The organism is Rahnella sp. AN3-3W3, assembly GCF_003263545.1.
In the GTDB taxonomy this organism is placed as follows: domain Bacteria; phylum Pseudomonadota; class Gammaproteobacteria; order Enterobacterales; family Enterobacteriaceae; genus Rahnella; species Rahnella variigena.
In genome coordinates, this window is sequence record NZ_JYDG01000049.1 from 1 (window position 1) to 57,671 (window position 57,671).

At 52.1% G+C, this 57,671-nt stretch carries 49 protein-coding genes (1 of these 49 running past the window's edge); 20 read left to right on the top strand and 29 right to left on the bottom strand.

The genetic code is table 11. The features are described from left to right. Positions 1-170: 170 nt before the first annotated feature. Genes UC15_RS14365 through UC15_RS14375 form a run of 3 tightly spaced genes read right to left on the bottom strand, consistent with a single transcriptional unit; the run spans position 171 to position 5,560 of the window. Positions 171-920 carry a hypothetical protein gene (locus UC15_RS14365; RefSeq protein ID WP_112289076.1) on the bottom strand — a complete coding sequence of 250 codons (750 nt, stop codon included), beginning with the start codon at positions 918-920 and terminating at the stop codon, positions 171-173. Positions 921-932: 12 nt separating this feature from the next. After that, a complete protein-coding gene (locus UC15_RS14370) occupies positions 933-3,050 on the bottom strand; it encodes a DUF3274 domain-containing protein (RefSeq protein WP_112289077.1) in 2,118 nt (705 codons plus the stop codon). Continuing rightward, complete coding sequence (locus tag UC15_RS14375; protein WP_112289078.1) at positions 3,050-5,560, bottom strand: type VI secretion system Vgr family protein; 2,511 nt, start codon at positions 5,558-5,560, stop codon at positions 3,050-3,052. The genes UC15_RS14370 and UC15_RS14375 overlap by 1 nt, the downstream gene beginning before the upstream one ends. A gap of 432 nt (positions 5,561-5,992) precedes the next feature. Between UC15_RS14375 and UC15_RS14380 the strand changes: the two genes are divergently transcribed. Further along, positions 5,993-6,877, top strand: coding sequence for a GNAT family N-acetyltransferase (locus tag UC15_RS14380; RefSeq protein WP_112289079.1), 885 nt, complete (start codon positions 5,993-5,995; stop codon positions 6,875-6,877). Between the two features lie 20 nt (positions 6,878-6,897). Here UC15_RS14380 and UC15_RS14385 read toward each other — a convergent pair whose 3' ends face one another. From UC15_RS14385 to UC15_RS14415, 7 genes are all read right to left on the bottom strand, one after another. Then, positions 6,898-8,247 (bottom strand): glycoside hydrolase family 10 protein, encoded by a 1,350-nt coding sequence (locus UC15_RS14385; protein ID WP_112289080.1) that lies wholly within the window; start codon positions 8,245-8,247, stop codon positions 6,898-6,900. Between the two features lie 89 nt (positions 8,248-8,336). Continuing rightward, entirely contained in the window at positions 8,337-9,278 is a 942-nt protein-coding gene (locus tag UC15_RS14390) for a DMT family transporter (protein ID WP_112289081.1), read from the bottom strand. Positions 9,279-9,356: 78 nt separating this feature from the next. After that, positions 9,357-11,144, bottom strand: coding sequence for an ABC transporter permease subunit (locus UC15_RS14395; RefSeq protein WP_112289082.1), 1,788 nt, complete (start codon positions 11,142-11,144; stop codon positions 9,357-9,359). Beyond that, positions 11,144-12,652: an ABC transporter substrate-binding protein gene (locus UC15_RS14400; RefSeq protein WP_112289083.1), complete on the bottom strand. Its 1,509-nt coding sequence runs from the start codon at positions 12,650-12,652 to the stop codon at positions 11,144-11,146. The genes UC15_RS14395 and UC15_RS14400 overlap by 1 nt, the downstream gene beginning before the upstream one ends. Before the next feature lie 13 nt (positions 12,653-12,665). After that, complete coding sequence (locus UC15_RS14405; RefSeq protein WP_112289084.1) at positions 12,666-13,904, bottom strand: MFS transporter; 1,239 nt, start codon at positions 13,902-13,904, stop codon at positions 12,666-12,668. Positions 13,905-13,908: 4 nt separating this feature from the next. Continuing rightward, positions 13,909-14,724 (bottom strand): ABC transporter ATP-binding protein, encoded by an 816-nt coding sequence (locus tag UC15_RS14410; RefSeq protein WP_112289085.1) that lies wholly within the window; start codon positions 14,722-14,724, stop codon positions 13,909-13,911. Continuing rightward, positions 14,724-15,539: an ATP-binding cassette domain-containing protein gene (locus UC15_RS14415; protein WP_112289086.1), complete on the bottom strand. Its 816-nt coding sequence runs from the start codon at positions 15,537-15,539 to the stop codon at positions 14,724-14,726. Before UC15_RS14415 ends, UC15_RS14410 begins: the two co-directional genes overlap by 1 nt. A 265-nt stretch (positions 15,540-15,804) precedes the next feature. Between UC15_RS14415 and UC15_RS26210 the strand changes: the two genes are divergently transcribed. From UC15_RS26210 to pduF, 12 genes are all read left to right on the top strand, one after another. Further along, on the top strand, positions 15,805-17,541 hold the full coding sequence (locus tag UC15_RS26210) for an iron-containing alcohol dehydrogenase (protein ID WP_305000165.1): 1,737 nt from the start codon (positions 15,805-15,807) through the stop codon (positions 17,539-17,541). Further along, a complete protein-coding gene (locus UC15_RS14425; RefSeq protein WP_112289087.1) occupies positions 17,538-18,224 on the top strand; it encodes a flavoprotein in 687 nt (228 codons plus the stop codon). The genes UC15_RS26210 and UC15_RS14425 overlap by 4 nt, the downstream gene beginning before the upstream one ends. A 12-nt stretch (positions 18,225-18,236) precedes the next feature. Then, positions 18,237-18,503: a EutN/CcmL family microcompartment protein gene (locus UC15_RS14430; RefSeq protein ID WP_112289088.1), complete on the top strand. Its 267-nt coding sequence runs from the start codon at positions 18,237-18,239 to the stop codon at positions 18,501-18,503. 9 nt (positions 18,504-18,512) lie between these two features. After that, on the top strand, positions 18,513-19,004 hold the full coding sequence (locus UC15_RS14435; RefSeq protein WP_112289089.1) for a heme-binding protein: 492 nt from the start codon (positions 18,513-18,515) through the stop codon (positions 19,002-19,004). A gap of 11 nt (positions 19,005-19,015) precedes the next feature. Beyond that, positions 19,016-20,224, top strand: a complete 1,209-nt coding sequence (tdcD, locus tag UC15_RS14440) for a propionate kinase (RefSeq protein ID WP_112289090.1) — start codon at positions 19,016-19,018, stop codon at positions 20,222-20,224. Between the two features lie 205 nt (positions 20,225-20,429). Beyond that, a complete protein-coding gene (gene grpH / locus UC15_RS14445) occupies positions 20,430-20,711 on the top strand; it encodes a propanediol utilization system shell hexameric protein GrpH (RefSeq protein WP_095925478.1) in 282 nt (93 codons plus the stop codon). Positions 20,712-20,760: 49 nt separating this feature from the next. Continuing rightward, positions 20,761-21,546 carry a propanediol utilization microcompartment protein PduB gene (gene pduB / locus UC15_RS14450; RefSeq protein WP_112289091.1) on the top strand — a complete coding sequence of 262 codons (786 nt, stop codon included), beginning with the start codon at positions 20,761-20,763 and terminating at the stop codon, positions 21,544-21,546. A gap of 42 nt (positions 21,547-21,588) precedes the next feature. Beyond that, on the top strand, positions 21,589-23,112 hold the full coding sequence (locus UC15_RS14455) for an aldehyde dehydrogenase family protein (protein WP_112289092.1): 1,524 nt from the start codon (positions 21,589-21,591) through the stop codon (positions 23,110-23,112). Positions 23,113-23,121: 9 nt separating this feature from the next. Further along, entirely contained in the window at positions 23,122-23,427 is a 306-nt protein-coding gene (locus tag UC15_RS14460; protein ID WP_112289093.1) for a BMC domain-containing protein, read from the top strand. A gap of 62 nt (positions 23,428-23,489) precedes the next feature. Next, positions 23,490-26,036, top strand: a complete 2,547-nt coding sequence (gene grpM / locus UC15_RS14465; protein ID WP_112289094.1) for a glycyl radical diol dehydratase GrpM — start codon at positions 23,490-23,492, stop codon at positions 26,034-26,036. Between the two features lie 78 nt (positions 26,037-26,114). After that, on the top strand, positions 26,115-27,032 hold the full coding sequence (locus UC15_RS14470; RefSeq protein WP_112289095.1) for a glycyl-radical enzyme activating protein: 918 nt from the start codon (positions 26,115-26,117) through the stop codon (positions 27,030-27,032). Between the two features lie 54 nt (positions 27,033-27,086). Beyond that, positions 27,087-27,896, top strand: coding sequence for a propanediol diffusion facilitator PduF (gene pduF, locus UC15_RS14475; protein ID WP_112289096.1), 810 nt, complete (start codon positions 27,087-27,089; stop codon positions 27,894-27,896). Between the two features lie 109 nt (positions 27,897-28,005). Here pduF and UC15_RS26215 read toward each other — a convergent pair whose 3' ends face one another. The 8 genes from UC15_RS26215 to UC15_RS14515 form a co-directional block, all read right to left on the bottom strand. Then, on the bottom strand, positions 28,006-28,500 hold the full coding sequence (locus UC15_RS26215) for a BMC domain-containing protein (protein WP_112289097.1): 495 nt from the start codon (positions 28,498-28,500) through the stop codon (positions 28,006-28,008). 48 nt (positions 28,501-28,548) lie between these two features. Then, positions 28,549-29,694 (bottom strand): methionine adenosyltransferase, encoded by a 1,146-nt coding sequence (metK, locus tag UC15_RS14485; RefSeq protein WP_112289098.1) that lies wholly within the window; start codon positions 29,692-29,694, stop codon positions 28,549-28,551. 118 nt (positions 29,695-29,812) lie between these two features. Then, entirely contained in the window at positions 29,813-30,880 is a 1,068-nt protein-coding gene (locus UC15_RS14490) for an AraC family transcriptional regulator (protein WP_112289099.1), read from the bottom strand. A gap of 17 nt (positions 30,881-30,897) precedes the next feature. Beyond that, the gene (locus UC15_RS14495) at positions 30,898-32,127 is read right to left on the bottom strand and encodes a PocR ligand-binding domain-containing protein (protein WP_112289100.1); all 1,230 of its coding nucleotides are present in this window, start codon (positions 32,125-32,127) and stop codon (positions 30,898-30,900) included. Positions 32,128-32,420: 293 nt separating this feature from the next. After that, positions 32,421-33,476 carry a LacI family DNA-binding transcriptional regulator gene (locus tag UC15_RS14500; protein WP_112289101.1) on the bottom strand — a complete coding sequence of 352 codons (1,056 nt, stop codon included), beginning with the start codon at positions 33,474-33,476 and terminating at the stop codon, positions 32,421-32,423. Next, complete coding sequence (locus UC15_RS14505; protein ID WP_112289102.1) at positions 33,477-34,886, bottom strand: sucrose-6-phosphate hydrolase; 1,410 nt, start codon at positions 34,884-34,886, stop codon at positions 33,477-33,479. Continuing rightward, positions 34,883-36,256, bottom strand: a complete 1,374-nt coding sequence (locus UC15_RS14510) for a sucrose-specific PTS transporter subunit IIBC (RefSeq protein WP_112289103.1) — start codon at positions 36,254-36,256, stop codon at positions 34,883-34,885. Before UC15_RS14510 ends, UC15_RS14505 begins: the two co-directional genes overlap by 4 nt. Positions 36,257-36,328: 72 nt before the next feature. Continuing rightward, the gene (locus UC15_RS14515; protein WP_112289104.1) at positions 36,329-37,909 is read right to left on the bottom strand and encodes a carbohydrate porin; all 1,581 of its coding nucleotides are present in this window, start codon (positions 37,907-37,909) and stop codon (positions 36,329-36,331) included. A 251-nt stretch (positions 37,910-38,160) separates the two neighbouring features. Between UC15_RS14515 and UC15_RS14520 the strand changes: the two genes are divergently transcribed. Together UC15_RS14520 and UC15_RS14525 are read left to right on the top strand one after the other, a co-directional pair. Next, positions 38,161-39,099, top strand: coding sequence for an aminoimidazole riboside kinase (locus tag UC15_RS14520; protein WP_112289105.1), 939 nt, complete (start codon positions 38,161-38,163; stop codon positions 39,097-39,099). A gap of 73 nt (positions 39,100-39,172) precedes the next feature. Beyond that, entirely contained in the window at positions 39,173-40,168 is a 996-nt protein-coding gene (locus tag UC15_RS14525) for a LacI family DNA-binding transcriptional regulator (protein WP_112289106.1), read from the top strand. A gap of 2 nt (positions 40,169-40,170) precedes the next feature. Here the strand turns inward: UC15_RS14525 and UC15_RS14530 are convergent, their stop codons facing one another. The 4 genes from UC15_RS14530 to UC15_RS14545 form a co-directional block, all read right to left on the bottom strand. Further along, complete coding sequence (locus tag UC15_RS14530; protein WP_112289107.1) at positions 40,171-41,610, bottom strand: glycoside hydrolase family 32 protein; 1,440 nt, start codon at positions 41,608-41,610, stop codon at positions 40,171-40,173. Next, a complete protein-coding gene (locus UC15_RS14535; RefSeq protein WP_112289108.1) occupies positions 41,607-42,872 on the bottom strand; it encodes an MFS transporter in 1,266 nt (421 codons plus the stop codon). Before UC15_RS14535 ends, UC15_RS14530 begins: the two co-directional genes overlap by 4 nt. A 317-nt stretch (positions 42,873-43,189) precedes the next feature. Next, positions 43,190-44,212 carry a hypothetical protein gene (locus UC15_RS14540; protein WP_232829894.1) on the bottom strand — a complete coding sequence of 341 codons (1,023 nt, stop codon included), beginning with the start codon at positions 44,210-44,212 and terminating at the stop codon, positions 43,190-43,192. 293 nt (positions 44,213-44,505) lie between these two features. Continuing rightward, positions 44,506-45,393 (bottom strand): MurR/RpiR family transcriptional regulator, encoded by an 888-nt coding sequence (locus UC15_RS14545; protein WP_112289109.1) that lies wholly within the window; start codon positions 45,391-45,393, stop codon positions 44,506-44,508. Positions 45,394-45,848: 455 nt separating this feature from the next. Between UC15_RS14545 and UC15_RS14550 the strand changes: the two genes are divergently transcribed. Both UC15_RS14550 and UC15_RS14555 read left to right on the top strand, forming a co-directional pair. Next, complete coding sequence (locus UC15_RS14550) at positions 45,849-47,978, top strand: TonB-dependent siderophore receptor (RefSeq protein WP_112289110.1); 2,130 nt, start codon at positions 45,849-45,851, stop codon at positions 47,976-47,978. Positions 47,979-48,012: 34 nt separating this feature from the next. Next, positions 48,013-49,125 (top strand): ABC transporter substrate-binding protein, encoded by a 1,113-nt coding sequence (locus UC15_RS14555; RefSeq protein WP_112289149.1) that lies wholly within the window; start codon positions 48,013-48,015, stop codon positions 49,123-49,125. Between the two features lie 125 nt (positions 49,126-49,250). Here UC15_RS14555 and UC15_RS14560 read toward each other — a convergent pair whose 3' ends face one another. The 5 genes from UC15_RS14560 to UC15_RS14580 all read right to left on the bottom strand — a co-directional run bounded on the left by UC15_RS14560 (position 49,251) and on the right by UC15_RS14580 (position 53,818). Beyond that, positions 49,251-49,637: a methionine-R-sulfoxide reductase gene (locus UC15_RS14560; RefSeq protein WP_112289111.1), complete on the bottom strand. Its 387-nt coding sequence runs from the start codon at positions 49,635-49,637 to the stop codon at positions 49,251-49,253. Positions 49,638-49,749: 112 nt separating this feature from the next. Next, on the bottom strand, positions 49,750-50,499 hold the full coding sequence (dctP, locus tag UC15_RS14565; protein WP_112289112.1) for a TRAP transporter substrate-binding protein DctP: 750 nt from the start codon (positions 50,497-50,499) through the stop codon (positions 49,750-49,752). Positions 50,500-50,545: 46 nt separating this feature from the next. Next, complete coding sequence (locus UC15_RS14570; protein WP_112289113.1) at positions 50,546-51,664, bottom strand: NADH-dependent flavin oxidoreductase; 1,119 nt, start codon at positions 51,662-51,664, stop codon at positions 50,546-50,548. 12 nt (positions 51,665-51,676) lie between these two features. Then, entirely contained in the window at positions 51,677-52,735 is a 1,059-nt protein-coding gene (locus UC15_RS14575; protein WP_232829896.1) for an alpha/beta hydrolase, read from the bottom strand. 192 nt (positions 52,736-52,927) lie between these two features. Beyond that, entirely contained in the window at positions 52,928-53,818 is an 891-nt protein-coding gene (locus tag UC15_RS14580) for a LysR family transcriptional regulator (protein ID WP_112289114.1), read from the bottom strand. Positions 53,819-54,161: 343 nt separating this feature from the next. Between UC15_RS14580 and nudI the strand changes: the two genes are divergently transcribed. Continuing rightward, positions 54,162-54,587 carry a nucleoside triphosphatase NudI gene (nudI, locus tag UC15_RS14590; RefSeq protein WP_112289115.1) on the top strand — a complete coding sequence of 142 codons (426 nt, stop codon included), beginning with the start codon at positions 54,162-54,164 and terminating at the stop codon, positions 54,585-54,587. Positions 54,588-54,903: 316 nt separating this feature from the next. On the opposite strand, the gene UC15_RS14595 is transcribed toward nudI, so the two are convergent. Both UC15_RS14595 and UC15_RS14600 read right to left on the bottom strand, forming a co-directional pair. Then, positions 54,904-55,587 (bottom strand): O-methyltransferase, encoded by a 684-nt coding sequence (locus UC15_RS14595; RefSeq protein WP_112289116.1) that lies wholly within the window; start codon positions 55,585-55,587, stop codon positions 54,904-54,906. Positions 55,588-55,841: 254 nt separating this feature from the next. Next, positions 55,842-56,453 carry a TetR/AcrR family transcriptional regulator gene (locus UC15_RS14600; protein WP_112289117.1) on the bottom strand — a complete coding sequence of 204 codons (612 nt, stop codon included), beginning with the start codon at positions 56,451-56,453 and terminating at the stop codon, positions 55,842-55,844. A 51-nt stretch (positions 56,454-56,504) separates the two neighbouring features. Here UC15_RS14600 and UC15_RS14605 point away from each other — a divergent pair, with 51 nt between their 5' ends. Further along, complete coding sequence (locus tag UC15_RS14605) at positions 56,505-57,344, top strand: N-acyl homoserine lactonase family protein (RefSeq protein WP_112289118.1); 840 nt, start codon at positions 56,505-56,507, stop codon at positions 57,342-57,344. Positions 57,345-57,540: 196 nt separating this feature from the next. Then, on the top strand, positions 57,541-57,671 hold the start of the coding sequence (locus tag UC15_RS14610; protein WP_112289151.1) for an NIPSNAP family protein. The gene runs 199 nt beyond the window's last position; the window shows 131 of its 330 coding nt (coding positions 1-131); it begins with the start codon at positions 57,541-57,543; its stop codon lies beyond the right edge, outside the window.

Here is a 57,671-nt window from a genome sequence, read left to right on the forward strand (position 1 = left end):
TCGTTGAGTATCGATATACCTTAATCCCCCCTGACAGCTGAATCCTGTCAGTTCCAGATAACGATGATCATCAAACCGATAGACAACTTGCGTTAGAGGGGACTGAGGTGTGGCCTGACATGCACTGATTAAGCCCGCCATAAGGCCTATGCCAATTCTTTGAATACGCATCATTTTGAAGCCAATCCTAAATTCGGGTCACAGCGCATATGATCCCAGCCGTTATAGTTTTTGACTTCGGGCACTTTATTAGGGATGCCTTGGAAATTGCTCTGATAGGCAAAGGTTTGCCACGGTGTCGGCATTTGCACCGAGTTCCATGAGAGATAATGTTTTCCCCACTGGCTTCCAACAGATGAATCAATTGGATTTAAGTGATGCTCTGACGTTCCTCTTTTGGAGGTGTACACATAATCGATTCCACTCCCTCCCGGCTCAAGACGTGGGTCATCAAAGGGTTTGGAACTCATGTAAATATCACCAGCTTTAGTCAGCATAAAGCCCTGATCGTTGACTACTGTGAACGACTCAATTTCTTCACGAGTAGGATTAGACGCCTTTATATCGTAATGCCCCCCTCCAGGTGAAAAACTTGCACCATCCCACGTACGTCCATAGTCTTTTGAAATGGCAAACCCGCCTCCTTCATATGAGGTAATTGCAATATAGCGTTCAGAAGGATGAACAAATTTCTTGGTGAAAATCCGGTACCCATCTGAAACATCATAAATCTGATGTTGGATACCTCGTTGAGTATCGATATACCGTAATCCCCCCTGACAGTTGAATCCTGTCAGTTCCAGATAACGATGATCATCAAACCGATAGACAACTTGCGTTGGAGGGGACTGAGGTGCTGCCTGGCATGCTCCGATGTTAATTACCAGAATATGCATGCCTGCCATTTTAAACGTTTGCATATATCTTCCCTGTCAGACCTGAGGTTTGGGCATATCCCACTGCAGAAGCTGAACCGTTGCATTTTCCATATCACGATGATTGCCAGGCTTGACCATCTGGCGGGAACCATAGTCGTTAGTCACTCCGAATTCTTCCCCAAGCGGCATACCTTTTTCTCGCTCTGGTTTATTCATGAATTGCTTAATATGTTCATAAGGAAGAAGGCCTTTTTGGTAATAATTTTTTTCATCAGAAATAGGATTTTCTGCTCTTCGCCAATCAGCACGTAAAAGCAACCTCTCCCAAAACTCCTGGTTTTCAAATGCCTCACATTGTCCGATCGCTAAGTCGTAGACCATTGCATGGGACGGGGCTTTATCACTGGCGACAATCGATGAATGCTGGCTGTAGGAAACATCCATTTGCACCGCAGCAGTTAACTCATCATTTGTCATTTCCCGCTGGAGAATAAGCTGCTGAAATGAGTCTCTGTGTCCAGACACTATTCCTGAAACAAACTTTTTAGGGGCATACGTGGCATTCAGCTCCTCCAGCTGCTCTGGACTTAGAACGCTCCCGTTTGACCTCATCCCATAAAAGAGCGGGCTATTGGGTACATCAACCGTTTCCGGGATAAACTTCTCCGCTTTCATTGCTGCTTTGGCTATTTCAGGGTCGTTACCGGCCATTTTGGCTTTATAGTTATCTTTACCCTGCGCCATTAGTACAAACTGAAACGGCTCAGGTAGTACCGGCGCGTTGATAGTGACGTCGGTATAGGAATAGCCAGTATCTTTAGAATCATCAGCCTGACGTGGTGGCATTGTGTAATGGAAACCCGTTTTGTCACCGACCCAAACATCTTTGCAGAAAACACGTTGATAGAGATTATCGCCCAGCTGTGCCTTAATTTTGTCCGGAATACCTCTCCAGCCAAACCCCTGAATCGGTGACATGGATACCACCTGGTCATTAGGGCAAAAATAGTTATAAACCCGACCAAAGTTATTACGGTTATAAAGGGCACTTTCCCAGATAGTTTCTTTTGCCTTTTTGGCCAGGCAGCCTGTATCCATTATTTTTTGAATATAGGCACTGTCATGTGAAAGGTTGCCCTGCGGTGCGTTTGGATTCTTCGCCATCAATTTGCAGAAATGAGCAAAGGTCTTTTGTCGCGCATCACTGGTTTGCTGGTTACCCGGCATAAAGTTTTCCAGCCAGCGATTTTCCAGTGCATAAGGGGAGTGATTAAGGATTACACAGTCAGCGGTAGGATATCCTTCAGCTTCAACCCACATATTGGCCAACATGGTGATAAGAGTGCCTTGGCTATGAGCCACTATATTTATTGTATCTAACTGCGTATCTGGGTTCTGCCGTATATCAATAATCAGATCAGCCAATCTTCGTGCTGCATAAGCCTGATAAATTCGGTGCGGGTTCTGATAGATTGGATGGCTCCAGTCCTTATTGTTCAAATTGAACGTTTCAGTACGCGACATCAGTTTCCCAATCATGGCCAGTATCGGCCCTGCGGCTCCCGGACCAAACATATCTGGGATATTGGTGGTGGCGTTCGCAAACGTACCGCCACCTTTAGCGGATAAAGGATCCAGCCAGTTATTCAGATTGTCGATTTTGGCATTGTTATGCGCCTTCAACTTTTTCTGGTCGTTTTCACGATAGGTATCGTAGGGTAAGTCTGCGTCATTACCCTTTTTTAGCAGCTCGGATTTATAGCGTTTCTGGTCTTGCACAAATGCATCATGATCGACCGGCTTATATCCCCAGTAAAAAGGGATCACTGGTGAACGGTTAACGACACCAACACATGTCTGATCCTGCACTGCACAGGTTTCTGTTGTGATGTTTCCGTCTGCGTCGGAAATCATAAAATCATGCTGTTTCCACTCATGATGATGCATATCAGTACGGCCAAGGCGCGTGTTAAGTCCGGCACAAATACCGACGTCCTGATTTTCGTAGGCTTCCCCTACGTCATTGACCCCGTGTACCAAAATAACAATGCAGGGCAGCGGAGGCTGTACACCGCACTCCTGTATCAGTGCCTTTCCGGATGTGACTGGACGACAAATATCACCTTCTGAAAGAAGCTTTGGATTACGAATGTTAGAGCATGAATCAGCCATTATTTCACTCCCTTGATCAACTCAATGGCGACATTTTCCAGTTCGCTCATCTGCAACAGAGAGGACTCACCGTTTGTATCGGTTATACCCTCAGAGACAGAGCCATCCTGGCGATGAACCCGGAACTTTTGGTTCTTGAGAACATGCGATGGGTCACCATTGATATGTAGTTTGTACTTCATACCAAAGTCCCCCTGATTAAAGGTTGGCATCGCCTGCTTCACGCTGTCCCCACCCTGATACTCCAGTACCGGCGATTTTTGAGTGATACGGGTAGGAGCAAGCTCTTCGATCACCCCGTCTTTAATGCGGATCCCAGCCCCGCCACACATCAGCAACAGCTCTTTTTTGGCGTTAAGCACTATGCGGCCGTTGGTACTGGTGATCTGCATGTCCTCGAAGGAGGTCAGCTCCATCTGGTCTTTTTGCGCCTGTAGCTGCACCTTTCCTGCAGCGGCGATGAGCTTGATGCCTAATTTGTTCGCAAATACGGAGAACAGTTCACCAGCGGCAACTGAGAAACGACGGAATACGCTGAAACTGGCATCCTGGCCAGCGGTGGCCACCAGATTCTTCCCTGCAGTTTGTTGGATAGTTTTCGGTGTGGTGTGCGCAATACCGGCATCGCCGTAAACGACGACACCGGGCTGAGCGAGTTTGGTGAGGTCAGTCTTGAGCAGCTCCTGATCGGTGGTTTCTGCCGGAGACGCCTGAGCGATATCGGCGGTACTCTTCAGAGTTTTGGCCAGAGCCAGGGCTTTTTCAAGCTGGGCAATGGCGGCATCCATATCCAGTTGCTGTCCCTGAGCACTGTTCTTCGGCTCGGTAGAAAGCAGCACGCCTTTACCGCCGCGAACGGCAACATAGGCATCAGTTCGCAATTCTGCGCCTTCACCGCGCTGCTTTCTGGCACTGTCCACAAGGTGTCCCAGGCTGAGCTGGCTCTTACCTGAATGTACCGTGCTGATTTTTATATGTTCTTTGCCCCGCTGGTCCTCAAGTCGAATCTTATTTCCAGAAGGAGTGCGGATGACGTTCCGCTTGTAGTTCGGTAACGCCACATGATCCGGGTGCGTTGAGTCATGCAGCGCATAGGCGATATAAGGCCGGTCAACGTCGCCATTTTCGAAGGCAATCGCCACGCCGGTGGAATCCAGCAGCGGCATGTGGAAGCCGCAGGTATCCCCGGAATAGGGTTTCGCCAGACGCAGCCAGCAGCTCTCGAAGCCTTTCTGCCATTCGGTGCGGTCGAAACCAAACTGGGCGCGGTACAAACCGTCGGCGTTGATGTGGGCGTAAGGTTCGTCCGGATGCGCGCTGGAGATACGGGCAGGGAGCGTGCCGGTGACGGTCGGCCACGGCAACAACGCAGGGCGGTACGGATGCTGAGTATTACGCGGAACCGCGGTGAAGGTGACGAAGTACGCCGTATCGCGGGCGACGTTTTTAGAGTTCGTGGAGACAATCAGGAGACCGTCCGGCGCTTCCGGCCAGTCTTTGCCGGGTGTGGTGATGACCATCCCCGGACGCAGCGTCATGCAGTTAGATTTGCCCTCAAAGGTGATTTGCTCACTGAGGTAACGTTCCTGACGGCGTCTGGCGTACCACATGCCCTGGCCCGGTTCGCTGCTGTATTCCTTGCCCGGTTCAGGATAGTACTCACCCCAGCGGTAATCTTCGGCGACCAGCGCGGGGTAATCCGGGTTTGTGGCGGTCGTGCCGGTCATAGCACTTTGCGCGGCATGGTAGTAATCGTCGTTAACCGTCACAGATTTCGGGATAGATTTACGGCTGACCGACATCTCCCAGACCGATTCCAGGCCGCCGTCAAACAGTCCCGCCGGATTTCGGAAAGGGATAGCAACAGGCTCTGGCCAGGCGTAAGAATGGTCGGCCAGCACCATGACGTCGCAGTTGTTCTCTTCGTCATATTCGAAGAAGTACGAGATGCCGCTGTCGGCCAAGCGTCGCGCTATGTGGGCGTACTCACTTTCGCCGAACTGCATCATGAATTTTTTCAGCGGATACTGATCATTGAGCGCAAACCGAAAATCCAGCCGGTCCATGTTGTAACGCAGGAAGGTGTTTTCGGTCATGCTGATCACGCTGTCGTTCTGGTAAATCGCGTTATTGCTGCCCTGATTTAATCGGGTGACGCGGTGTTCCAGCGTGGCGACGTAACGGGTTTCATCGGCAGAAGTGCTGCACTGGCGGAACTGCGTGATGATACCGGGGATGATGCGCGGCTTAACCGATTCCCACGGCTTGCCGTCGGGGTACATCAGAAACAGGGCGGTATAGTTGATGATGTGCTGGGCGGGAATGTCTTTCACCGCGCTGGTGAACTCAATCTCATAGCACAGAATATCGCTGATGGCCTCGCTGCCGCTGAACTTGAGCACCGAAATATCAACGCCTGGCTGCTGAGATTCAAGCCGTTTAAGTCTTAATTGGTAATGGTTGTGGATCGGTAATTTACTGCCTGCAAGAATGTAATCTTGAATGCTCATCGTTTAAGTCCCTTTCCCACAACACAGAAACAGGGTCGACTCACCTAAACCCTTTCTCTGATTATGAAACTAATCCATTGTGTAAAATCATTGATATTATGAATAGAAATAACATGTAACTTAAGTTAAATTTCAGTCGTGGATTCTACTCAAAAAACGTTGAAGTAAAAGTGATATATGGACAATCATTTGAAATAGTGGCTGTGAAAAGTGTGTTTGAATGTAATTGAAACGATGGTTTTGTGTTTTCTAAGAATTTTACTCTTATTAGTTCTGATTATTCTTTTTAAATCATTTTAGACCCAAATACATTCCGTCCTTGCCACTGGCGATTTAGCCAGACCGGGAGATGAGTGGGTAGGGCTAGCAAAGATTGACAAAATCCCGGAAGCACTTTAATTTCATTGATACTATCAACAATCAGGGTTAATCATGTCGGCCATTCACACGATCCGTACCGAGCTCCGCTATCTTGTCAGGGAGCTCGGGCTGCTGGATAAAAATTGTTTTCGTTCGGGTTTATCCCTCACGCAGGCCCATCTGCTGACCTATCTGTCAAAGAATGGCGTGACATCTTTTGCTGAATTATGTCTGCAGCTGAGTATGGATAAAGCGTCCCTGAGCCGGACGCTGAACGTGCTGGCCGGAAAAAATTATGTTGAACCGGTGGCGGGTGTCAAAGACAAACGGCAGAAAAGTTTTCAGCTGACGGCGGCGGGTGCGCGGAGTTTAGCGACGGCGGATGATGCGGCGGATAATGAATTATCATTTATCGATAATGCAATGGCGTTACAGGATGCGCAGGAAATAATAAACGGGTTACGTGCGCTGAGAATTAACACCTTCCGGCGTAACGCTGCACGTCATCCGCAAAGAATACAAATTGAAATTATGCGCAGTAATTACCTGCCGGAAGTGACAAAACTATTAACTGAGACCTTTGCGCAAGAGCAGAATATTCCGGCGGAACTGATTTCATTACCGCCGCAGTTGAAAAGTCAGTGCTGGATAGTCCGCTCGGGAGAATATGTTCTGGGCACCGTTTCCTGCTGGTATGAAAATAATCAGTGGCACTGGGGACGGTTTGCGGTGAATCCGTGCTATCGCGGAATGGGGATCGGTAAACAACTGGCGCGTGTTTCATTGCAGGAGATGCTGGAGCAAACCGATAAAGTCTTGCTGGATGCGCGGGATTCCACGGTGAAAATCATCAGTGATCTGGGGGGCATCATTACCGGCCCGACCACAGATTTTTACGGCATGCCGATTACACCCATGCGCCTTAAAAAAGAAGATTTTCAAAACGCGACCGCCTGACCGGTCGCGTTCCTGTTGCCTCAGCCCGCGCTGCCCCATCTGCGTTTCAGATAGCTGACCGCTTCCTGCGTCTGCGGCTGGTTGAGGTAGTTTTCCCTGAACAGAATTGTGCCCTGAATTTGCGGGTTGGATTCATTCATATCGAGCTGTTTTTTCAGCTCAGGCACGCCGCCGCTAATCATCCAGTCGGGTTCACTCTTCGAAGGTTCACCCACTTTATACAGCGCGACACCAATGTAGAGGCGCGTATGGGTTGGTTTTACGACATCAGCCCACCACTGCGCCAGCACATCATAACGCGCGGCTTTGCGGGCAAAAGGCCAGTAAAGTTGCGGGGCGATGTAATCAAGCAAACCCTGCTGCACCCAGAGACGCGTATCGGCATACGCCTCATCATAGGCCGCCGCGCCAGAGGTGCGGGAACCAGCCGGATCGTGCGACACATTCCGCCATACGCCAGCCGGACTGACGCCAAATTCCACGCCGGGTTTCAGCTGTTTAATGGTGCGTGAAACCTGCTCAATAAGTAGCTGGGTATTATGGCGTCGCCAGTCGGCTTTCGAGGCAAATCCCTGTCCGTAGCGCCGGAACGTCAGATTATCGTCGAGCGTCGAACCCGGCGCTTCAGTATAGAAATAGTCATCAAACTGCACACCATCCACCGGATAACGCGACACCACTTCGGCCACGATGCTGGTTATCCAGTCGCGCGCTTCGGGAATACCAGGGTCGAGCACAAAGCGGTCGCTGGCGGTACGGATCCAGTCGCGGTGCAGGACAAATACGCTGGCAGGATGCAGTGGCAGCGTGTTGTTCAGCTCAGCCACGGTAGAAGGTTTGGTGTTGACCGACACGCGGTAAGGGTTAAACCATGCGTGGACCTTCATTCCGCGCTTATGCGCTTCATCGAGCATAAACTGCAACGGGTCATAGCCCGGATCCTGACCAATTTTGCCGGTCAGCGTATCCGACCACGGCAGGATTTTAGAGGCCCACAGCGCCGTGCCATCCGGTTTCACCTGGAAGAATACGGTGTTTATTCCGAGACTTTGCAGCTTGTCGAGTTTGTCAGTCAGAGCCTTTTTCTGCTGGCTGATGCGTGCAGCCGGACTGCTGGCCGTCACCGAAGACACCGGCGGCCAGTCGAGACGGGAAACCGTCGCCAGCCATACACCGCGCACCGGTTCATGCGACGGCGCAGATTTACCCGGCAGTGGCTGTTTGGACACCGGTGGCAGCGGCGTGACCAGCGATTTCGGCGGCTTCGAAGAGCAACTGGCCAGTAACAGCGCCAGCCCCATCAGGGTCGCTGATGTTTTGACGATCTTGATCGCTGAAATGTGTTGTGATCGGGCGATGATAAACTCCATTTTTCTTGTAATCGCGGGGACAGGCAGCAGATTAGCTGCTTCGTGTCGCGTGCTTAATGATCAGGATTAATTTTCACTGTAATCAGGCATTAACGCAATTTCCCGTGACGCCTTTTTGCTATCCACTGGCGCAACATTCCTTCGGCGCTCACGGTCAGGATCCCCAGCATGATAAGCAGCGCACCGGCGATAAAGTTGATTTTCAGCGGTTCATGCAGAAAAACCACGCCCGCAATAATGCCGAAAACCGGCGTCATAAACGAGAGGATCCCCAGACGCGAAGCCTGATAACGGCGCATCAGGCTGAACCACGCCAGATAACTGCCGAACGTCACGATCACGGTCTGAAATACCATGCTGCTGACAGATACCGGCGTCAGGCGAAACTGTGTCTGACCGGTCAGTAACGCCATGGCACCGAGCAAAACGAACGCGCCAGCCAGCTGATAAAACAGCGTCATGGTGGCGCTGCCGGAAGATAACGCGCTGCGACGCACCACGATGGTGGTCATACCCCAAAAGGCACCGGCCAGCAGGCCGAAGAAATCGCCGAGCAGCATATTGCTGGCCTGCGGTGCAGTAGAATTATTGCCGCCAAACAGGAAAGCGACAATTACGCCGAGAAAGGTGATGCCGACGCCGGACCATTGCAGGCGGCTCAGGCGTTCTTCCGGCACCAGAAAATGCAGGCCAAGCGCGGCAAATATCGGTGCGGTATACAGGAAAACCGCCATGTGCGCGGCGGTCGTGAACCGCAGCCCTTCGGCGACAAACATAAATTCGACGGAAAACAGCAAACCGACCAGCAATCCGGGGCGCAGCGTCTGTGCGCTGAACGGAATTTTTCGCTGGCGGATGAGCATCAGGACCATCACCGCCAGCCCCGCCATGCCCGAGCGCAGCGCCACCTGCAACAACGGCGTGATATCCGCTGCGGCGCTTTTGATCGCCACCTGCTGCACACCCCAGATAATACAAAGCCCAACCATCACGCTGCTGGCAAATCCGTCCAGCGGTTTACGCGAGTCCATTTTCTGTCTTCCTGTTCTGTCTTCTTGTCATAAATCAGTCCAACAGATTAGCGCGAAACTATAAATTCAGATAATGGTTCAGCGAGCACGGGCGGGATTTTTCCAGCGTACATTGCTCAGGGTTACGGCCATCACCGACAGTAACGCCAGCGCGCCTGCCGGGGCGAAAACCGTCCAGCCCGCACGCTCGATATAAGGCATGCCTTCGGCCAGCACGCGTCCCCATTCAGGCACCGGCGGCGGTGCGCCAAGCCCGAGAAAACCCAGAGACGCCAGCGCCAGCGCGATGCCGGGTAAACGCAGTAATGCGTGGCGCAGAAGCGGACCAGCAAGGGCGGGAAACACATAAAACACATGACGACGAATAGCCCCGACGCCGGAAAGGGGCAGCATCTGCATATAAGCCCGCGCGCGGATTTCTGCCACCCGCGCGGCTGTGTGAGCCGCCAGCGGTGCCCAGCTGACGGCAGTCACGGCAATAATGGCGCCTCCCGCCGTCGGGCCGCTAACGGCGGCAACCACTAATCCGGCGATCACCGGCGGCAGCGCATTCGCAACTTCAACCGGCCCGGTCATGGCGCGGGGAAACGCTCCGGCAATGAGGCCGATAGCCAGACAAATCAGCGACACAATCAGCGCCTGAAAACAGGTATTGAGCGTACCGTGCGCCACACGGGCGAGAAGGTCGCGTCCCATGGCATCAGCGCCAAAAGGCAGGGCGAAAGAGGGCGGCTGTAACCGCAAATATTCCGATGCCAGCGGGTCGCGTGGCAAACCGGTGAAGACCATGACCAGCAGAATTCCCAAACATAACAGTGGGATCCACGGTCGGGATTTTTCCGTGGGATCGGAAGATACCGGAACCGGCAGCGCGTTCAGTCTTACGGCGCGCCCCAACAATACGATCCGCACCCCTCCGGTTAACATGCCAAAAAGAGACGCCAGCAACAGCAGGATCAAAACGCCGGTCTGTAAGGCCGGTAAATCTCCGGCTGCTGCGGCACCCAGCGTGGCGCGCCCCAGACCCGGGATCGCGAACACCTTTTCAACCGCCACCGCGCCGCCGGTCAGGGAAACCAGCACCAGTCCGGTCAGCGGCATTACGCCGGGCAGCGTCCGGCAGATAACCGCCAGCGCGGTATGACGGCGTTGAATACCCAGCACGCTCCAGGTCGTCAGCCAGTTTTCTTTAAAGGTTTCGCAGAGCGCATCGGAGTAAATTCGCCCGAGATATCCGCCCGCAGGAATCCCCAGTGCCAGCGAAGGCAGGACTGCGTAATGCCAGCCTTGCCAGCCATAAGGCGGAAAGAGGGAAAGCCAGACCGCACCCACAATCAGCAAAACAGACGCCAGTAAAAACTCCGGCAGGGCGGTGAACAGTGCTGCGGTAAACCCTGCCGGACGGGGCGTTCTGCCCTGTAATCCGCGCACCATCGTGCCTGCGCACAGCAGCAGTGCGAGAGTAAAGGCCACGCTGGCCGAGGATGCCATCAGCGTTAATGAAACGCCGGTTGCCTGCAACATACCGGGCAGAACCGGCAATCCAGAAACCCAGGACACACCGGCCTCGCCTTTCAGCAAACCGCTCAACCAGTGCGTCAGCGCGAACCAAGGGCCGTTGTCCAGCCCGAGCGACTGGCGGATAGCGCCCAGCGTTTCTGCAGTGGCTTCCTGCTCACCGGACCGTGCGCGCAGCAGCGACAGCGCCGGATCACTGCCCGACAGCCACGGCAGCAGACCGGTGAGCACGACGATCCCCGTCAGCGTCAGCAGGCGTGAAATCAGCGGCACCAGTGCGCCGCCGGTCTGACTCATGCGCAGACGGCTGACCCCCGCGCAGGTGCGGCAATACAGGGATTCACTCATCAGTCGGCCTGAACCATGCGCTGCGTTGCTGCGTTGATCAGCGTGCGTTCACGCGGGTCGCGCACTGCGTCACGAATGTCCGCTGCTTCGCCCTGAATCACGCGTTCATGCAGCATCGGAATGGCGGCATCGGTAGCCAGTATCAGGTTTTCAGCCTGCATAATGGCCTCACGGCGCGCATTGCCTGCCGGAATGGCAGCGGCTTTTTGCAATGCCTGGTCGATTTCAGGGCGACACAGTTGCGCGATGTTAAAAGAACCTTTGCAGGCGAAATCGCTGTACATGTAGGCCACCGGATCGCCGGAGTCGAGCACCGTCGCCCGCGATAAAATAAACGCATCGAACTTACCTGCCAGAGCATCAGATTCGATTTGTGAATACTCGCGAACCACCTGATTGACGGTAAAACCGGCCGCCGTCAGCTGCTGCGCCAGATACACCGCCACTTCCGGCAGTTCGGCGCGGTCACTGAAAGTTGCTAACGTGATGGTTTCACCGGCAGGTTTTGCGGCAGTGACCGGATGGCTTACCGGCTGGCGCAATTCTGCTGCCCACGGCAGCGCCGGGCCGAGCAATCCCTTGGCCACATCGGCACGTTTTTCGTAAACGTTATCCACCAGTTGCTGGCGGTTGATCGCGTCGCGTACGGCAGCCCGCATTGCCGCGTCCTGCATCACACCGGATTTCGTATTGAGATACAGCGTGTTGGTGCGAGGCATCGGCACTTCGTGGATTAAACGCTGGTCGAGCAACGGTGCCTGTGAAACCGGAATAGCTTCCACAATATCCGCTGCACCGGTGCGTAACGCGGCTCCCCGCGCGGTACCGTCCGGCACAAAACTGACGTCGATGCCGCTGGCTTTAGCCTGTTCCCCCCAGTAACCGGCGAAACGCTCGAGTCTGGCGCTGCTGGTGCCGTTGATCTGCACCAGTTCAAAGGGGCCGGAACCGGTGTGGCGCGGGTTCACCGTACCTTCCGCGCTGTAGGCCTTTTGTGAAAGGATGGCCAGTTGCGGGCTGGAAAGCCGCTGTGGCAGCAACGGATCGGGTTGCGCGGTGGTGACGATAACGGCCAGCTGACCGTCCGCTTCAGCGGTCAGTTGCACGCCATCCAGAATGCGTGGTTTTGGCGCAGCTTGTGCGGCGACGGTCAGCGCATTTACCACCGTGGCGGCATCAAGCGCGCTGCCATCATGGAATTTTACGTCCGGGCGTAACTCAAACCGCCAGCGGTTATCGCCGGTTTGCTGCCAGTTTGTCGCCAGCGCCGGTTGCGCTTCGCCCAGTTTATTCAGCACCACCAGCGTTTCTGCCGTGCTCCAGCGCGAGAGTTTAAACGCATCGTCGCTGAGCGGCGTCAGGCCGGAACGTGGCGGTTGTAACATCGCCAGACGCAGGCGCTGATCGACACTTTGTTGGGGAGTTTTATCGGCTTCATTGAAGCAACCGGTCAGTAATAGCGCAGCAGAAAGCAGCCCGGCCAGCGGGCTTACACGTAACAGAGACATCAAAAATTCCTTGTCAGATTGCGGGAGGAGGCAGGCGGCGGCAGATTCGCCACATCGCCAGCGCACTTAAAAAGGGAACCGCCGCCAGTGCCAGCCACGGAATGACCGCAGCGGGTGATGGAATTAGCGCGTTATCAAGCAGGCCGCCGAGCAGGAAATTGCCCGCCAGCACTGCGATGCCGCCCATCGACGAGAGCGCACCGTAATGTGCGCCGAGATTATGTTGCCCGGCAAAGCGTGGAATGAGATCCATCCCGACCGGCACAATCAGCATCTGGCCGACAGTCAGCAGGGTGATCAGCAATACAGATGGCAGCAGCCGCAGCCAGCCTTGTGGCGGGATCGTCCAGGCGAACAGCGCGACAGCGACAAACGCGGCAGAGAGCAATCCGAAGCCCGCAGGTAAAATCCGTGCGGCACCCATCCCGCGGGCAAAACGCGCCAGCGGCATTTGCAGTCCGATCACCAGAACCGAAGCCAGGACGAACAATGGCCCGAGATCTTGCTCACTGCCGCCAGAACGGCGCAGTTCAACCGGTAGTGCCAGATAGAGCTGGTTGTAGCTGAACAGGTACGCGCTGTAGGCGATGATAAAAGCCACAAAACGCGGCTGACGGAACGTCTCCCACCACGGCACAATTTTCAGTTCTGTGGCGCGTTTTGGCGTGGCGGGCAGGGTGAAAAACAGCACCAGCAGCGCAATCATAAACAGTCCGGAACCGGCCAGCGCTACCGGCTGAAAACCGTATCCGGAAAGCAGGGAGCCGAGCAGCGGCCCAAGCACTGCACCCAGTTCGGCACATACTGCTGACAGAGCAAACCATTCGGCGCGGCTGCGTTTTCCGGCTTTTTCGCTGTGGGTTCCGGCCTGCGCCAGCAGGGCTTCAATGGAAGGGGAAAACAGTGCGCCACCGATACCGGTCAGGCAGGCACCGAGGATCACGGGTGCCAGCGTGTCGGAAAGTCCGAGCAGCAAGAAACCGGCGATGCGCACCACGCAACCGAGCAGAATAATGAGACGTGCGCCATAGCGATCTGATAACGCGCCGCCGACTAAAAACATCCCTTGTTGTGAGAACGTCCGCAGACCCAGCACCAGCCCGATCGCCCAGCCGGAAAGCAGTAAATCATCGCGAAGAAAAATCGCCAGAAATGGCACGACAGCATAAAAGCCAATATTAAACACCAGACTGCTGGCGAGGAGCAGCGGCGGTTTGGGCGCAGAAGGGCGCGCAATAAAACGGGTCAGCATCCGGTTATCCGTTAACGATCAAAGGTAAATGAGGTATGGCGTTGAGTAACTGCCGCGTATGAGTATGGTCCGGAGAACGCAAAACGTCCTGCGTGGCGCGATCTTCTACAATCTCACCGCAGTGCATCACCAGCAGACGCTCGCACAAACCGGCGACCATCGAAATATCATGTGTCACCATCAGCAGGCCCATGCCATTTTGCTGCGTCACCTGTTGCAGCAGCTGTTTGACCTGCGCACGCAGCGGCAGATCCAGCCCACTGACCGGCTCATCAGCCACCAGAAATTGCGGGCGGATCGCCAGCGCACGGGCAATCGCCACACGCTGTGCCTGTCCGCCGGAAAGCTCGCCTGCCGTCCGGGAGGTGAGAGTGTCGCTGAGACTCACCTGCGCCATCACATCGCTGACCCGCAAACTAATATCGCCTTCAAAACCCAGACGTTTCAGCGGTTCGGCAATAATCTGACCGATCGTCTGCGCAGGTGGCAATGAGCCTGCAGGATCCTGCGGAATATACTGCACGCACCGCCGGTATTCCCGCAAAGAACGTGCTGAGCCCGGGCGGATTTCTGTACCCGCGCAATACACCTTCCCGATGTCGGGTGCTTCGAGCGCCAGAAGAATTTTTAGCAGTGAAGACTTACCGCAGCCGGAAGCACCCACCAGTCCGAGAGTTTCGTGGCGGCTTATCCGTAGCGACAAATGCTCAAACAGCGTTGTGTGTTGTCTGCGCCAGAAGGCACGCGGCAGCGCATGATGACGGCTGACGTTACGCAGATGCAAAAAGGGTTCGGTGACCAGATGCAGTGAAGTTTCCATCAGACTGCAACCCCGCAAAGTGACGCAGCATTCTGATGCAGTATGGCGGCCTGTCTGGCGGCGTGAACCAGTTGTCTGGAATACGGATGTTGCGGGCGGCTGAGCAACTGCGACATCGCGGCAGATTCCACCAGCACACCGTTTTCCATCACCAGTGCGCGCTCGCATAATTGCGCGGCGACGGCGATATCGTGGGTGATAAACAACAGCGCACGCGAAGGACGGGCAAAACAGGCTGTACGTATGGCCTGCAAAACCTGATGTTGAGTTAACACATCCAGCGCGGTAGTCGGCTCGTCCGCCACCAGCAACGCTGCGCGGGATTGCATCGCCAGCGCAAGGCACAAACGCTGGCGCTGACCACCTGAAAGTTCAGCCGGATAACGTGAAGAGAGTCGCGCAATATCGCCCAGCCCGACGGCGTCCAGCATGGCGTGTATGTCATCAGTGGTTGCGGCGGGCAGGGCGAGGCGCAGCTGTTTTCCGAGTGTCATCAGCGGGTTCAGTGCGGTGGAGGAATCCTGAAAAACGGTGGCGACACGGCTGTATGCGGAACGTGATACCGGCGGTTTGCCGCAAACTTCTGCGCCATTCACCCGGATACTGCCGCTGAGTCCCGCGCCTGCGGGCGCAGTGCCAGTAATCGCCCTGGCGGTCAGAGATTTGCCTGAGCCGGAAGCGCCGAGCAGACAAACGCGCTCGCCTGCGTTGATGCTGAAACTCAAACCGGAAATCCGGTTTTCATCGGCGAGCCGCATTGTCAGTCCTTCAACCACCAGAACCGGCTCAGTTTTTTGTTTATTGTCTTGCGTCATCCCTGAACCCGTCCATCCAAGCGTTTTCTTGATATGTGATAACATAACAAACTGTGTCAATTTGATGCAAAAGGTTTTGTGTTTTTTTCTCTGTCATCTTCTTGCGTCCTGCATTTTTTTGCCCGTTGCAAAAACAACAGGGCAAAAAAGTCCTCCACCTGCACAACCCTGAGCAACAGCCTTTCAGAAGCAGAATGTTAGGTTAAATGCATCTTTTTTCGGCCGCCTTCCGTAAGCCGGCATCCTGAGTAAAGGTGTTGAAATAATGGCGAGTTATTTTTTCTCCAGCCCGCGCGTGTACTTTGGCGACGGCGCCCTCACGGCATTAAACAGCCTGATTAATAAGAAAGTGGCGATTGTCACCGATGAATTTATGATGACGTCAGGCAAGGTCGCGTATCTGACGGAACAGATGCCGCAGGCCACGGTATCGGTGTATGGCAAGGTCAGGCCGGATCCGGACACGGATATTTTGCAGGAAGGTGCGGCGCAGTTTAAAGCCTTCCGGCCACAGGTGATTATTGCACTGGGCGGCGGGTCTTCGCTGGATGCTGCCAAAGGCATCAAAGTGACGCTGGAAGAGCACTATCAGCAGAGCGATTCTGAGCAACAGAACATCGAACTGATTGCCATTCCAACGACCAGCGGTTCCGGTTCGGAAGTGACGTCATATGCGATTATTTCTGACCCGCAGAATGGCCGCAAATACCCGCTGGTTTCGCAGGCACTGGTGCCGGATACCGCCATTCTTGATCCGCAACTGGTGCTGAGTGTACCGCGACATATCGCAGTGGATACCGGAATGGACGTGCTGACTCATGCCATCGAAGCACTGGTTTCAACCGGCGCTAATGATTTCAGTGATGCGCTGGCCGAAAAAGCCATCGCCCTGACGTGGCAGCATTTGCCGCAGATTTATGAGGATGATAAAAACGTCGCGGCGCGGACTCATATGCATAACGCTTCCTGTATGGCGGGCATGGCGTTTAACTCGGCCGGCCTTGGGCTGGTGCATGGCATGGCACACGCCATCGGCGGGATGTTGCATATTCCTCATGGTAAAATTAATGCCATGTTGTTGCCATTAATCACCGAATTTAACGCCGCGCATGCCTCGCCCGAAACGACCCGCCGTTACTGTCAGTGCGCACGCATTCTTGGCATCGCAACTGCTGATCCACAAGACATGATCTCCCAACTGGTGCAGAGCCTCCGCCAGCTCAACCGGCAGTTTGGTATTCCCTGCAGCTTAAAAGAACTCGGCACAGATCTGGCAGCATATGAAACGATGCGCCCCTTGCTGACACAGGCCGTGCTGGCCGATGGTTGCACGGCTTCCAACCCCTATACGCCTTGTGCGCAGAGCATTGATCTGCTGCTTTCCTGCATCGCTGAAACCGGCGAATACCGTGCACCGAAGTTTGCCGTGCCGGTGGGTATTTCTAACCGCCACGTGCATTTATGCCGTGAAGATATGGATGTGCTGTTCGGATATGGCTCGACACTGACTCGCCTGAAAGCGGTTAAACAGCCCGGCCAGTTTGCCGCTGAAGAGACCGTTACCTTACGCACGCCCAAAGGTGATATCCCCAATGTACGTGTCCTCGGGCCGCTGCGCAGCGTCACGCAGATTGAAATTTCTGTGGCCGACAGTTTTGTGCTGGGCGTGAAAGCGCCGGTGAGAATGTCAGGCGATCTGGAAAATTCGCCAGGTGTCGAGCTGGTCGGGCCGAAAGGACAAGTCAGCAAACCGCACGGGACCATTGTGGCCTGGAGACACATTCATATCTCCCCGCAGGAAGCAGAACGCCACGGTTTGCGCGATGGCATGGAAATCGATTTGCAGGCACAGGGCCAGCGGGCGGGCATTCTGAGCCATGTGCTGGTGCGGGTCAGTGCGGATGCAGTGCCGGAATTGCATATCGATGTGGAAGAAGCCAACGGCCTGGGGCTGCGCAACGGCGACCTGCTGTTTCGGACCGGCAAGGTGACGCACCCATGAATACGCCGGAGCTTCAGCGTTTGTCACGGCTGATTGATAAGTCGATTGCCGAGCTGCTGGTGCGCGAACGTGCGGCACGCAATGCAGGATGCAAAACCGTGCGCGTGGTGATCACCGGCAGCGATCTGACGACCTTGCCACAGACTCTGAAAAGCCTGCGGGCGCTTGAATCTGCCGGTTATGTGCTCCGGGTGATGTTTTCATACAGCGCCGGACAATCCGGCCTGAAATCTGCGCTACTCTCAGAAATTCAATCGGTTAGCAGTGCCTATGAGTTTTCAACGCTGACTGACGACAGCCTTTATTTGCCGGCGCTTTCCACCAACAGCCTGAGCAAAATTGCGCTGGGGTTACGCGATAACCTCGCGACTACGCAAGTTTTTCACGCGCTCAGCTTAAACACGCCGGTGATTGTCACACTCAATCCCGAACTGCTGCATCTCAGTGACAGTGCGTTTGCGCCGCCGCTGCAGGCCCGGCTGAATGATTATATTGATACGCTCAGGCAATACGGCATTGCGATAAAAGGCCTTGAAGACACTGCCTGCCAAAAGCGACTGATCACAATGAATGATATCCGTCTTCATCACACCAGCGGCGCGCTGCGTATTGGCCGTAACACGCTGATTACGCCCGCTGCGCAAGATGAAATTCGCCGACAGAACATCACCGTGATCCGGTGAACCGGAGGAATTATGTATCTGGCAAAAGTGACCGGCGCGCTGGTCTCGACCACCAAACACGTCTCGTTAAACGGGGCCAAATTACTGATGGTTGCGCGGCTGGATGAGCATTACCAGCCCACCGGCAGCGCCCAGGTGGCGGTGGATTTCGTCGGGGCAGGCAATGGCGAAATCGTCATTATCTCCACCGGCAGTTCGGCGCGCATGAGCAACAGCAAAGAGCATTCTGTGATTGATGCCGCCGTTGTTGGCATCGTCGATCCGCAAGATCTGTCTTAAGGAAACGCTATGTCTGAACAACTCGATGGCTGGATCAGCGCGGTGATTACCCTCCAGGGAACGGGTTCGCAGTGCACGTTTAGCCTGGATGACGGCGCCATGCTGGCGCGGTTTGCCGCTGAAGAAGCGCTGAGTATTGGCGTGCCAATGGTGTTCAGCCTGGCGGATGCCAGCGGCCATCAGCGCTATTTCTTCAGCATGGAGAATGCATTGCTGATAAGCCACCAGCTTGCGCCGGAAAAAGCCCGCACCGCCGTGGCGCTCAAAATGCCCACTCACGAACTTGCTGCGTTGATTCAACCGGGCGCAGCGCTTTACAGCCTGCAACATCAAAACGGCATTTGCTGCATTGGTGGCGGACTACCGTGCTGGTCGAAGGGGATTTTACTTGGCGGGATTGGCATCAGCGGCGGCACGGTTGAACAAGATCTGACTGTCGCGCGCAACACGCTCACACGCTTCAGCGTCGCCCGCTTTGTACTCACAACAGGAAATGATTAACAGGGGTCAACATGTCCTTCGGTTCACTGGTTTTAGTTATTAACTGCGGGTCATCCTCGCTGAAATTTTCGCTGATCCCGTCTGATTCAGGCGCGCCGGTGTTGTCGGGTCTGGCTGAAAGACTGGGGCTGGATAACGCCAGCATGACGCTAAAAAACAGTCACGGACAGAAGACCACGGTGGCGCTGAGCGAAGCCAGCCACGTTTGCGCGCTGAAAGTGCTGTTCAGGGAACTGGCAGAACGCCAGTGGTTGCCTGCGGTACAGGCTATCGGACATCGTGTCGCCCACGGCGGCAATGAATTCAAACAATCGGTTCGCCTCACGCCGGAAGTCATCGAAAAAATCCGTGCGCTGTCGGCGCTGGCGCCTCTGCATAACCCGGCGAATCTGACCGGCATCGATGCGGCCATCGCACTGTTGCCTCAGGTGCCACAGGTCGCGGTGTTTGATACCGCATTTCATCAGACACTGCCGGCGGCGGCCTATACGTATGCCATTCCGCTGGAATATCAGCAACGCTATCAGGTCCGTCGTTACGGATTTCACGGCACCTCGCATCGTTATATTGCGGGCGAAGCGCTGACGATGCTGGATCTCGACCCGGCCGATCATGGCATCCTGATCGCCCATCTTGGTAACGGTTCTTCGGTATGTGCTGTGCAAAACGGGCGCAGCGTGGATACCTCAATGGGCATGACACCGCTGGAAGGGCTGGTGATGGGGACACGCTGTGGCGATCTGGATTTTGGTGCTGCGGCGTATATTGCGACCTGTACTGGTCAGAGTATCGATGCGTTGTACAAAATGGTGAATAACCAGTCAGGATTACTGGGATTGTCCGGGTTATCCAGCGATTGCCGGACCTTACAGGAAGCTCGCGGGCAAGGTGATGCCCGGGCAACGCTGGCGATAGATGTGATGGTTCACCGGCTGGCGCGCCATCTTGGGGCGCATCTGACCTCACTGAAACGACTCGATGCGCTGATTTTTACGGGTGGCATTGGCGAAAATTCAGAGCTGATCCGCGAACTGACGCTTGCGCGGCTTGGTGTGCTGGGGCTGAAACTGGACACGCAGAAAAATCATCACACCTGCGGCGGTCGCACGGGCGTTATCTCATTGCCTGGTTCCCCGCGTGTAGTCGTGATCCCGACCAATGAAGAAAAAATGATAGCGCTGGATGCGGTGGTGATTTGCGCCGCGCAGACGGTGAATTAATTAAAAAGAAAACAAAGAGATTTTATTGTCCGGTTGCCGGATGAAATAACAAGAAAGTCCGGCTGGCGGGCAAAACATTTTGTCGTGAAGTCCTTATTATCATTGTGCGTGAATAGTTTACCTGCAGGATATAAGTGCGCGGATTTTTGGCCGACGTTAATAACCCTGCATTAATTAATTTCTCAACTCAATATCAGAGGTCGTTATGCAACAAGAAGCGTTAGGTATGGTTGAAACAAAAGGTCTGGTTTCTGCAATTGAAGCCGCAGATACCATGGTTAAATCCGCCAATGTCACTCTGGTTGGTTATGAAAAAATCGGCTCAGGGCTGGTTACTGTCATGGTGCGCGGCGATGTTGGTGCAGTGAAAGCGGCGACGGATGCCGGTTCTGCTGCGGCGCTCAAAGTTGGCGAACTGGTATCTGTACATGTTATTCCTCGCCCGCATATTGAAGTTGAAAAAATTCTTCCAAAAGCCGTCGGCTAATAAAGGTCGGTAAACAGTTGTCGGTTAATAACCCCAGAGGATACTGACCATGAGAGATAATCTTGTTGAGCAGATTATATCTGAAGTAGTGAATAAACAGACCAGCGACAATGCCAGGGATAAAAAAGCCGCCAGTATTGCTGGTTGCGGGTTAACGGAATTTGTCGGCACCGCGCTCGGACATACTATTGGTCTGGTTATTGCCAATGTCGATCATCAGTTACATGACGTCATGAATATCGACAAGAAATATCGCTCTATTGGTATTCTTGGGGCGCGAACCGGTGCGGGTCCGCATATATTTGCGGCAGATGAAGCAGTGAAAGCCACCAACAGCGAAATATTATCGGTGGAACTGGCGCGTGATACTGAAGGCGGCGGCGGGCACGGATGTTTAATTATTTTTGGTGCTACTGATGTGTCCGATGTCCGCCGTGCTATTGAAGTGGCGCTGTCAGAGATTGAACGCACGATGGGCGATGTTTACGGCTCTCCGGCCGGTCATCTTGAATTCCAGTACACAGCACGTGCCAGTTTTGCGCTGAATAAAGCTTTCGGTGCGCCGGTCGGTAAAGCTTTCGGCATGACTTGTGCGTCACCTGCGGCCATCGGCGTGGTCATTGCCGATGTGGCGGCCAAATCGGCAGTGATCGAGCCGGTGGGTTACGCCAGTCCGTCGAAAGGTACCAGTTTTAGCAACGAAGTCATTTTCACCTTTGCCGGTGATTCGGGTGCAGTGCGACAGGCCGTAATTGCAGCACGTGAAGTCGGGCTGCAACTGCTTGCCACGCTGGATCCGACGCCTATCAGCTCTACCACCAAGCCCTATATTTAAGGGTTAACCTGGCGAAGCGACGTGAAGTAAGGAATTAACAGCATGAATGATATTGAAATTGCTCAGGCGGTCTCCAACGTGCTGAGCAGGTTTACCAAAACAACGTCAGATACTGCGCCTGAGGCAGTGTCTGAAATCGCTCAGGCAACGGGCGGTGACACGCTCGACGCCATTGTTGCCAGAGCGCTGGCGCAGGCACCTCCTAAAGCTCCTGCAACGGCGGTGCAGTCACCGGCATGTGAGGCAGGCAACGGTGCGTTTGCTTCCATGGATGAAGCGATTGCCGCGGCAGTGCTGTCGCAGGTTCAGTATCGCCACTGTTCAATGCAGGATCGGGCGACGTTTGTTCAGGGCATCCGCGATGTATTCCTGCAGGACGCCGTTTTGCAGGATATTACCCGCATGGCGGTAGAAGAAACCGGCATGGGCAATTACGCCGACAAGCTGACCAAAAACCGCGTGGCGGCACAGAAAACCCCCGGGCTGGAAGATCTCGTTACCGGCGCGCTGAGTGGTGACAGCGGCCTGACCCTGACGGAGTTCTCTGCTTACGGGGTTATCGGTTCGATCACGCCGACCACCAATCCGACAGAAACCATCATCAACAACAGTATCGGTATGCTGGCGGCAGGCAATTCCGTGGTATTCAGCCCGCATCCGCGCTCCCGCAACGTTTCTTTGTACTGTGTTGAACTGATTAACCAGAAACTCGCCGCCCTGGGCGCGCCGGCCAATCTGGTGGTGACGGTAACACAGCCTTCCATCGACAACACCCGCTCGCTGATCAACGACCCGCGCATCAATATGCTGGTGGCGACCGGCGGTCCGGCGATTGTGAAAACGGTAATGTCATCCGGTAAAAAAGCGATTGGTGCCGGTGCAGGCAATCCGCCCGCAGTGGTGGATGAAACCGCCGATATTGAAAAGGCGGCCCGCGACATCATTCGCGGATGTAGCTTCGATAATAATTTGCCGTGCGTGGCTGAAAAAGAAGTGATTGTCGTCAATCAGGTAGCGGATTATCTGATCCATTGCATGAAAAAAAGCGGTGGCTATTTACTGTGTGACAAACAACTTATCCGCCAGCTGGAATCTCTGGTGCTGAACGAAAAAGGCTCCGGTCCTGACACCGCTTTTGTTGGCAAAGATGCTCGCTATATTCTGCAACAACTGGGCGTCAGTGCACCGGAAGACACTAAAGTGATTTTGGTTGAAACCGAGAAAAATCATCCGTTTGTAGTGCATGAACTGATGATGCCGGTGCTGCCGGTGGTGCGGGTCGATAATGTGGATGAAGCCATTGAATTGGCGGTGCAGGTCGAACATGGCAACCGCCATACCGCCATCATGCATTCAACCAACGTTGAAAAGCTGACCAAAATGGCCCGGCAGATCCAGACCACGATTTTCGTCAAAAACGGGCCTTCTTATGCCGGGTTGGGTGTCGGCGGCGAAGGGCATGCCACCTTTACCATTGCCGGACCCACCGGAGAAGGGCTGACGTCAGCGCGTTCATTTGCCAGAACCCGTCGCTGCGTGATGGTCGAGGCCCTTAACGTCAGATAAGGGGCGTCGATGAAAAAACGCATTATTAATGCCCCGACCCCGGACATCGTGGCGATGATAAAACGCAGAATGCCCGGGGAATTTCGTTCAAGGCTTGATCTTATCCGTATCGATGCGATCGGCATGATTATGTTGCCGGTGCCGGATCTGTATTTTTACGCCGATGCTGCCAGTAAAAGCGCCAATGTTGTGGTCTCGGAAATATTCGGTAGTTGTCCACAACATATTACGACGCTTGCTATTTTTGGCGAAGTCGCCGCGGTAAATGAAGCCATGCGAATAATAGAAGACGATAACAATAATAGCGCTTTCTGATTATCCGCTAATAAAAACTATTACTGCCGCAAGGTTAAATCACTCATTTCGGGAGTTACACTATGTTAGAGAAAGGTTTTTCTAATCCGACCGAACGTGTTGTCAGACTCAAAAATATGATCCTGCATGCGAAACCTTATGTTGAATCGGAACGCGCAGTATTAGCAACGCAAGCGTATCAAGAAAATGAACAACTGCCCGCTATTATGCGCAGGGCACGCGTGGTCGAAAAAATATTTAATGAGCTGCCGGTAACTATTCGTCCCGACGAGCTGATTGTTGGCGCGGTGACGATTAATCCACGCTCCACTGAAATCTGTCCTGAATTCTCTTACGACTGGGTAGAAAAAGAATTTAATACCATGGAACATCGGGTCGCCGACCCGTTTATTATCCCGAAAAAAACGGCTGATGATTTGCATGAGGCGTTTAAATACTGGCCGGGAAAAACTACCAGTTCACTGGCGGCATCTTATATGTCGGAAGGCACCAAAGAAAGTATGGCCAGCGGCGTATTTACCGTCGGCAACTATTTCTATGGTGGTGTCGGCCATGTCAGTGTGGATTACGGCAAAATACTGAAAATCGGCTTCCGAGGTATTATTAACCTGGTGACCCGTCAGCTGGAAGCTCTGGACCGTTCCGAACCGGGATATATTAAAAAAGAACAATTCTACAATGCCGTGATTATCAGCTATCAGGCGGCAATCAATTTTGCGCATCGCTACGCGCAGGAAGCGACACGTCTTGCGCAGCTGGAAAGTAATCCAACGCGTAAGCGCGAACTGGAACAAATTGCCCAAAACTGTACGCGGGTGCCGGAAAACGGTGCCAGCAATTTCTGGGAAGCCTGTCAAACCTTCTGGTTCCTGCAAAGCATGTTGCAGATAGAATCCAGCGGTCACTCCATTTCCCCGGGGCGTTTCGATCAGTACATGTACCCGTATCTGGCCGCTGATACTTCCATCTCGAAAGAATTCGCGCAGGAGCTGGTGGATTGCTGCTGGATAAAGCTTAACGACATCAACAAAACCCGCGATGAAATTTCCGCACAGGCATTTGCCGGTTACGCCGTGTTCCAGAACTTGTGCGTCGGTGGTCAGACTGAAGATGGCCGCGATGCCACCAACCCCCTGACTTATATGTGCATGGAAGCCACTGCGCATGTGCGCCTGCCACAGCCGTCTTTCTCCATTCGCGTCTGGCAGGGCACGCCGGATGAATTCCTCTACCGCGCCTGTGAACTGGTGCGCATGGGGCTGGGCGTTCCGGCAATGTATAACGATGAAGTGATCATTCCGGCGCTGCAAAACCGTGGTGTTTCTCTGCACGATGCCCGTGACTATTGCATTATCGGTTGCGTCGAACCGCAGGCGCCTCACCGCACCGAAGGCTGGCATGATGCGGCATTCTTCAACGTGGCGAAGGTGCTGGAAATTACACTGAATAATGGCCGCGTGGGCAGTAAACAATTAGGACCGGTGACCGGCGAAATGACCGGATATGCCAGCATTGATGACTTCTTCACTGCCTTCAAAAAACAGATGGCACACTTCGTTCATCAGCTGGTTGAAGCCTGTAACAGTGTCGATATCGCCCACGGCGAACGCTGCCCGTTACCGTTCCTTTCCGCGCTGGTGGATGACTGCATTGGTCGTGGTAAATCATTACAGGATGGCGGAGCAATCTACAACTTTACCGGCCCGCAGGCTTTTGGTATCGCTGACACTGGGGATTCTGTTTACGCCATCCAGAAGCAAGTTTTTGAAGACCGCAAACTGTCAATGACTGAGCTTAAAAGCGCGCTGGACGCCAACTTCGGTCATGCCATCGGCAGCGTTCCTCATGAAGCAGGCGGTAAGTCATCGCTCGGCGAGCAGGAAATTCATGAGATGGTGAAACGTATCATCAATCAGCATGGTTCTCTCGATCCGGCGGCGATTAAAAATGAAGTTTACCGTCAGCTTGCCAGCACAACTTCTGCGGCTCCGGCTGGCAATAACCCGCGCTTTGAAGAGATTCGCCACATTCTGGAAAACTCACCGTGCTTTGGTAACGACATCGACGAAGTGGATTTGGTTGCGCGCAACTGTGCGCTGATTTACTGCCAGGAAGTCGAAAAATACACCAACCCGCGTGGCGGCCAGTTCCAGGCTGGGATCTATCCGGTTTCCGCTAACGTTTTGTTCGGCAAAGATGTGGCTGCACTGCCTGACGGACGCATGGCGAAAGAACCCCTGGCCGACGGCGTATCACCGCGTCAGGGCAAGGATACACAGGGGCCAACGGCAGCGGCTAACTCAGTGGCTAAACTCGATCATTTCATTGCCTCCAATGGCACGTTGTACAACCAGAAATTCTTGCCGTCTGCTCTGGCCGGTGAACAGGGATTACGTCATTTCAGCGGATTGGTGCGTAACTACTTTGATAAGAAAGGTATGCATGTCCAGTTCAACGTCATTGACCGTAACACTCTGATAGAAGCGCAGAACAACCCGCAGCAACATCAGGATCTGGTGGTGCGGGTCGCCGGATACAGTGCGCAGTTTGTGGTGCTGGCGAAAGAAGTGCAGGACGACATTATCAGCCGTACAGAACAGCAATTCTGATCAGCTACCTTCACGGGCTATGTAGCAATACATAGCCCGTTTTTTAAATAACCTGTGGCGCTGATGGCGGGTCAAGTTATGAATAAAGTCGATTATGAGATGGAAGGCGTGCTGTTTAATATTCAGCGCTATTCTTTGCATGACGGGCCGGGGATCCGCACTATTCCTTTTTTTAAAGGTTGTCCGCTGTCATGCAAATGGTGCAGTAATCCGGAATCACAACATCCTAAGCCGGAATTAATTTTTAAGAAGAGCGATTGTATTCGCTGTGGTAAATGCATTGAGGCATGCAAGCAGCAGGCATTATCTGTAAGTAATGCTTTCTTTATTGATCGCGAACGTTGTATTCAGTGCGGCAAATGTACGCAGGTTTGTCCGACACAGGCTCTTGAAATGAAAGGTAAACGCATGACGGTCGCTGACGTTATGCGGGAACTACAAAAGGAAGAAAATCTCTACCGCCGTTCGGGTGGCGGCATCACGCTTTCCGGCGGTGAACCGCTGGCGCAGCCTGCTTTTGCCCGGGAACTGCTGAAAGCCTGTAAGGAAAAGGGCTGGCACACGGCCATGGAAACGACCGGTTTTACCACGCCGGAGGTGATTGCCGATGTATTCCCTTACGTTGATCTGGCACTTACCGACATTAAAGCGATTAATCCGGCCATTCATCTGGCGAATACCGGGATTGAAAATAGTCAGATCCTGGAGAATTTGCTGCGTATTTCATTCCTGACCAAAACCATTGTGCGTATTCCGGTGATCCCTGGCGTGAATGATAATCCCGAAGAAATACACAATATTGCGGAATTTGCGCGGCTGATGTCTAACGTCGATACCTTGCATTTATTGCCTTATCACTCTTTTGGTGAAAATAAGTATGGCCTGCTGGGGCGTATTTATCCGATGGGCGAAGCAGACAGTATTGCCGAATCGAAAATGGAATTATTAAAAAGAGAAGTTGAGTCGTCTGGTTTTCATTGCCATATCGGCGGCTGAGTTTCCGTTAAGGAAATCCAGCCTTATAAAACAATTATCGGGAAGGGTCGTTGTATGAATGATTCAGTGAAGACGCAATGTATTGCGGAATTTCTTGGTACCGGCTTATTTTTGTTTTTTGGCATCAGCTGTCTTGCGGCAGTAAAAGTTGCAGGAGCCAGTTTTGGGTTGTGGGAAATCTGCATTGTGTGGGGGCTGGGGATTTCGCTGGCTGTCTATCTCACCGCAGGCATTTCCGGCGCACACCTGAATCCCGCGATCACCATCGCTCTGTGGCTGTTTGCGCGTTTTCCCGCCCGTAAAGTGGTGCCATATATTATCGCCCAGGTGGCCGGGGCATTCGGCGGCGCGCTGCTGGCATACATGTTCTACCATAATCTGTTTATCAATTTTGAAACCGCCAACCATATGGTACGCGGCAGTGTGGAAAGCCTTCAACTGGCCAGCATTTTCAGTACTTATCCTTCGGAGGCCATCAGCGTGTGGCAGGCGGCGTTTATCGAAATCGTCATAACCTCGATTCTGATGGGGCTGATCATGGCGCTGACCGACGACGGCAACGGTGTGCCGCGTGGCCCGTTAGGTCCGTTGCTGATCGGCATTTTGGTCGCGGTTCTTGGCGCTTCCACCGGTCCGCTGACTGGTTTTGCCATGAATCCGGCGCGTGATTTTGGCCCAAAATTATTCACTTTCTTTGCCGGTTGGGGTGACATCGCCATGACCGGCGGTCGGGACATTCCTTATTTCCTGATCCCAATTATTGCGCCTGTTATCGGTGCTTGCCTGGGTGCTGCGGTGTATCGCCTGTGTATAGGTAAAAACCTGCCGGGTAACGCGCCGGTGGCGGAAGTTGCCAAACCTTAGATTTCATTTAGCCCATAAAAACCAGCCCATAAAAACAGCCCATAAAAAACGGCGGTGCCAAATGCATCGCCTTTTTTTTATCTGCATATTACGTTTATTTGCTTTAGGTTTATTTTCTACGGCCAGCGCCGCGAGGCTTTTGGCTGTTGTTTACAGTGACCGTTGATTGCTCTTTCTTCGGTGCCTCTTCTGAAAAATCCATAAATGTGGATTGATCCGACGTTTCTTCCACATTCAGTTCCTCCACATTCAGCACCGGAATAGTTTGTGGGTTTTCAAAGAGCACGGGTTCAGCTTCAGGCTCGGCAGCGGTTATGCCGAGGGTATCTGCAGAATAAATCATGCATTCAATGTGTTGCGCCGTGCGGGCAATCACTTTGTGCGCATAAACGGTGCCTACTTTGCTGGCCGCCATCACGCCCGCTGCGACCCCCGCGTTAATCGCGCCTATTTCGCCTTCGAATTTGACGGTGACCATACCGCCACCTTTGGTGAGTTCATAGCCGATAAGCGTAACGTGCGCGGATTTTATCGCGGCATCCGCAGCTTCTATTGCCGCGGCCAGACCGACAGTTTCAATTAATCCCAAACTTTGTCCGGGCATAAGTCGCTCCTGTTAACAGATTCAAGGTGAAGTGCGTCGCGCACTGTTTCAGGCGTTATCGTGCAGTGCCTGTGCTTTATCGGTCTTTTCCCAGGGGAAAATGTCGCGACCAAAATGGCCGTAGCAGGCGGTCTGACGGTAACGCGGGACGAGCAAATCCAGCGTCGCGATGATGCCGCTGACGCTGAGGTCAAAATGTCGGTTCACCCGCTGCACCAGCTGTTGCTCCGTCAGCGGGCTGCTGCCAAAAGTGTCGATACGGATGGCGACCGGGCGGGGCAGGCCGATGGCCCAGGCGAACTGGACTTCGCAGCGTTCTGCCAGCCCCGCCGCGACAATATTTTTTGCCACATAGCGTGCGGCATAAGCGGCCGAGCGATCGACTTTCGACGGATCTTTACCCGAAAACGCACCGCCGCCATGACGGGCTACGCCGCCGTAGGTATCTACGATGATTTTCCTGCCAGTCAGACCACAATCGGCTGCCGGACCGCCGGTGGTAAATTGTCCGGCGGGGTTGATCAAAATACGGGTTTGCGGCGTTAGCAAACGGGCAGGAATAACCGGTTTGATGATCTCTTCCAGCACCGCTTCGCGAAGTTGTGTAAGAGAAATTTCCGGGCAATGCTGCATTGAAATTACCAGCGTATCGGCGGATACCACCTGATGCTGCCGATAGCGCAACGTCACCTGGCTTTTGGCGTCTGGACGCAGGAAGGGCAGGTCCCCCGACTGGCGTAACGCCGCCTGACGCGCCATCAGCAGGTGCGCATATACCAGCGTCGCCGGCATATATTCCGGCGTTTCATTGCAGGCATATCCGAAAGTGATGCCCTGATCGCCCGCGCCCAGTGAGTCAGGGGTTGTGCCGCCGATACCTTGTGCGATTTCGGCAGACTGTTTACCCAGCATATTCAGTACGGCGCAGGTTGCGCCATCGAAACCCAGGCTGGAATGGTTGTAGCCAATTTCTTTAATGGTGTGACGGATAACCGATTCGATATCAACATGGGCGGTTGAGCTGATCTCCCCGGCCACAATGGCTACGCCGGTTTTGACCAGGCATTCACATGCCACTCTGGCCTGTGGATCCTGTAAAAGAAAGGCGTCCAGAATGGCATCAGCTATCTGGTCGGCCATTTTATCAGGGTGCCCGGCGGCAACCGATTCAGAGGTAAAAAGAGAGTCTTCCAAAGTCGCGCCACGTTGTTCAAAGGTTCCCCCATGGTAGGGGGCGGTGGCTGAAAGCAACGTAAATTATCTTGCGGGCAGGGTGGACTTTTTTGCCCTTACGGCGAGCCCGCGCACAAAATTAGCCCGCTTGTGAATTGACGGGTTCCGGTGCGACGATTTTACGGAAATCAGAAGGTGACATGCCGGTCTCTTTTTTAAATATCCGGCAGAAGTAGTTGGCGTCCTGATATGACAGTTCCAGCGCGATGGTGTTGATTCTGAGATCGCTGAACTGCAGAAGTGATTTGGCTACGCTTAACTTGCGGGCAGCGATGTAATTTGAAAAACCATAGCCGGTCATTTTCTTGAAGGCCCGGCTCAGATAGCAGGAACTGACGAAGGAGCGTGCGGCAATATCGTCGAGCGTCAGATTATTAAGAATGTTTTTCTCAATATGGAATCTGGCGCGATCGATAAAACTCATGGTGCCCGAAAAGTGCTTTAGTGCATGGTCGAAAACGTCCTCGCTAATGCTTAGCAAGCCGGTCATGATGCGGAAATAGGCTCCCGGCGTAATGCCAGACTGGCTGATTTCCTGGATCATTGCCGTCACTTTCTTCCCGGCGGGCAGTCCTTTATCTCCCAGTGAAGAAAGATGCTGATGCAGTAATTCGAGTATATCCGTTAGTAATTTGCGTTGACTGATGCCGGAAGGCGTACCCGCGCAGGCGTCATCGAGCGCATTCAACAGAAACTGATGCCATCGATGATAATCGCAGTGTTCGATCATCTCGCCGACAGATTGTTTGAGTGCCCGCGACGCCGCAATGTCCATATCACTGACTTCCAGGGTTTTGCTGATGGCGTCGGTCAGTGTGCTTTTCTTCACCGGTTTCAGCAGATAATCATCCACTTTCAGGTTCAGCATGCTGCGTACAATATCAAAGTCGTCATTAGCGGTAGTGACAATGACTTTGGTGCTGGCACTTTTGGTGCGCAGATATTCAATCACCTGATTGCCGTTAGGCAGCGGAATATTGATATCGACCAACATCATATCGATTTGATCGAGCTGGTCGATCAGCTGGATGGCTTTTTTGCCGGTATTGGCTTCATGCACCACGGAATTATCGACGTACTGAGACACAATGCGTCGCAAAGATTCAGATTCAATCAGTTCATCTTCTACAATCACAATATTGTACATAGTCTTTTCTCCCTGTTTCAGGCTTGCAGCATGGGGAATTTAAGAGTGATGGTGGTCCCCATTCTTGGCTGATGCGCGCTGGAAATCACCAGACCATAGCTTTCGCCGAATAACAGCTGAAGCCGGTTTTTTATATTATTAATGCCGATACCGCCTTTCTGACGGTTTTCGTCACCGGATAAAATGTTGGCAATATCAGCACGTGACATGCCGTCGCCGTTGTCGGTCACCTCGAGAATGACATCGTGCCCGTCGTCAGTCGCGCTGATGCGTAGCAGACTGGGAGTGTCTCTCGGCTCGACAACGTAATTGAAAAAGTTCTCGACCAGGGGCTGCAAAATCAGGAACGGGCAGACGACATCAAGGTATTTTTCCGGAATATCACACTCATAATCGAAGCGTTCATTCATGCGGACTTTCTGAATTGACATGTAGCAGGTGACATAATTAATTTCATGGCTTAGCGTAATCAGGCCATGATTATTTTTGCGCAGCAAATAGCGCATCATGTCGGAAAAATCATGCACCATGGTTTCTGTGCGCTGTGCATCTTCCAGATATGCCAGCCGGCCAATGGTATTTAATACGTTAAACAGAAAGTGCGGGTTAATCTGATAAGACAGGGCTTTAAATTCCGCTTCATGCAATGAACGTTCTATTTCCACTCTTTTACGCAACTCATCGGTGAGTTCGAGATCTTTGCGGTGCAGTTCCCGCTGAATATTGTTGGTATGCGCCTGTTCTACCAGATACGACGAGACATGTAATAATGTGGAGGCGGTCGATTCGAAACGATCGTAAGGCATGCGTTTAGCATCATGATGTAAGTCGATCAACCATTCATTTTCTTTCCATATTTCGTTGTTATCGAGAATATAGGGAATGGTGCGCTCTTTCTCTTCCTCGACTTTTACCTGGCCGGAAATAAACGCACCAAGATAATGATCGTTAATCATGATCGGCACAGCGAACTCAACAAAGCCGCAGTAACAGCGGTATACCACTGGTTTTCCGGCCTCCATAGCGGCACGTCCACCGGCGTTATCACTTTCGTAGCAGTGGTTCGCCAGCGATTCATTAAGACGTGACCGGGCGCAGAAATCTGAAAACCCGCTGGCCTGTGTCACCGGAACGCCATCCTGATCGACTACCACTAAGGCAATCATCATCGATTTACTAAAATTATCCTGGAGAGTTTGAAGTCTTTTTACATCAAGAAATTCATGCAATTTATATTTCTTATTCATTATGATTACCTGCACTGGTAATTAAATACATTCACCGTATAAATATACAGGAGGGCACCTTTATGTATTTTGAAACCCGTCACAGCGGGGGCAATTTAATTAGCCAGGAATATTAATTTATATGTACTGATGTTAATTATAAGTGTGAAAATTAGTCAGGTATTTGCCGTTCAGACGCAACATGCTCAACGTGCTCTCCCCGCATGGATGACCACAAAGAACAATGCAGGCGGAATAAATCAGATGATGCGAAATGAATTATCACATCATCTTGTTGCGAGAGTATTTACTATTTATTTGATCTGCGAGAAGTGCCGGGAACGCCAGTGCAATTTAGGGGTCAGGAAGCATTGGGTTTGTGCGATGGGTTGTTCATTCATCAGGTCACTGATCATGCTGAAGCAGTGCATAGCCAGTTCCCCGCAGTCCTGCGCGACCGTGTCGATTTTCACGGAAAGGGAATCGTACAGATAGTGGTCGTCAAAACTGCACAGATGGATATCGCTCTCGAGCAGCTGATGCTGGCTCATATAGCGCAGAACGCCTTCCATCAGGCCGCAGGAAGCCACGAAAAGTGCTTTGGGCGGACGTCCAAGTCGGGCGCACAGTTGCGCAAACATTTCATAGCCGGAGCTTGGCTGGTAATTGCCGTAAACAATCCAGTCCGGATTCAGGCTGACACCCGCCCGCTGCAGGCCAAGCTGATAACCCGCGAGGCGGTCACGGGTAGGGGAAATTCGCGGCTGTCCGCCAAGAAAATAAAATTCATCACGCTGGGTTTGCGCTATACGCGAGACCAGTTCTGCTGAGGATTCGATGGCTTCACAGACCACAATCGGCAGCTGCGTGTCCTGCATATGGCGGTCAAATAAGACGACAGGTAACTGCTGGCTGATTTTTACGTATTCTGCATCGCTGAGCATGCTGGATGCGACAATCAGTCCGTCGACCTGACGCTGGATCAGATTATTGACCACCATGGTTTCCTGACTGGTATTTTCATCCGTGCAGGCAATCAGCAGCTGCATGCCGTTCTCGCGACACAGCGTCTCAAGTTCGTTGGAGCAGGCAGCAAAACCATAGTTGGTCATTTCCGGGACGACCAACCCAAGTGTGAAGCTGCGCGTGACATTGAGCGAACGGGCGTGAATGCTGGGCTGATAATGATGTTCAGCCGCCACAGCGAGTACCCGATCCCGGGTGGGATCGGAGATTCGAAACTTCTTGCTGTGTCCGTTGAGTACCTGGCTGGCAGTCGATTTTGAGACGCCAGCCAGTTCGGCTATGCCACTGATAGTGATGCGTTTGGTCTTTTTCACTGCGCCATATTCTGTTGTCCGGAAAGACATTTATTCTATCACGCATTCCGCCAACGACCAGTGGCGCAGCGTAATCTGATGAGAACCCCGCAAGTTCAATTGTGCCGGTAAAACAGGGAAATAGCGTGAGGACATCACCGCTTCTCCGCCATTAATGAAAATTTCAAGGCTCGACGCATCGCTTAACACCGTTAGTTTGTGCAGCGCGCCGCGCCAGATACGCTGTTCCGCCAAGCCAGTGCGTCGGTTTTTTCGCGTTAAACGCAGACATTCCCCGTCGAAGCTGAGCGTCATGTCGCCACCTAAATCCGCGCTGAAAACCTGTTCTGTGACAATTTCCGTCTCGGCTTTTGTGATGTCCAGTGGAGGGCAATCGTCGGCAATCCCCTGCCATGCCTGTTCATCACGACGGAGTTGTTGCAGCTCACGTGCCGGTTTTTGCATGATTTTACCCGCCACCAGCGTCAGTTCGCGCGGGCAGGTCATCGTATGCAGCCAGCCATTTTGTATTGTCGGCTGGAAAAATTCATCTCCGTCCGGTATTCCCATCCATCCAATCAGCAGGCGTCGCCCGTCATCCGTTAGCGTGGTCTGCGGCGCATAAAATTCGAAGCCCAGATCCAGCTCAGTGAATTCGCCGTGCTCAAGGGTCGCATTGTCGTAATCCAGTTGCCCGACAAAATAACCCGACTGGAAAGTATTCAGATAACGGTCAGATTCCGCCGCTAAACCTTGCGGACAGCAAATCAGAATGTCGTTATCTGCCAGCCTGAATAAATCCGGGCATTCCCACATGTAGCCGAATTCGCCCAGCCCGTATAAACCTGAACCGGCAATTTCCCCCAGAAGATCCCAGGCTGATAAATCCTCAGATCGCAGCAGTAACACTTTGCCTTTGAGGCTGAGATCCTGAGCGCCCAGCACCATGTACCAGTGGTTTTCATGCCGCCAGACTTTCGGATCACGCACATGTCCGGTATAGCCTTCCGGCAGATTAAGTACCGGCCCGGTTTTATCAAATTCGCCGTCTGCATTTTCGCGCGCCAGACACTGAAATGCCGTACGGCTGCCATCGGGATACTTCACGTTACCGGTATAAATCAGCGTCAGCTGACCGTTATCTGTCACGGCTGAGCCTGAATAACAGCCGTGGGATTCGTAGGCTTCTGAAGGTGCCAGCGCCAGCGGTTCATGCTGCCAGTGGAGTAAATCTGCCGAACTCCAGTGCCCCCAGAATTTAGCACCGTGCGCGCAGGCCAGCGGGTTCCATTGATAGAACAAATGGAAACGACCGTTATGCTGAATAAATCCGTTCGGGTCATTGAGCAGCCCGACCGGCGGCGCGAGATGCCAGCCGGGGCGGTAAGGGTCTGCCGCCGCTTTAACCTGACCGGCGACCACGCTGCACAGTGCTTTTTTCAGCAAACTGGTTTCCGTCATTTCTCACTCTCCGTGTTGTATTTCAGCAGCAATGACAGCAGGAATGCGCTGCCGAAGGCAATCACCAAACCGATCAGGTAGCTGAGAATCGAGCTGGCCTGCACGATAGCCAGCCCCGGAATGCCGGTCAGACCGACTGCCGTCATATTGACGTGCATCGCCACCACCCAGGCACCGCCGAGCGCACCGCCCGCGAGCGCCGCCAGAAAAGGCTTCATAAAGCGCAGGTTGATCCCGAAAATTGCGGCCTCCGTAATACCCAGCATGGCGGAAAACGCCGAAGGCACTGCGATGGCTTTAATTTTCGCATCACGCGTTTTGAAATAAACCGCCAGACAGGCACCGCCCTGCGCAACGTTAGCCATCGACCAGATCGGCAGCAGGAAATTCACGCCGATATTTGGATTACCCAGTAAACCGGCTTCAATAGCATGGAAGCTGTGGTGAATACCGGTGATGACGATAACCGAATATAGCCCGCCAAATATCAGCCCCGCGAACCAGCCTGCATGAGTGATCAATGTACTGAGAATAAAGGAGATGCCGTCACCCAGCGCACGACCCGCCGGGCCGATAATCAGGAAAGCGATAAAGCCGGAAATGATCACGGTCAGGAAAGGCGTCAGGATCAGATCCAGCGCATCCGGAATGATTTTACGCAGGCGTTTTTCGATGAAACTCATGAACCACACCGCCAGCAGCACCGGGAAAACCGTGCCCTGATAGCCGATCATCGCAATCTCAATACCAAAGAAATTCATGGTATGGAAACCGCTGGCGACGCCCCAGGCGTTAGTCAGCGCCGGATGAGTCAGAATGCCGCCCAGCGTAGCGCCGAGGAACGGGTTGCCGCCAAATTCCCGCGCGGCGGTGAACCCAATCAGAATTGGCAGAATGATAAACGCCGCTGAGCTGAACATATCGAGCATGATAAAAATCGCGCTCTCCGGGTTGGCCCAGCCGTAGGTTTTCACCATGCCGAGCAGCCCCATCAGCAGGCCGGATGCCACAATCGCCGGAATGATCGGCACGAAAATATTCGACAGCACGCGGGCGATGCGCTGGAACGGATTCAGCTTTTGCGCCGCAATATCCGCGGCTTCAGATTTACTGGATTCGCTGATACCGGCCACTTTAATAAATTCGGCGTAGACCTTGTTCACCAGCCCCGTACCAAAAATGATCTGAATCTGTCCGGCATTGCTGAAACAGCCTTTAACGCCTTCGACCTGTTCGATAGCACTTTTGTTGATCAGGTTGTCGTCTGCCAGCACCAGGCGCAGACGGGTGGCACAGTGTGCCGCGCTGGCAATATTCTCCTTGCCACCCAACAGCGGAAGCAATTCAGTCGCGATTGCATTGATATTCATAGAATCCCTTAGTTTTTCATTATCATTTACGCCCGGTCTGGCCGGGCGTTTTTTTAAATCAGACCCTGCCGTTTAGAACCAGGTTTCCATCTGGATGCCAAAGTTCCATTGTCCGCCCGCCGTGAATCCGTCAGTACCAAATGAGTCCGCGGAGGAATAACTGTCGAGCTCTTTGCTCCAGTCCATATACGTGGCGAAGAAGCGGATTTCCGGACGACTCAGCATGTCGCTGATATCGCCTACCTTGAAGGTCGGTGCGAAGGTCAGTTTGTAGAAACCGCCTTTCACTTTGTTGTAATCGCTGTAACCCTGTGGATTGAGATCCATATACTGATAGCTGCCTTCATACGCTAATTCGAAGTTCTCGGTAATTTGCTGGATCAGGCGCGTGTTAAAGGTCAGCCATTTGTAATCATCGCCAGAGACATAACGGTCTTTGCTCTGCTGCGCCAGAACCGCCGGGGCGATACTCCAGTTTTTGCTGAGCGGCGTGATGCCATATGTTGCCAGACGCAGCGTACTGGCATCGTCAGTCAGACGTCCGTCAGAGCCCAGCGCTTTCACTTCTGCGCCCAGCCCGTGCCCGTAAAGCAAGGCTGTTTTTGATGTCCCTTCGCGCAGGCCGTAGAAACTGTCGCCGTGATACGCCAGCATCGTATGGAAGCCGGTGTCCGCGGCGGTGCTGGTCCCCTGGTTGCCGGTATTTTCACGATCCTGATTATTTTTGGCACGCAGGCCGCTCAGCATCCACTGGAATGGACCGGCATAGTTGTTGGCCGTGACAATGTAGTTTTCGATGCGGGTGTCGTCGTTATTGTCGTCTTTCAGATCGTCAAAGTTTCTTCCGTAAAGCGAGAAGTTACTTTTCAGGTTATCGCCCCATTTGACGTCGTAGATCCCGCCGCCGGTACCCGCCAGGAAGATGATGTCGGAATCCAGCCAGTGAATGTCGAAATTATCTCTGTCAAAGCGTTTACCCGCCCAAAGCGTGGAATCTTTCCAGACCCCAGTGAATGTCGGCAGCGACCCCAGTTCGACAAACGCCTGACGGATATTTAAATCGCTGGTCGCGCCGGTCCAGTCGTTGTAGCTGCGCTGACCATCAGCCAGCATGACTTTGTAGCGGGAGGTCGCACCGCTGGCCATCGTCTGGTTGTGCTCCAGATTCAGTTCGACGTAGGTGTTATTTTCGTTACCCAGACGCCCGACTGCACCGCCTGTTTGTCCGGCTGGGGTGACGTACGGGCCACTTTCCGTTGAGGTGCCAGAATCGTTCATGATCACGCCGGAACGGGCATAACCACTGAATTTAAACCCGCTGTTATCACTGCTGTTGCTTTTGGCATTGCTGGCTAACGTTTCGGTGCGTTTAGCCACATCGGCAGTTTGCTGCTGGGTGATTTCAGCCGTCTTGGCCACCTGACGGGTTTGCTGTTCGTTGCTGGCGGTGCGTGTCTCGAGTTGTTTAACCTGCTGTTCTGCCTGGGTAGCACGGGCTTCGGCCTTAGCGGCGCGGCTTTCAGCGAGTTGTAGTCGTTTTTCCATCGCCGCAAAGCGGGCTTCAATTGCACTGGAAGAAAGATCGGCCCCCTGAGCCGCAGAAGAAAGAATAAGTCCAATAGCAACAGCAAGATAGCGAGGTTTCATCATCATTTTTATCCCTTCAGAGGAAGTTTAATTATTATGGGAAAACCATTTTGCTAAATTGCTAAACTGGTTTTCCTGAGCACAATAAACACCCGTTATGTATTTACGCAACGAAGTTCGGCAGCCTTGTGCTGGATTTGTGATCTTGCTGGCAATTCCCAATGTCGTCCTGAAAATTCATTTGCTCTTGATTAGCTAAACCGGTTCTTCTATTTTATCGACAGACGATTTATCAGGATTATGAAAAGGGAATGAAGATGAATAACCGGGTTTGGGTACTTGGCGATGCCGTGGTGGATTTGATCCCTGAGCAGGATGGCCGCTTATTAAAATGTCCGGGCGGAGCACCGGCAAACGTTGCCGTCGGCATCTGTCGTCTCGGCGGCGACAGCGCTTTTATCGGACGCGTGGGTGATGACCCGTTCGGGACTTTTCTGATGAAAACCCTGGATGATGAGGGCGTCAATACAGAGTGCATGACGCCTGATCCGCATCACCGCACTTCCACGGTGGTGGTGGAAAACGACGCAGACGGCGAACGTTCCTTCACATTTATGGTGCGTCCGGGCGCGGATTTATTCCTCCAGGCCACCGACATTCCGGCGTTTAGCGCAGGACAGTTTTTACACTTGTGCTCGATTGCCTTATCCGCAGAACCTTCCCGGTCTTCGGCTTTTCTGGCAATGGCGCAGATGAAAGCGGCAGGCGGATATGTCTGTTTTGATCCCAATATCCGGCATGACTTGTGGCCTGATGAGGAACAGCTGCGTGACAATCTTGACCGCGCCTTGTCGCTGGCGGATGTGATTAAAATATCGGAGGACGAGCTGGAATTTCTGACCGGAGAAGCGTTGTTGTCCGAGGGAATGCTGCGCCTGTGTGATCGTTATAACCCCGAAATGTTGCTGGTCACGCAGGGGAAACAGGGTGTGTCGGTCTACCGGAAGAAAAATGCCAGCCTGAAGCATTATCCGGCACCCGAAGTGCGGGCGGTGGATACTACCGGTGCAGGAGATGCCTTTGTCGCCGGGCTGCTGGCCGGACTGGCGCAACACTGGCCACTAACTTCGGACAGCGCATGGCAGCAAACCATTCATCAGGCGCTGGCGTGCGGGGCGCTTGCCACCACCGCGAGAGGCGCAATGACCGCTTTGCCCGACAGCGCGACCTTAAAGGCGTTTTCCTCTCAGATCTGATCTGAATAGATTTACTCCCTGACCCTTTTTTTGTGTAGGATCAGGGGAGTCAATTTTGCCGGACCGGAGAGTTATGGCTTCGCTGAAAGAAGTAGCACAACTGGCCGCGGTGTCGCTGATGACAGTGTCCCGCGCCATTAACGAACCGCAACGGCTAAAGCCCGAGACACTGGCGCGTGTTCAGACGGCGATCAGCGCCCTGAATTATGTGCCTGATTTTTCCGCACGCAAGATGCGTGGCCGCAGTACCAAAGTCTCGACTCTGGGTGTGCTGGCGCTTGATACCGCCACCACGCCATTTTCGGTTGAACTCCTTCTCTCGATAGAACTGACCGCGCGTGAATTTGGCTGGAGCAGTTTTCTGGTCAATATCACGTCGCAGGAAGACAGTAAGCGGGCGGTCAGTCAGCTGCTTTCTCAGCGCCCGGACGGTATTATCTTTACGACCATGGGGTTGCGTGAAGTAGAAATCCCGGAACGTCTGCTGGATAAAAACCTGGTGCTGGCAAACTGCCTGAGCCGCGGACACGCGCTGCCGGGTTACATTCCTGATGATTTTGAAGGGCAGTATCAGGCGATGAAAGCCCTGATCAAGAAAGGTTACCAGCGTCCGCTATGCTTTTATTTACCCGCTTCCATACCTGCCGGGATTTGCAGAAGGGCGGGCGCGGAAGCGGCATGGCAGGAAGCCGGATTGCCTGCACAACAACTGCGCCAGTTCCATATGGCGTCAGGTGATGAGCATTATCGCGATGTGGTGGCTTTACTTAATGAATTTACCCCGCACGATAAGCCGGATTTTGATGTGCTGGTGTGCGGCAACGATCGTATTGCATTTCTGGCCTATCAGGTATTGCTGGCGAAAGGCATCACCATTCCGCAGCAGGTGGCGGTTCTGGGTTATGACAACATGGTCGGTATCGGTGATCTGTTCCAGCCGCCGCTGACCACGGTGCAGTTGCCGCACCGCGAGATAGGCCGTGAAGCGGTATTGCATCTGATCGAACAGCGCCCGAACAGCGGAGTGATCCAGATTTCCTCCCCGCTGCTTGAGCGCGCTTCTTTGTGACGTTATTCGGTGCGCAGTGCCCAGCTATCTCCCTGACTTAACATGGCCTGTCCTTTTTCTGCAAAGAGAGAAAGGGCGCGCTTGTCCGGCTGCGGATAAATTCTGCTGCTGAGCGTTTTCTCCCCCTGATTAACAAAAACTTCCACCGATGAGCGGTCGATAAAGACACGCAATTCCAGATGATTGCTTTCCGGCAGCGCGACACTGCGGCTGTCCTGAATTCTGTATGCGGCATAATCCCGGTTCAGAAAGAGTCTTTGTGTCTGTTTGTCCACGAACAGGCAAAGACCGTCGCCGAGCGTGATGCCAAAGCGTTCTGCGTCCGAATGACTGAGATCCCATTGCAGGATAATTTCAGTTGCCTGAGCATTTTCAGAAAGTTGCTGCACGCTGCTTTTCAGCACGCAGGGCGTCAGCGGGCGATGTTCCCGGCGAAGTGTGCAGACTTCCTCTGCCGGCATCATGCGGACTTTTCCGTCACGTAACGTCAGCTCGCGGGGCAGGGTAAGGCAGCCCGCCCAGCCTTCTTCTTTGGACGGCATCACCGATTCCCACATATCCATCCAGGCGATAATGATCCGGCGTCCGTCAGCCGCAGTGAATGACTGCGGCGCATAAAAATCATGCCCGTGGTCGAGTTCCATAAAGCCTTGCGTAATCTCAAAGTTTTGACCCGGCTGCCAGTGCCCGCGCAGATAACCGCTCTGGAATAAGTTCTGATAATCATGGCCCTGCGTGCGGATCCCTTGCGGCGAGCACATCAGAATATGTTCATCGCCCAGCGGGAAGAAATCCGGGCATTCCCACATGTAACCGTCACCGGCGTCGGCTTTGGCGAGAACGCGATCAAACGTCCAGTCGCGCAAGCTGGTGCCTTTATAAAGCAGTACCTGTCCACAATCGCTGGCGTCACGGGCACCGACGACCATCCACCAGTGACCGTCTTCCTGCCACACTTTCGGATCGCGAAAGTGCATGATATTTTCCGGCGGCGTCAGCACCACACCCTGTTTGGTAAAATGAATACCGTCCTGACTGGTTGCCAGACATTGTACTTCGCGGATGGCGCTGTCATTGCCTTCACCATTGAGCCAGACGTGGCCGGTGTATATCAGGCTCAGCGTGCCATTGTCATCGACGGCACTGCCGGAGAAGCAACCGTCGCGGTCGAATTCTTCTCCCGGCGCCAGTGCCACCGGCTGATGCTGCCATCTCACCATATCCTTGCTGGTGGCGTGCCCCCAGTGCATTGGCCCCCAGTTTTCACTGAACGGGTGGTGCTGATAAAACGCGTGATATACCCCCTGATGATAAATCAGGCCATTCGGGTCATTCATCCAGCCGGCCGGAGGGGCGAGGTGAAAGTTGGGATAAAAGGCGTTACCGCGCTGGTTTGTTGCCTGATTAAGCGCCAGTTGCGCGCGTTCAAGTTTTGTATTCATACCATCTCACTTTTATTCAGAAGCATGTTTTTGGATGCCGGGGAAGGTGGAGCCTGGCTTTTTTCGCCGGTCAGCAGGAAAACGGAAACGAGAGTGAGCACCAGAACCAGCGTCCCCATGATCATGTAAGTGTCAGCAAAACCCAGCAGGTCATACCCGTGACCGGCCAGTGGCGACAACACACTGGCGCAGACTTGCGTAATGAACTGGAACCCAACCAGATATAGCGTTGCGGAAAGGCGCGGGTCAAAGCGGGTGGTAATGTATTTAAACATCGCAATCAGCAGGATGGGCAGCTCAACAGCGTGCAGCAATTTCATGCAGGAAATGGTGACCGCATCCGCTGCCAGGCCTGATCCAAACACGCGCAGTGCCATGATCGTCCCGCTGAGTAACAGTCCGTTTTTCGCCCCGATTTTGTTGACAACAAAAGGCGCCAGGAACATGCCGCCCGCTTCCAGAAACACCTGGAAAGAGTTAAGGAAACCGTACATCTCGTTGCCGTGGCGGACATCAGAAAACAGTGACGCGAAATACACCGGGAATTGCTGGTCGTAGACGTTGTAGACGCTGACGCCGGTAACAAAAACAATCAGCGCCCAAAACCGCGGGAGGCGGAACAGGGTCATCGCATCGCTGAGCGTCAGGGTGCTGGATTTGCCGTATTCGAGCTGGCTCAGGGCATCCGTTTTCACTTCCCGAAGTTGCCATAGCAGCAGCAGAAAAATGGCAGCCGAACAGGAAGCCATCCAGAAGTTGAGGTTGGGATTGATATTAAACAGCATCCCGGCAAAGAAGGTTGCGACGGCCCAGCCCAGTGAACCCCACATTCTGGCTTTACCGAACTCAAATCCAAGAATACGACTGACGCGCTCGGTGTAAGACTCCAGCGCACCGATCCCGGCAAAAAAAGTCGCACCGACATACAAACCGCCCGCCACAGCGCCAGACAAAATACTGATCTTCAGCAGCGGCGCAAAAACGAAAATAAAGAAAGGCCCGCTGATGAGTAACAGAAAACCCAGAAACCAGAGCAGGTTTTTACGCAACCCCAGTTTGTCCTGAATGAAACCGTACAGTGGCTGTGCACAAAGTGCGGTCAGCGCGACAGCGGAAAAAAACAAGCCTGTTTCAGTGCCTTTCAGCCCGACCTTCTGGCTCAGCCACAATGAGATAAGCGAGAAGGCGGAAGACCAGGTGTAGAAAAAGGAAAAAAGTAAACCACTCAGCAATGCGTAATGACTTCGTTGACTGTTTTTCATGGCATGTCCGGGTTTGAATCGTCACAAGGAGTCATATTGTTAACGTTAACATATGAGTTTTCAAAGATTCATAAAGCGCAAATTATGATGTTAATCACGAATGTTAACGTTAACATTTATGGAGTGTGATCAAAGTATCATTTTTCGGGAAGGGCATCTCTTTGTTGAGTGAGGCGAGCGGGTCAGCGAAAACAAAACTAAAAGGGGCAGGCGAGGAACAAAAGGGCAGGTGAAGCAGCTTCCGGGACTGAATAAAAAAGGAGGAGATATTGCTATCTCCTCCCGTGTTTTACATCAGGACATTTACAGGGCTGTCATTACAACGGGCGCTGATGGGTATAAACAGCACGGGGTTGAGTACGGCGCCCCAGCATACCCATAAAGCCCGCCAGAATGGCTTCGATCACTAACATCACAAAGGTAAACCAGCTGGCTTTCGCCGTTGCAGCAGCTGCTTTTTCAGCGGCTTCGCGGGCTTTCTGCTCTGCCTGCTGTTTCAGTTCTTCATATTTAGCACGGGCCTGTTGATAGGTTTTTTCAGCCTGGCTGACAATCTGATCGACTTCCTGATCGCTTTTTCCGGTACGGGCTTTAATGATATTTTTCAACGCGTCACGGTCAGCTGCCTGGAATGTATCTGCATTACGACTAATTAAACCTTTAATAAAATTAGTGAGATCCGTATCGGCGGTTTGCGGATGATTACTGGTGTCAGCCGCCTGATTTTGGGCATTGTTTACTTCACCCTCGGCTTTATTTTGCAGGTTCTCTGGTTGCAACTCCGGTTTCCCGGTCTGGCGCAGAGTGGTTTCAAGTTCATTCTGCAGACTGTCGAGATTAATATTATTTTCTCCCAGCTTGTCTTTTACCATTTGACCTACCGGTGGCGCAGCGGCAGATATTCCACTGCCTAACGTTTGTAACCCAGATCCCACAACACTGGCTGCACCGCTGACCGCATTATTGACGACCACAATCAGGAACCAGGTGCAGATTAAGGTGTTTACACCAAACATCAATACGCCATGCAAAGCTCCCTCACGCTGAGCCAGTCGTCCGCTGGCATAGGCCCCGGCCGCAATGGAAATCAACATGCTGATGCCTGTCCAGATGGCCGCTCCTTTCCCTAATCCATCGAGCGGGTTTTGCTCTTTCAGGGGATCAATGGTACTGGCTCCGATGGCTGTCCCTAATATTGCCAGTAACAAATAAACCACCATTGAAATAATGACGCCGGCAAAAATAGCACTCCACGAAATACGTTTAAGCGGCACTCCGTTCGCAGGCTCAATCAACGTTTCGTTATAAACTTCAGTGGCAGGCCTTTGATGATCAGTCATTTGGACATCTCCATATATCGCCATATTTTTGATAGTAAGAAGGGAGCTTACCCCCTCATAATCACTGCTTATCCTGGCTAATGTCAGTGAATAATCACACGATTACATTAGCTGCCTTAATGTTAGTAAGAGAATGACGATTACACCAAAAAATAATTATTTCGCTAAATAATCAGGACGTTATTTACGACATGTCGCGCGCGTAAGTAATATCCCTGAGCATTGAGGGGAGAGGATCTCAGGAATAAAAAATTTAACCCGCTGTGTAATTACGCAGATCCGTTACATGATCTTCATTTAGAACGGGGAGCATTCAAGGCTTTGTTCAGATCCTGGATCCGCTTCATCGTTTTCATGGTTCGCGATGCAGATGCGGAAGCGACGGACAAAATCAGCATCTCAAGACACACCAGGACAGTGCCATGAAGTGGCATTCTGCCATTCTCACCCCCACGCGGCACATTGATAACGACGGTGGCTTCCCTGGTGAAAAAGGATTCCGCGGCATTTGTCAGTAATATTATCGGAATACCCAGACGTTTCGCCTCATGTACCGTTGTTTTTCCCTCACGGTGCGCACTCTTCTGCGCCATCATGATCAGCACATCTCCACGCTGCAAGCCGATCAGTTGTTCCGCCAGCGCAATTCCCGAACGGTTAAGGCAGATAGCGGGAATGCCAATGCGGGTGAACAGTCTCGCACTGTACTCGGCCAGAATGCCGGACGCATTGATACCAAACAGCGCCACCTGACGGGCACCGGCCAGTAAGGCAATGGCTTCAGAAATAGCCTGTCGGTTTGCGGGTTCTGCCAGGGCATCACAAGCGCGCTTATGGCCGTCGAGAACAAAGTCCATTCCTGACGTCATATCACACGAGAGTTCGCTGACTGTGGTGATCATCTTTTCTTCAGAATTGACCGATGTCCCAAACCACGCCTCCAGCGTTTTTTTCATATCCCGCAAGCCAGCAAAACCTAATGCCTGGACAGCACGTATTACCGTCGCATCGGAAACTTCTGTGGCGGCAGCAATCTCCATGGCCGTCGCGTCCAGCGCTGTCTCGCGATTGTTCTGGATGTAAGACGCAACGGTTTGCAATCCTGGCGGGAGCGTATGAGCCCGTGCGCGATATCGTTCTCCGAAAACATCGATCCTTTTTTTACTTCGCACTTCTGCCATGGAGTTTTACTTATCCTCTTAATTTTTAATCACTTAAAAATGACATCGGGTTAACGGACTCTTTCACCATCTTAGCAATGTAGTGTTTTTAGGGGGAAGGATATTTTTAATCCGGAGCAGTAAAGTCTTAGAATTTTCATTCGGGGGAAGATGTTTTGTTACTATTTTGAATTAAATCAGCATCTTAATATTGTCTCTGCTTTGCCAGTAAAGGCACGGCCTGACGCGTATTCATGTAGCAGAAAACTGAAAAAGACAATTTACTACTACATCAGTGCGTGGTTGAATGATAATCAATTGCATTGCTGGGACGATTTGTTGTCCCATCAGAATAAAAATAAAAGACAGTAAACAGCCAGAAGATATAACCCATTTCTTTATGTGGATGTTGTTTTAACGCTATCTGGCAATTTTTTTACGGAAAAAGGCGTCATTTTCATACCAGGTCGAATTAAATGAATAATAAAGCGTTATTTAATTTTAAAAGAAAACACCATCCTGCATTAATTGCCGCCTTATATGGCGTCGCGATGATAACCCCTAATACCGGTTATTCGGCAGACGATGGCGATACCCTGACGATTAGCGGTCAGGAGCAAAATAATCAGGGGTACAGCGCAGGCTCAAGTTCTGTTGCCAGCAAAACGCCGACACCTCGTCTTGACGAAGCGCAGTCGGTCAGCGTGGTGACCCGGCAACAGCTGGATGACTATCAGGCTGAGAGCCTTTCTGACGCGATGCGTTTTGTTGCGGGTGTGAGCGAGAGCAATACGCTGGCGGGCACGGAGGATGGCTTTGTCCGCCGTGGCTTCGGTTCCAACTCTGATGGTTCTGTTTATCGTGACGGCGTACGCAGCAGCCAGGGCCTCAATTTTGATGCCACCACTGAAAGGGTTGAAGTGCTGAAAGGCTCTGCTTCTTTACTGTATGGGATCCAAAATCCGGGTGGCGTGATTAATCTTGTGAGCAAAAAGCCGCAATACGACTGGCATACGAAAATCAGCGGGCGTTATGCCAGTGAGGGCGGCGGCGCAGGGACAGTGGATGTTACCGGCCCGCTGGGTAACGGGTTTGCATTTCGCATGATCGCTGAAAAACAAGATCAGGATTACTGGCGTAATTTTGGCAGCGACAAGCACACGTTACTCTCTCCCTCTCTGCAATGGTATGGCGAAAAGGCCAGTTTCCTGATCAGCTATTCTGATTATCGCTACGACATTCCTTACGATCGCGGTACCGCTTTTATTAACGGTAAACCGATCGATATCGGCTATAAAGACCGGCTGGACGACAAGTCAAACCGGGCCTGGGGGCATAATAAAACCCTGAACGCTCATTATGACTGGCAGTTCAGCGACGACTGGAGTACCCGTCTCACGCTTGGCTGGAACCAGCGCCGCTACGACAATGACGAAGTCAGGGTAACCGCAGTGAACACCACAACCGGTGCGGTGACGCGCAGGGCGGATGCTAACCGCGGCTTTAATCACAAGACCAAATATGTTTCCTGGGATTTGCTGGGCTCTCAGGACATTCTGGGCATGAATCACAATATTGTGCTGGGTACGGATTATGAGATGAACCAGACCTATCGTGCTCATCAATATCAGGGCAAGGCGAACAGCAGCTTTAACTATAATGATCCGCAATACGACATCCTCTCACCGGTCGTCGACAGCACAACAGAGAATACCGCGAACGGAAATAATCTGAACCGTATCCACAGCCGTTCAGTGTATGCAAAAGACAGTATTTCGCTGACTCCCAACTGGATTGCCGTCGTCGGCGGCCGTTATCAGCATTATGAACAGCGTGCTTCAAAGGGATTTGATCCGGTTGTTCAGACCCTGGATTCCGAAGGCAATAAATTCCTGCCACAGGCAGGGCTGATTTATAAAGTCACGCCTGATGTGTCCCTGTACAGCAGCGTCAGCAAGTCCTTTACCCCGTCCACGGATGTTGATGATGACGGCAACGTCGGCAAGCCGGAGCAGGGCACGACCTGGGAAGTGGGCAGCAAATGGCAGATGACTCCGCGCCTGTTTGCCAGTGTGGCGCTGTATCGTATTGATGAGCGCGATATGTCGCTCAGCATCAACGGCAACACCCGCGCCATTGATAAAGCGCGCTCAAGCGGTGCTGAATTTGAGCTCAACGGTGAAATTCTGCCTGACTGGGATGTCAGCGCGAATTACAGCTATGACAAAGCGGAAATTGTCGATGATGGCGTGAATTCCGCCAATAATGGTAACCGCCTGCAAAACGCGCCACGCCATTCAGGGGCACTTTATCTGAGTCATAACCTGACCATTAACGGCCTGCCGGGGGATTTCCGCATCGGCGGGGGAGCACGGTATGTCGGCACGCGGGCGGGGGATCCGGAAAACAGTTTCACGCTGCCTGATTATGTCGTCGCTGACAGTTTCGTGGCCTGGAATAACCACCTGTTCGGTGAGAAAACCCAGCTGAAACTGAACCTGAATAATCTGTTTAATAAACATTATTACACCTCCAGCGGCGGTAATCTTCGCGTGCGGGAAGGTGAAACCCGTAATTTAATGGTGCAGGCAAGTGTTGAATTCTAATCTGAATATGGCTTCTGTTCGCGGCCAGAAGCGTATGCTGCATGTGCTGGTTAGCCTGCTGCTTATGTTGTTTCTGGCGCTGATAAGTCTGAAAACTCAGGCGCGAACTGTCATCGATATCGACGGCAATCATGTTGAAGTTCCGGATAATCCGCAGCGTATTGTGCTGGGAGAAAGTCGCATGCTCTATACGCTGGCGATGCTGGAACCCGGCGATCCGGTCAGACGCATCGTCGGCTGGCCCCTTGATTTGAAGAAATATGACAGTCAGATCTGGGCGATATTTGCGCGAAAATTTCCCGATATGCTGGCTATTCCGTCGCTGGGGCTGGGCGGGACTAATGACATGAATCCTGAAAAGGTGCTGGCGCTCAAACCGGATCTGGTCATTTTGCCGAGTCTGGCGCGCTATGACGATGCAGATTTACGGCTAAAAGCCATGCTCGACGCCGCGCATATTCCGGTTGTTAAAATAGATCTCCGTGTGCATCTGCTTAAAAATACTACGCGCAGTGTGGCTATCCTGGGCGAAGTGCTTAATCAGAGCGCAAGAGCGCAGGCTTTCAATCGCTTTTACGATGCGCATATGCAGGTCATTCATGAGCGCCTGGCTTCCTACCACGGGAAAAAGCCGACCGTGCTGCTTCAGCTACATCTTGGACGCCGGAATGAATGTTGCGTGACGGCGGTAAAGGGAAGTCTTGGTGAACTGCTGTCCCTTGCCGGGGGTGATAACATCGCCAGCAAAACGGTACAGGGCGTCTTTGGACGATTAAATGAGGAAATGGTGATCATGGCGCAACCCGAAGTCTACATCGCTACCGGCGCGGGTGCTGCTGAAGATCAGAATGATTTGAAACTCGGGCCGGCGATCACCCCCGACATGGCGCAGCAAAGCCTGCGTGAATTAACGGCCAGACAGAATGGATTACGTGAACTGAAAGCCCTGCATAATGGCCGAACGGGGATAATTTGGCAGAATTTCTACTTAAGTCCATGGCACGTTGCTGCGACGGAGTTTATGGCGAAGACACTATATCCGGAACTGTTTGCGGATATCCAACCGGAACACACGTTGAAGCAGATTTTCCATGATTATCTGCCGATACCTTACAGCGGCACATTCTTTGCGACTGGCGGTCAGTAAACACGTCAACCATGGCATGAGATTTACTGAGTCCCTCAGGATAAGACATCACGCTATGATGATATTGTTGGCGTTTTCTTTATAAGGGCTGCTCCTGAGCGGCCCTTTTTCACATTGATTCCTGCTTATTCCGCCTTGTGATAATTACCTTGCTGGTCTGCGCTTTCAAAAACCATTGAAACGGAGTTCACACAGTGACGCAGATTCTTCTCGGTTAAATATTCTCCCTCAAAGACATGCCCCAGATGCGCCTTGCAGTTGGCACAGACAATTTCGGTTCTGCGGCCATCGGCATCAGGTACGCGCTCAACCGCACCCGGAATTTCATCATCAAAAGCGGGCCAGCCACAGTGAGACTCAAACTTATGTTCTGACGAATACAGCGGCGCAGAACATCTTTTGCAGACATAACGGCCCGGGGAGAAGTGCTCGTTATATTCACCGGTATAAGGGCGCTCGGTCCCTTTATTTTCAATAACAAAACGTTCGAATTCGTTGAGTTCTTTATTCATTCTGATGACTCCTCAGATTACAGACATTGCAGGTGCTGGCTTTCAGTTTACACGATAAACCTGACCGCGTGGCGTACGCGACCCGACCTGAGCACCTGCTGCTAAGCGCCGGTCAGCGGGAGTTCATCGACTCAGTCATCATCACGCTGACTTTTTCCATCACTGGCGCGGCCAGTGTGTTGCCTTGCGCTTCTTGCTGTTTTACCCACTGAGCCTGAGCGTCCTGATAGCGGGTAACCTGTTTCCAGTGGGTCACTTCGCTGTGTTGCAGCTCGCGGACATTTGCGCCGTCTTTTCGCAGGGCATCGAGCTGTGGTTCAAAATTGCTATCCATCACTGAACAGGCGGTTTTGTAGGCCAGGGTAGCAGCGCGGGTGATGGCGTCTTTATCCTGCTGCGCCAGTTCGTTCCAGACTTTCTGATTCATCACCAGCAGATAAACATGGCCCAGCCACAGCTCTTTCGAGACTAAAACATCAGGTGCCATCTTCTGAATTTTAAGATCATAACCGCTGTCGACATTGACCATAATGCCGTCCAGCGTACCGGTTTTAAAGGCTTCCACAGTCTGCGGCCCCCACGGCATGGTTACCGGCGTGGCACCGGCATTACGCAGAAAACCCTGATGCCAGAAACTGGCTGAACGCCAGGTTGTCCCTTTAATATCCTCAAGGTTTTTGAGCGGATGTGTGCTGAAAAATGCCAGCGGATAACCCGTGGCAATCAGCACATTCACTACGCCTGCTTTTTTCAGTTCAGCAGGGAAGGCGGGGATTTCAGTAAAAACGCGACGGAGGAAAGCAATTTGCTTATCGCCGGAAGGCCCGACAGGAAAGCTTTTGACGATCTGATGCAGCGGCAGTTCTTTTTTTGATAAAACGCACCGCGTTCATCACGGTTAGCCGTATTTAACGGATGTTAAACCAGCCAGTCGTTTCCTCAATTACACGCCACAGTTTTTGGGGTATAGCAAGTTTCTCTACGTCTGATGCAGCAATACTGAGAGCAATTTTTCCGTCAGCTTTGCCATCCACGAATTGAACCCAGTCTGGGTTCATAACCATACCCTGACCTACTGCCGTCAATGATACGCCTGCTTTTACAGCATCCTCGGCTTGCTCTGGTGTTCGCAACTGCCCGGCAACAATCAGAGGTATACGTCCAGCAAGGTGATCACGCACGATTTCGATGACTTTGGGACCATTCGGTGCATCAACTGGTCTGGCTTCAAGTGCATTACCGAGTGATACATGAAGATAATCAATACCCTCATCGACCAGGCGGTCAACCAGCTGAAGCGACTCATCAATGCGCAACCCATCTTCGTAATGCTCATCCGGGGAAATGCGGTATCCCATCAGGAAGGGATGGGTTGCGTGCTCAGCAATCGTTTTACGCACACTCTCAATGACGCTGAGCGGGAAACGCATACGGTTTTTAAGAGAGCCGCCCCATTGATCTTCTCTACGGTTGGAATGAGGTGAGAAAAAGTTCTGAAGTAAAAAGCCATGGGCACCATGTAGCTCAACACCATCAAATCCTGCTTCTATTGCACGGCGAGTTGCTTCCCCGAAAGCCTGAATAACAGTTTCGACTTCAGTGCATGTCAGTTCACGAGGGGTAACGGACGGTGCGAAAGGACCGGCGTCTCCGGGAATAGCACTTGCAGCCACAATATCCGAAACCAGTTCAGGGCTGGTTTTCACACCTGCATGGAATATTTGTAAGATTGCCGGTGCTCCACCGCTTTTTGCAGCCATAGCAAGGCGCTTTAAACCGGGAATAAATTTGTCGTCATACGCAGCAAACTCTCCCGTAAACCCAATGCCGTTTTCCTGAACATGTGTACAGCCAGTAATGACCAGCCCGATATCCTGAACGCGTCGACGATAATATGCTTCTTCCTCATCAGATACCGTGCCGTCTTCATTACCCGCCCAGGTCGTCATCGGAGCCATCACAATACGGTTGCGCAGCGTCACACTTTTACCAAGTGGAAATTTTTCTAGTAGTGGAGTTTGTTTCATGGATAGTCATACCTATGCGAGATTTTTCTTGAAGAAAGGAGCCAGCTTACTCGCTGCAACCGTTGCACCCTGACCATCATAGAGGTCCATATGGGTGGCACCCGGAATGATATGCAGCGTTTTTTGAACAGAGGCCGCAGTGTTGTGTAATTCCTGGCTGTGCCAGAGCGATCCTGCTTTACTGCCGGCTACAATCAGAAGTGGTTGTGTTAAATAGACATCCGCTCCTTCAAATCCGGTGAAAGACGCCAGCGTGCTGATACTTGTCATCAGCATTTGATTGGTAGAAGTCGGATATTTTCCGCGTTCGGTCAGATAGTAGTCCGCAGCTTCCTGAAGATCATTGGGGGCACTGGTATCACCCAATTTGGGCACATAGTTGACATAAACCGGTGCGCCGCCTGCTGCTTCGACTGTGCGCTGTTTAGCAACCGCATCCAGAGTTGGAATGAGTTCAGATTCTGATGTTGTTCCTTCCCAGCCTTTACGGGTCGCCGCTCCAACATCTACGGCACTGACCGTTGCCAGCGCTTTGATTCGGCGTTCCGTCATCGACGCTTTAACCGTGATACCACTGCCTGCACAAACGCCTAATGCGCCGATTCGATTATTATCGACATAAGGCAGAGTCGTCAGGTAATCGACTGCGCTATAGAAATCGACGACTCGCTTCATGGGGTCATCAACAAAACGCGGTAATCCGCCACTAGCCCCCTGATGGGAGGCATCAAACGCCAGGGTGACAAATCCTTCTTTAGCCAGTTTGAGGGCATAAAGTCCAGCTGTCTGTTCCTTAACGCCACCACCAGGGTGGACAACGACAATAGCAGCGTATTGACGGTTTTCGCTGAAATCCGGGGGGACGTAGATATTTCCCGACATCATTATCTCATTGTTCCGGAACAGAACGCTGGTGATTGTGATGCCATCTACGTGTGTAGTGGTGCCAGATGTATTAGGTGTAGATGAGAGCATGGCTGAGGCATGACCCGCCATCAGTAATCCTGCTGAGGCCACTGAACTCGTCAGGATAAAATTACGGCGACTTAACCCACCTGTTTTTTTACTCATTGCAAGACTCCTTCATATACATGATGGCGGCCCTGGCCGCTGAAAGAACATGGATTGTTTCAGCGGCCATCTTAATCTCTTTAGTATTGAGAAATTAGATGCTTAATTTCGCATGGGCTTAGAAGGAGGTTTTATTAATAGGGTTATAAGTCACTGAGTTCGACATGAAACAGGACAAACAGCGCTCAAAGGTTATGGGGCACGGAGTGCTTTGAGCACAAGTGCAAATGCCGGAGAATGTTGCAGACGGCTGGGGTAGTAAAGATGATAGGGGGGACGCGGTGGACACCAGTCTGTCAGCACCTGGACTAACATCCCGTTTTCAAGATAATTCTCCACGATATCTAGCGGCAGATAAGCAAGTCCCAGTCCATCAAGGGCGGCCTGCCTCATCATATTTATTGTGCTGAAAGTCGCTCGTCCATCAATACGGACCTTAATTTCCGTCTCATCCTTGCGAAACTCCCAGATATAGAATCCGCCATGAGTGGGCAGGCGTAATCTGATACAGCTATGATCGTTTAAATCACGAGGCGTTCCCGGATAGGACTTCCTCATGAAATAAGAGGGCGCTCCGACCACTGCAAAACGGAAGTCCTTGGCAAGTGGCAGGGAAACCATATCCTTATCGACCTGTTCGCCCAACCGAACGCCAGCATCATAACGCTCAGCGACAATATCTTTGAGTCCGTACTCGCTGATAATTTCAATGTTGATATCGGGATACTCAAGCATCACCGGGGCGAGTTTAGGCCAGAGAATTGTATCGGCTGCATGTTCAACGGCAGTAATACGCACAGTACCGGCTGGTTTTTCTCTCAACCCGCTGAGTGCGGCGATCTCACTTTCAATTTCGTCAAAATGTGGTCCTATACGGGAAAGTAGCCGCTCGCCAGCTTCTGTCACAGAAACGCTACGCGTGGTACGGGTAAGAAGGCGAAGGCCAAGATCTGCTTCAAGAGTCCTTACGGTGTAGCTCAGCGCCGACTGCGAGACACCTAACTGAGCGGCCGCTTTTGTGAAACTTTTTTCACGGGCAACTGCGATAAAAGCTTGATAATCGTTCACATTTTTACGGCGCATTTATAGACCAGGTTTTTTTGGATTAATATTTCTTACTTATAAAATAATTCCTGGCGTGGAGGTTTGTCTATTGGTAACGATCCAACGTTCCACATCCACGACAAGTATCCATTAGCACTCACTCATGCTCAATTGAACCAAGGCTTACCAACTTCCGCTTTTGGCACACAGCATACAAGTATGTGGCTGAAGGTCTGCTGAGAGCGATCAGCGGAATATCAGCATTTTACAGATAATCTTCCGAAACATCTTCGTCAGCGGGTTATGATTTGTAATCATCCGGGTGAAATTGACACCTTTTCTGATAGGGTAATTCAGAAAGCAATGATGTTAAGGAGATAAAATGCGCCAGAGAATAATCGTGTGCCCTGTGATACAAAATGACGGTGAGTATCTGCTTTGTAAAATGGCTTCCGACCGTGGGGTTTTTCCGGGGCAGTGGGCTCTGCCTGGCGGGGGAATGGAACCCGGTGAAATGATGGAAACTGCTCTAAGGCGCGAAATCATGGAAGAACTAGGTGAGGAACTTCGTATCATTGATGTTAAGCCGTGGGCATTTCGTGATGATATCCGGACTAAAATGTATCCAGATGGAAGCACCGAAGAAATTTACATGATTTATCTTATATTTGACTGCATTGCCGCTAACCGGAATATTACCTTTAACGAGGAATTTCAGGAAATTATCTGGGTGGCACCTGAAGCAATGAAAAGTATGGATTTGAATGAAGCGACACGGGTTACTTTTTTCCAGAAAGGACTCATTTAGCGAGCACCCTGCCTTTATGGCAGGGGTTTAGTCATTAACGATTAAGTCTGTCAAAGTAGCCTGGAGCTGTCATTGCCTACTCTATCTGTACCTACTTCGTCTCTTCACGTGGTTTTCAAAAAATATGATGTGAGTGGTGAGAAATGTTAGTTAGTTTCATGCTGTTCATGGCAGTTCCTCTGAAGGATTGATTGGTCTGTTATGAGCGAGGAGCTGAAGCTCTGGGCATAACTCAAGCAGCACAGCTTTTGACAATCCTTTAGAAGTTGTGATTAAGAGCTGGCGATGAGTTCGTTCTTCTTAGCGAAAAATATAATCACCGGGCTTTAACGATAGCCATGACGAAACCATCCCATCCTTTTTCACCAACAGTCTGTACCGCTGTAGCTTCAAGTCGCTCATCCTCAGAAATCATCTGAACAAATTCTCGCAGACCTTTAACGTTCGGATCATCACTGCTGGAGTCGATTACACCGCCACCGCGCACAGTGTTATCCCCCACGATAACAGTACCTTGTTGCGACAGTTTGATAGCCCATTCAAGATAGTGTGGGTTATTCACTTTATCAGCATCGATAAAAATCAGGTCAAAGGGGGCTTTAAGTGTTGGCAAGACATCAAGTGCTGCCCCAATACGCAACGTTACGCGCTCAGCCAGCCCCGCATTGTTTATATTCTGGCGAGCAACCTCTCCATGATGCTCGTTGAATTCAATTGTCGTTACGCTTCCATGTGGTGGGAGAGCCCTGGCCATCCATATGGTGCTATAACCCCCAAGCGTGCCTATTTCAAGAACACGGACAGCACGTGACATACGAATGAAAATGGCCAGCATTTTCCCCTGCAAAGCAGATACATCGTGTGTGGGCAATCCTTGATCTATGTTATTAGCGAGAGTGTATTTTAAATCTGAGTCTTCAGGGGCGAGCTTTTCAGAAAACCAGGCATCTACCTGTGCCCATTTATCAGAATCTCGCGAAGGATAATCAGGAATTCGCATATGAAATCTATTCTCCTAAAAAACCATATGAAATTTTAGCAGACATTTGTTACATCGGTTGGTACGCCTACCTTTTCTGAATGTTAAAATCAGTAACGTCCGCTTCTGGCACAGAGCAGACAAACACATGACGCTGAAGGTCTGCTGTGAGCGATCTGCGGACATACCGCTGGTTTCTGAAAGTGTCTTTAATCTGTTTTATCTCAAAATAGCGAGCTTTATCATCCCGAGTTCGGTCTTAATAAAAAACGCGATCAAAACATCTGCTCTAAAACTCGGCTGATATTTGCCACCAGATATTCCTCATCTACAGACTCCTGAGTAATCAGAATTCTGAACCAGACAGGAGCAATAAGTGTTTCAAGTATGGCTCTGCGCTGCCCCTCATAGCCAGCCTCGCCACGCAAAGCTGCCCGTTCAAACATGATTTCCGCCTGCTGAAACCTTTGCTCCCAGACCTCCCGAATAGCAGATTCAACCATGCCATCCCCCGACGAGGTCGCGCTAATAGCGCCCAGTACCCATTTCCTGCCCTCTGATGAAGCGAGCATGGAGGAAATCCTATGCAAAAATTCATACAAATCTTCGGACAGGTTGCCGCTGTCTGGAAGGGTAACCATGCTTTCAGCGGCACTTTTGAACACATCGGCAATCAATCTTGCTCTGTCAGGCCATCGACGAAAGACCGTCGACGCATTGACTCCGGCAAGATGCGCGACGTTTCGGTGTGTCAGGGCATTCGCTCCTTGTTCCATAAGTATCTGCCGGGCAGCCTGCAACACAGCCTCCCTGACTTTAGCACTGCGTCCACCGGTTCTTTCTTTTACTGCGTCGAGTGATTCTTTTTCTTCAGATGTTGCTCTCATTGCGCTCAAAGCCTAGTATTAATGCAACACTTGTTGCGTTAAGAGGATGACATGAAAATACATTGCCTGCAAACCGGAGATGTTCAGATCAAAAGCCGGCATCAGTTAGCCCGCTATGAAGCACGTCCAGCCCGCGTCGTGGATATTTTGAGAGACAAAGACTGGAGTCTACGTCTCCCGATTGGATGCTGGCTTATTGAACATCCGGAAGGTCTTATCTTAGTGGATACAGGCGAAAGCTCACACGCGAATGATCCGGGCTATCAGCCCTGGTGGCATCCATTTATGCAGAAATGCGAAAGGAGATGGGTAAAACCTGAAGAAGAAGTTAACGCCAGAATTCAGGCAGTCGGATTCAATCCAAGGGAGGTGAGGTGGGTCATCATGACCCACATGCACGGTGACCATGCCGGAGGAATCGGGCACTTCCCTGACAGTGAGATAATCCTGAGTGAAAAAGAAGCGCATGACGCTCTTGCATGGAATGGGCCAGTGCAAGGTTTCCTTAACATGCATTATCCAAAATGGCTTAAACCAACCACCACCACACATGATGACGGGCCGTTTGAAAGTTTTGACAGAAGCATGGCGGTAACGAAAGACGGCGCAGTAAGAATTGTTCCAACCCCGGGACATACTCTTGGGCACCAGTCAGTCGTGGTAGATGCAGGCACTCACTATGTATTGATTGCAGGAGATGCTTCGTACCAGGAAAGTTATATGCTGGAAGGTCGCGTTGATGGTGTCGCAGTTGATGCAAAGTTGCATCATGATTCAACCCGCAGAATGCGCGAACTATGTAAACGCAAATCAACCATTACCCAGTTCGCCCATGATTTTGATAGTGCAAAACGTCTTGAAGAGAAAATATTCACTATTCCTCGCGAATAGTTGATGTCTCATGTGGCTCTGTGCCAAAAATTTAGATGAGACGAATACGTCCGCTTTTGGCACTCAGGAGACGCTCAGACCCAGCATGGCGAGGAAAGAATCGGTATCAATCTGCACGCTCCGCCAATACTGACAAGTTCAACTGTTCCACGCGCAATAATTCGCTATGATGAAAAAAATGAATAGGATATCGAAGATGAAAGCAGTCGAATTTCTGCTGTACACTCTAAAACCAGGCACCGGGAAAGACTTCCACAAAATCATGAAGGAGGAGAGTGCTCCACTTCACCATTCAGCGGGCATGGATATTATTTCTTTTGGCATATC

What these genes read in the sequence shown, in the direction of transcription:
- UC15_RS14365 (WP_112289076.1), bottom strand. Translation starts at nt 920, where the DNA reads ATGCAAACGTTTAAAATGGCAGGCATGCATATTCTGGTAATTAACATC.
- UC15_RS14370 (WP_112289077.1), bottom strand. Translation starts at nt 3,050, where the DNA reads ATGGCTGATTCATGCTCTAACATTCGTAATCCAAAGCTTCTTTCAGAA.
- UC15_RS14375 (WP_112289078.1), bottom strand. Translation starts at nt 5,560, where the DNA reads ATGAGCATTCAAGATTACATTCTTGCAGGCAGTAAATTACCGATCCAC.
- UC15_RS14380 (WP_112289079.1), top strand. Translation starts at nt 5,993, where the DNA reads ATGTCGGCCATTCACACGATCCGTACCGAGCTCCGCTATCTTGTCAGG.
- UC15_RS14385 (WP_112289080.1), bottom strand. Translation starts at nt 8,247, where the DNA reads ATGGAGTTTATCATCGCCCGATCACAACACATTTCAGCGATCAAGATC.
- UC15_RS14390 (WP_112289081.1), bottom strand. Translation starts at nt 9,278, where the DNA reads ATGGACTCGCGTAAACCGCTGGACGGATTTGCCAGCAGCGTGATGGTT.
- UC15_RS14395 (WP_112289082.1), bottom strand. Translation starts at nt 11,144, where the DNA reads ATGAGTGAATCCCTGTATTGCCGCACCTGCGCGGGGGTCAGCCGTCTG.
- UC15_RS14400 (WP_112289083.1), bottom strand. Translation starts at nt 12,652, where the DNA reads ATGTCTCTGTTACGTGTAAGCCCGCTGGCCGGGCTGCTTTCTGCTGCG.
- UC15_RS14405 (WP_112289084.1), bottom strand. Translation starts at nt 13,904, where the DNA reads ATGCTGACCCGTTTTATTGCGCGCCCTTCTGCGCCCAAACCGCCGCTG.
- UC15_RS14410 (WP_112289085.1), bottom strand. Translation starts at nt 14,724, where the DNA reads ATGGAAACTTCACTGCATCTGGTCACCGAACCCTTTTTGCATCTGCGT.
- UC15_RS14415 (WP_112289086.1), bottom strand. Translation starts at nt 15,539, where the DNA reads ATGACGCAAGACAATAAACAAAAAACTGAGCCGGTTCTGGTGGTTGAA.
- UC15_RS26210 (WP_305000165.1), top strand. Translation starts at nt 15,805, where the DNA reads ATGGCGAGTTATTTTTTCTCCAGCCCGCGCGTGTACTTTGGCGACGGC.
- UC15_RS14425 (WP_112289087.1), top strand. Translation starts at nt 17,538, where the DNA reads ATGAATACGCCGGAGCTTCAGCGTTTGTCACGGCTGATTGATAAGTCG.
- UC15_RS14430 (WP_112289088.1), top strand. Translation starts at nt 18,237, where the DNA reads ATGTATCTGGCAAAAGTGACCGGCGCGCTGGTCTCGACCACCAAACAC.
- UC15_RS14435 (WP_112289089.1), top strand. Translation starts at nt 18,513, where the DNA reads ATGTCTGAACAACTCGATGGCTGGATCAGCGCGGTGATTACCCTCCAG.
- tdcD (WP_112289090.1), top strand. Translation starts at nt 19,016, where the DNA reads ATGTCCTTCGGTTCACTGGTTTTAGTTATTAACTGCGGGTCATCCTCG.
- grpH (WP_095925478.1), top strand. Translation starts at nt 20,430, where the DNA reads ATGCAACAAGAAGCGTTAGGTATGGTTGAAACAAAAGGTCTGGTTTCT.
- pduB (WP_112289091.1), top strand. Translation starts at nt 20,761, where the DNA reads ATGAGAGATAATCTTGTTGAGCAGATTATATCTGAAGTAGTGAATAAA.
- UC15_RS14455 (WP_112289092.1), top strand. Translation starts at nt 21,589, where the DNA reads ATGAATGATATTGAAATTGCTCAGGCGGTCTCCAACGTGCTGAGCAGG.
- UC15_RS14460 (WP_112289093.1), top strand. Translation starts at nt 23,122, where the DNA reads ATGAAAAAACGCATTATTAATGCCCCGACCCCGGACATCGTGGCGATG.
- grpM (WP_112289094.1), top strand. Translation starts at nt 23,490, where the DNA reads ATGTTAGAGAAAGGTTTTTCTAATCCGACCGAACGTGTTGTCAGACTC.
- UC15_RS14470 (WP_112289095.1), top strand. Translation starts at nt 26,115, where the DNA reads ATGAATAAAGTCGATTATGAGATGGAAGGCGTGCTGTTTAATATTCAG.
- pduF (WP_112289096.1), top strand. Translation starts at nt 27,087, where the DNA reads ATGAATGATTCAGTGAAGACGCAATGTATTGCGGAATTTCTTGGTACC.
- UC15_RS26215 (WP_112289097.1), bottom strand. Translation starts at nt 28,500, where the DNA reads ATGCCCGGACAAAGTTTGGGATTAATTGAAACTGTCGGTCTGGCCGCG.
- UC15_RS14490 (WP_112289099.1), bottom strand. Translation starts at nt 30,880, where the DNA reads ATGTACAATATTGTGATTGTAGAAGATGAACTGATTGAATCTGAATCT.
- UC15_RS14495 (WP_112289100.1), bottom strand. Translation starts at nt 32,127, where the DNA reads ATGAATAAGAAATATAAATTGCATGAATTTCTTGATGTAAAAAGACTT.
- UC15_RS14500 (WP_112289101.1), bottom strand. Translation starts at nt 33,476, where the DNA reads ATGTCTTTCCGGACAACAGAATATGGCGCAGTGAAAAAGACCAAACGC.
- UC15_RS14505 (WP_112289102.1), bottom strand. Translation starts at nt 34,886, where the DNA reads ATGACGGAAACCAGTTTGCTGAAAAAAGCACTGTGCAGCGTGGTCGCC.
- UC15_RS14510 (WP_112289103.1), bottom strand. Translation starts at nt 36,256, where the DNA reads ATGAATATCAATGCAATCGCGACTGAATTGCTTCCGCTGTTGGGTGGC.
- UC15_RS14515 (WP_112289104.1), bottom strand. Translation starts at nt 37,909, where the DNA reads ATGATGATGAAACCTCGCTATCTTGCTGTTGCTATTGGACTTATTCTT.
- UC15_RS14520 (WP_112289105.1), top strand. Translation starts at nt 38,161, where the DNA reads ATGAATAACCGGGTTTGGGTACTTGGCGATGCCGTGGTGGATTTGATC.
- UC15_RS14525 (WP_112289106.1), top strand. Translation starts at nt 39,173, where the DNA reads ATGGCTTCGCTGAAAGAAGTAGCACAACTGGCCGCGGTGTCGCTGATG.
- UC15_RS14530 (WP_112289107.1), bottom strand. Translation starts at nt 41,610, where the DNA reads ATGAATACAAAACTTGAACGCGCGCAACTGGCGCTTAATCAGGCAACA.
- UC15_RS14535 (WP_112289108.1), bottom strand. Translation starts at nt 42,872, where the DNA reads ATGAAAAACAGTCAACGAAGTCATTACGCATTGCTGAGTGGTTTACTT.
- UC15_RS14540 (WP_232829894.1), bottom strand. Translation starts at nt 44,212, where the DNA reads ATGACTGATCATCAAAGGCCTGCCACTGAAGTTTATAACGAAACGTTG.
- UC15_RS14545 (WP_112289109.1), bottom strand. Translation starts at nt 45,393, where the DNA reads ATGGCAGAAGTGCGAAGTAAAAAAAGGATCGATGTTTTCGGAGAACGA.
- UC15_RS14550 (WP_112289110.1), top strand. Translation starts at nt 45,849, where the DNA reads ATGAATAATAAAGCGTTATTTAATTTTAAAAGAAAACACCATCCTGCA.
- UC15_RS14555 (WP_112289149.1), top strand. Translation starts at nt 48,013, where the DNA reads ATGCTGCATGTGCTGGTTAGCCTGCTGCTTATGTTGTTTCTGGCGCTG.
- UC15_RS14560 (WP_112289111.1), bottom strand. Translation starts at nt 49,637, where the DNA reads ATGAATAAAGAACTCAACGAATTCGAACGTTTTGTTATTGAAAATAAA.
- UC15_RS14570 (WP_112289113.1), bottom strand. Translation starts at nt 51,664, where the DNA reads ATGAAACAAACTCCACTACTAGAAAAATTTCCACTTGGTAAAAGTGTG.
- UC15_RS14575 (WP_232829896.1), bottom strand. Translation starts at nt 52,735, where the DNA reads ATGAGTAAAAAAACAGGTGGGTTAAGTCGCCGTAATTTTATCCTGACG.
- UC15_RS14580 (WP_112289114.1), bottom strand. Translation starts at nt 53,818, where the DNA reads ATGCGCCGTAAAAATGTGAACGATTATCAAGCTTTTATCGCAGTTGCC.
- nudI (WP_112289115.1), top strand. Translation starts at nt 54,162, where the DNA reads ATGCGCCAGAGAATAATCGTGTGCCCTGTGATACAAAATGACGGTGAG.
- UC15_RS14595 (WP_112289116.1), bottom strand. Translation starts at nt 55,587, where the DNA reads ATGCGAATTCCTGATTATCCTTCGCGAGATTCTGATAAATGGGCACAG.
- UC15_RS14600 (WP_112289117.1), bottom strand. Translation starts at nt 56,453, where the DNA reads ATGAGAGCAACATCTGAAGAAAAAGAATCACTCGACGCAGTAAAAGAA.
- UC15_RS14605 (WP_112289118.1), top strand. Translation starts at nt 56,505, where the DNA reads ATGAAAATACATTGCCTGCAAACCGGAGATGTTCAGATCAAAAGCCGG.